At 66.3% G+C, this 55,865-nt stretch carries 53 protein-coding genes (2 of these 53 cut by a window edge); 31 read left to right on the forward strand and 22 right to left on the reverse strand.

Annotated elements, in window-relative coordinates; all coding sequences use genetic code 11:
- The 4 genes from ACT7B3_RS00770 to ACT7B3_RS00785 form a co-directional block, all read right to left on the reverse strand.
- Positions 1-699 carry the 5' portion of a methyl-accepting chemotaxis protein gene (locus ACT7B3_RS00770; protein ID WP_445156538.1) on the reverse strand. 453 nt of this gene lie to the left of the window's left edge, so the window shows 699 of its 1,152 coding nt (coding positions 1-699); the start codon lies at positions 697-699; its stop codon lies beyond the left edge, outside the window.
- A 639-nt stretch (positions 700-1,338) separates the two neighbouring features.
- On the reverse strand, positions 1,339-2,511 hold the full coding sequence (gene hmpA / locus ACT7B3_RS00775) for an NO-inducible flavohemoprotein (protein WP_445156539.1): 1,173 nt from the start codon (positions 2,509-2,511) through the stop codon (positions 1,339-1,341).
- Between the two features lie 206 nt (positions 2,512-2,717).
- The gene (locus ACT7B3_RS00780; RefSeq protein WP_444678746.1) at positions 2,718-3,935 is read right to left on the reverse strand and encodes a cytochrome D1 domain-containing protein; all 1,218 of its coding nucleotides are present in this window, start codon (positions 3,933-3,935) and stop codon (positions 2,718-2,720) included.
- Between the two features lie 14 nt (positions 3,936-3,949).
- Complete coding sequence (locus ACT7B3_RS00785) at positions 3,950-4,303, reverse strand: c-type cytochrome (RefSeq protein ID WP_445156540.1); 354 nt, start codon at positions 4,301-4,303, stop codon at positions 3,950-3,952.
- Positions 4,304-4,569: 266 nt separating this feature from the next.
- On the opposite strand from ACT7B3_RS00785, the gene ACT7B3_RS00790 reads away from it, so the two are divergent.
- From ACT7B3_RS00790 to ACT7B3_RS00865, 16 genes are all read left to right on the forward strand, one after another.
- Positions 4,570-5,043, forward strand: a complete 474-nt coding sequence (locus ACT7B3_RS00790) for an AsnC family transcriptional regulator (RefSeq protein WP_444678744.1) — start codon at positions 4,570-4,572, stop codon at positions 5,041-5,043.
- Positions 5,040-5,561 carry a siroheme decarboxylase subunit beta gene (ahbB, locus tag ACT7B3_RS00795; RefSeq protein WP_444678743.1) on the forward strand — a complete coding sequence of 174 codons (522 nt, stop codon included), beginning with the start codon at positions 5,040-5,042 and terminating at the stop codon, positions 5,559-5,561. Before ACT7B3_RS00790 ends, ahbB (ACT7B3_RS00795) begins: the two co-directional genes overlap by 4 nt.
- Positions 5,558-6,040 carry an AsnC family transcriptional regulator gene (locus ACT7B3_RS00800; protein ID WP_444678742.1) on the forward strand — a complete coding sequence of 161 codons (483 nt, stop codon included), beginning with the start codon at positions 5,558-5,560 and terminating at the stop codon, positions 6,038-6,040. Before ahbB (ACT7B3_RS00795) ends, ACT7B3_RS00800 begins: the two co-directional genes overlap by 4 nt.
- On the forward strand, positions 6,015-6,560 hold the full coding sequence (gene ahbB, locus ACT7B3_RS00805; protein ID WP_445156541.1) for a siroheme decarboxylase subunit beta: 546 nt from the start codon (positions 6,015-6,017) through the stop codon (positions 6,558-6,560). The genes ACT7B3_RS00800 and ahbB (ACT7B3_RS00805) overlap by 26 nt, the downstream gene beginning before the upstream one ends.
- 28 nt (positions 6,561-6,588) lie before the next feature.
- Complete coding sequence (gene nirJ, locus ACT7B3_RS00810) at positions 6,589-7,788, forward strand: heme d1 biosynthesis radical SAM protein NirJ (RefSeq protein WP_445156542.1); 1,200 nt, start codon at positions 6,589-6,591, stop codon at positions 7,786-7,788.
- 57 nt (positions 7,789-7,845) lie between these two features.
- Positions 7,846-8,697 carry a uroporphyrinogen-III C-methyltransferase gene (gene cobA / locus ACT7B3_RS00815; protein ID WP_444678737.1) on the forward strand — a complete coding sequence of 284 codons (852 nt, stop codon included), beginning with the start codon at positions 7,846-7,848 and terminating at the stop codon, positions 8,695-8,697.
- Complete coding sequence (locus tag ACT7B3_RS00820; protein ID WP_445156543.1) at positions 8,694-10,220, forward strand: cytochrome D1 domain-containing protein; 1,527 nt, start codon at positions 8,694-8,696, stop codon at positions 10,218-10,220. The genes cobA and ACT7B3_RS00820 overlap by 4 nt, the downstream gene beginning before the upstream one ends.
- Before the next feature lie 180 nt (positions 10,221-10,400).
- On the forward strand, positions 10,401-11,075 hold the full coding sequence (locus ACT7B3_RS00825) for a LuxR C-terminal-related transcriptional regulator (protein WP_445156544.1): 675 nt from the start codon (positions 10,401-10,403) through the stop codon (positions 11,073-11,075).
- 155 nt (positions 11,076-11,230) lie between these two features.
- Positions 11,231-12,439 (forward strand): NnrS family protein, encoded by a 1,209-nt coding sequence (locus tag ACT7B3_RS00830; RefSeq protein WP_444678734.1) that lies wholly within the window; start codon positions 11,231-11,233, stop codon positions 12,437-12,439.
- A 13-nt stretch (positions 12,440-12,452) separates the two neighbouring features.
- The gene (locus tag ACT7B3_RS00835; RefSeq protein ID WP_445156545.1) at positions 12,453-12,845 is read left to right on the forward strand and encodes a SirB2 family protein; all 393 of its coding nucleotides are present in this window, start codon (positions 12,453-12,455) and stop codon (positions 12,843-12,845) included.
- Between the two features lie 76 nt (positions 12,846-12,921).
- Positions 12,922-13,239, forward strand: coding sequence for a carboxymuconolactone decarboxylase family protein (locus ACT7B3_RS00840; RefSeq protein WP_445156546.1), 318 nt, complete (start codon positions 12,922-12,924; stop codon positions 13,237-13,239).
- Positions 13,240-13,444: 205 nt separating this feature from the next.
- Positions 13,445-13,891, forward strand: coding sequence for a c-type cytochrome (locus tag ACT7B3_RS00845; protein ID WP_445156547.1), 447 nt, complete (start codon positions 13,445-13,447; stop codon positions 13,889-13,891).
- A 30-nt stretch (positions 13,892-13,921) separates the two neighbouring features.
- Positions 13,922-15,274, forward strand: coding sequence for a cbb3-type cytochrome c oxidase subunit I (locus ACT7B3_RS00850; RefSeq protein WP_445156548.1), 1,353 nt, complete (start codon positions 13,922-13,924; stop codon positions 15,272-15,274).
- A gap of 89 nt (positions 15,275-15,363) precedes the next feature.
- The gene (locus ACT7B3_RS00855; RefSeq protein ID WP_444678730.1) at positions 15,364-16,185 is read left to right on the forward strand and encodes a CbbQ/NirQ/NorQ/GpvN family protein; all 822 of its coding nucleotides are present in this window, start codon (positions 15,364-15,366) and stop codon (positions 16,183-16,185) included.
- Between the two features lie 53 nt (positions 16,186-16,238).
- Positions 16,239-18,176 (forward strand): nitric oxide reductase activation protein NorD, encoded by a 1,938-nt coding sequence (locus ACT7B3_RS00860; protein WP_444678729.1) that lies wholly within the window; start codon positions 16,239-16,241, stop codon positions 18,174-18,176.
- Positions 18,177-18,185: 9 nt separating this feature from the next.
- Positions 18,186-18,389 carry a hypothetical protein gene (locus tag ACT7B3_RS00865; protein ID WP_444678728.1) on the forward strand — a complete coding sequence of 68 codons (204 nt, stop codon included), beginning with the start codon at positions 18,186-18,188 and terminating at the stop codon, positions 18,387-18,389.
- 15 nt (positions 18,390-18,404) lie between these two features.
- Here the strand turns inward: ACT7B3_RS00865 and ACT7B3_RS00870 are convergent, their stop codons facing one another.
- The 10 genes from ACT7B3_RS00870 to ACT7B3_RS00915 all read right to left on the reverse strand — a co-directional run bounded on the left by ACT7B3_RS00870 (position 18,405) and on the right by ACT7B3_RS00915 (position 28,124).
- Positions 18,405-19,202, reverse strand: coding sequence for an alpha/beta fold hydrolase (locus ACT7B3_RS00870; RefSeq protein WP_445156549.1), 798 nt, complete (start codon positions 19,200-19,202; stop codon positions 18,405-18,407).
- A gap of 183 nt (positions 19,203-19,385) precedes the next feature.
- Positions 19,386-19,697 (reverse strand): cytochrome C oxidase subunit IV family protein, encoded by a 312-nt coding sequence (locus tag ACT7B3_RS00875; RefSeq protein ID WP_445156550.1) that lies wholly within the window; start codon positions 19,695-19,697, stop codon positions 19,386-19,388.
- A 4-nt stretch (positions 19,698-19,701) separates the two neighbouring features.
- Positions 19,702-20,280 carry a cytochrome c oxidase subunit 3 family protein gene (locus ACT7B3_RS00880; protein WP_444678725.1) on the reverse strand — a complete coding sequence of 193 codons (579 nt, stop codon included), beginning with the start codon at positions 20,278-20,280 and terminating at the stop codon, positions 19,702-19,704.
- Positions 20,281-20,844, reverse strand: coding sequence for a hypothetical protein (locus ACT7B3_RS00885; protein WP_445156551.1), 564 nt, complete (start codon positions 20,842-20,844; stop codon positions 20,281-20,283). It abuts the gene before it with no gap.
- A 32-nt stretch (positions 20,845-20,876) separates the two neighbouring features.
- Positions 20,877-21,326, reverse strand: a complete 450-nt coding sequence (locus ACT7B3_RS00890; RefSeq protein WP_444678723.1) for a DUF4870 family protein — start codon at positions 21,324-21,326, stop codon at positions 20,877-20,879.
- Between the two features lie 215 nt (positions 21,327-21,541).
- Entirely contained in the window at positions 21,542-23,050 is a 1,509-nt protein-coding gene (locus tag ACT7B3_RS00895) for an MFS transporter (RefSeq protein ID WP_445156552.1), read from the reverse strand.
- A 54-nt stretch (positions 23,051-23,104) separates the two neighbouring features.
- The gene (locus ACT7B3_RS00900; RefSeq protein ID WP_444678721.1) at positions 23,105-23,563 is read right to left on the reverse strand and encodes a universal stress protein; all 459 of its coding nucleotides are present in this window, start codon (positions 23,561-23,563) and stop codon (positions 23,105-23,107) included.
- Positions 23,564-23,632: 69 nt separating this feature from the next.
- Positions 23,633-25,267, reverse strand: a complete 1,635-nt coding sequence (locus ACT7B3_RS00905; protein ID WP_444678720.1) for an antiporter — start codon at positions 25,265-25,267, stop codon at positions 23,633-23,635.
- 292 nt (positions 25,268-25,559) lie between these two features.
- A complete protein-coding gene (narL, locus tag ACT7B3_RS00910; protein WP_444678719.1) occupies positions 25,560-26,225 on the reverse strand; it encodes a two-component system response regulator NarL in 666 nt (221 codons plus the stop codon).
- A gap of 6 nt (positions 26,226-26,231) precedes the next feature.
- Positions 26,232-28,124, reverse strand: a complete 1,893-nt coding sequence (locus tag ACT7B3_RS00915; RefSeq protein WP_445156553.1) for a histidine kinase — start codon at positions 28,122-28,124, stop codon at positions 26,232-26,234.
- Between the two features lie 174 nt (positions 28,125-28,298).
- Here ACT7B3_RS00915 and ACT7B3_RS00920 point away from each other — a divergent pair, with 174 nt between their 5' ends.
- The 12 genes from ACT7B3_RS00920 to ACT7B3_RS00975 all read left to right on the forward strand — a co-directional run bounded on the left by ACT7B3_RS00920 (position 28,299) and on the right by ACT7B3_RS00975 (position 43,700).
- Positions 28,299-29,612, forward strand: a complete 1,314-nt coding sequence (locus ACT7B3_RS00920; RefSeq protein ID WP_445156554.1) for an MFS transporter — start codon at positions 28,299-28,301, stop codon at positions 29,610-29,612.
- 198 nt (positions 29,613-29,810) lie between these two features.
- Positions 29,811-33,554 carry a nitrate reductase subunit alpha gene (locus ACT7B3_RS00925; protein ID WP_444678714.1) on the forward strand — a complete coding sequence of 1,248 codons (3,744 nt, stop codon included), beginning with the start codon at positions 29,811-29,813 and terminating at the stop codon, positions 33,552-33,554.
- Positions 33,551-35,113, forward strand: coding sequence for a nitrate reductase subunit beta (narH, locus tag ACT7B3_RS00930; RefSeq protein ID WP_445156555.1), 1,563 nt, complete (start codon positions 33,551-33,553; stop codon positions 35,111-35,113). Before ACT7B3_RS00925 ends, narH begins: the two co-directional genes overlap by 4 nt.
- On the forward strand, positions 35,106-35,894 hold the full coding sequence (gene narJ, locus ACT7B3_RS00935; RefSeq protein ID WP_445156556.1) for a nitrate reductase molybdenum cofactor assembly chaperone: 789 nt from the start codon (positions 35,106-35,108) through the stop codon (positions 35,892-35,894). Before narH ends, narJ begins: the two co-directional genes overlap by 8 nt.
- A complete protein-coding gene (gene narI, locus ACT7B3_RS00940) occupies positions 35,891-36,577 on the forward strand; it encodes a respiratory nitrate reductase subunit gamma (protein WP_444678712.1) in 687 nt (228 codons plus the stop codon). Before narJ ends, narI begins: the two co-directional genes overlap by 4 nt.
- Before the next feature lie 137 nt (positions 36,578-36,714).
- Positions 36,715-37,536 (forward strand): peptidylprolyl isomerase, encoded by an 822-nt coding sequence (locus ACT7B3_RS00945; protein ID WP_445156557.1) that lies wholly within the window; start codon positions 36,715-36,717, stop codon positions 37,534-37,536.
- Positions 37,537-37,562: 26 nt separating this feature from the next.
- Positions 37,563-38,141 (forward strand): molybdenum cofactor biosynthesis protein B, encoded by a 579-nt coding sequence (moaB, locus tag ACT7B3_RS00950; RefSeq protein WP_445156558.1) that lies wholly within the window; start codon positions 37,563-37,565, stop codon positions 38,139-38,141.
- Complete coding sequence (locus ACT7B3_RS00955; protein WP_444678710.1) at positions 38,138-39,379, forward strand: molybdopterin molybdotransferase MoeA; 1,242 nt, start codon at positions 38,138-38,140, stop codon at positions 39,377-39,379. Before moaB ends, ACT7B3_RS00955 begins: the two co-directional genes overlap by 4 nt.
- Positions 39,339-40,082, forward strand: coding sequence for a Crp/Fnr family transcriptional regulator (locus ACT7B3_RS00960; protein ID WP_444678709.1), 744 nt, complete (start codon positions 39,339-39,341; stop codon positions 40,080-40,082). Before ACT7B3_RS00955 ends, ACT7B3_RS00960 begins: the two co-directional genes overlap by 41 nt.
- A gap of 51 nt (positions 40,083-40,133) precedes the next feature.
- On the forward strand, positions 40,134-40,568 hold the full coding sequence (locus ACT7B3_RS00965) for a putative zinc-binding protein (protein WP_444678708.1): 435 nt from the start codon (positions 40,134-40,136) through the stop codon (positions 40,566-40,568).
- Positions 40,559-41,545 carry a GTP 3',8-cyclase MoaA gene (gene moaA / locus ACT7B3_RS00970; RefSeq protein ID WP_445156559.1) on the forward strand — a complete coding sequence of 329 codons (987 nt, stop codon included), beginning with the start codon at positions 40,559-40,561 and terminating at the stop codon, positions 41,543-41,545. The genes ACT7B3_RS00965 and moaA overlap by 10 nt, the downstream gene beginning before the upstream one ends.
- 88 nt (positions 41,546-41,633) lie before the next feature.
- Positions 41,634-43,700 (forward strand): prolyl oligopeptidase family serine peptidase, encoded by a 2,067-nt coding sequence (locus tag ACT7B3_RS00975; protein WP_445156560.1) that lies wholly within the window; start codon positions 41,634-41,636, stop codon positions 43,698-43,700.
- A 175-nt stretch (positions 43,701-43,875) separates the two neighbouring features.
- Here the strand turns inward: ACT7B3_RS00975 and ACT7B3_RS00980 are convergent, their stop codons facing one another.
- On the reverse strand, positions 43,876-44,334 hold the full coding sequence (locus ACT7B3_RS00980) for a thioesterase family protein (RefSeq protein ID WP_445156561.1): 459 nt from the start codon (positions 44,332-44,334) through the stop codon (positions 43,876-43,878).
- 476 nt (positions 44,335-44,810) lie between these two features.
- Between ACT7B3_RS00980 and ACT7B3_RS00985 the strand changes: the two genes are divergently transcribed.
- Positions 44,811-45,815: a GlxA family transcriptional regulator gene (locus ACT7B3_RS00985; RefSeq protein ID WP_445156562.1), complete on the forward strand. Its 1,005-nt coding sequence runs from the start codon at positions 44,811-44,813 to the stop codon at positions 45,813-45,815.
- A gap of 3 nt (positions 45,816-45,818) precedes the next feature.
- Here the strand turns inward: ACT7B3_RS00985 and ACT7B3_RS00990 are convergent, their stop codons facing one another.
- The 5 genes from ACT7B3_RS00990 to ACT7B3_RS01010 are packed head-to-tail and all read right to left on the reverse strand — an operon-like array spanning position 45,819 to position 51,939.
- The gene (locus tag ACT7B3_RS00990; protein WP_444678704.1) at positions 45,819-46,079 is read right to left on the reverse strand and encodes a formate dehydrogenase subunit delta; all 261 of its coding nucleotides are present in this window, start codon (positions 46,077-46,079) and stop codon (positions 45,819-45,821) included.
- A gap of 10 nt (positions 46,080-46,089) precedes the next feature.
- Complete coding sequence (gene fdhD, locus ACT7B3_RS00995; protein ID WP_445156563.1) at positions 46,090-46,956, reverse strand: formate dehydrogenase accessory sulfurtransferase FdhD; 867 nt, start codon at positions 46,954-46,956, stop codon at positions 46,090-46,092.
- Positions 46,953-49,862 carry a formate dehydrogenase subunit alpha gene (gene fdhF / locus ACT7B3_RS01000; protein ID WP_445156564.1) on the reverse strand — a complete coding sequence of 970 codons (2,910 nt, stop codon included), beginning with the start codon at positions 49,860-49,862 and terminating at the stop codon, positions 46,953-46,955. Before fdhF ends, fdhD begins: the two co-directional genes overlap by 4 nt.
- A 2-nt stretch (positions 49,863-49,864) precedes the next feature.
- Positions 49,865-51,442 (reverse strand): formate dehydrogenase beta subunit, encoded by a 1,578-nt coding sequence (locus ACT7B3_RS01005; protein ID WP_445156565.1) that lies wholly within the window; start codon positions 51,440-51,442, stop codon positions 49,865-49,867.
- On the reverse strand, positions 51,439-51,939 hold the full coding sequence (locus ACT7B3_RS01010; protein ID WP_445156566.1) for a formate dehydrogenase subunit gamma: 501 nt from the start codon (positions 51,937-51,939) through the stop codon (positions 51,439-51,441). The genes ACT7B3_RS01005 and ACT7B3_RS01010 overlap by 4 nt, the downstream gene beginning before the upstream one ends.
- A 188-nt stretch (positions 51,940-52,127) precedes the next feature.
- Here ACT7B3_RS01010 and ACT7B3_RS01015 point away from each other — a divergent pair, with 188 nt between their 5' ends.
- The gene (locus ACT7B3_RS01015) at positions 52,128-53,186 is read left to right on the forward strand and encodes a substrate-binding domain-containing protein (protein WP_445156567.1); all 1,059 of its coding nucleotides are present in this window, start codon (positions 52,128-52,130) and stop codon (positions 53,184-53,186) included.
- A gap of 33 nt (positions 53,187-53,219) precedes the next feature.
- Here ACT7B3_RS01015 and ACT7B3_RS01020 read toward each other — a convergent pair whose 3' ends face one another.
- On the reverse strand, positions 53,220-54,326 hold the full coding sequence (locus ACT7B3_RS01020; protein WP_445156568.1) for an FAD-binding oxidoreductase: 1,107 nt from the start codon (positions 54,324-54,326) through the stop codon (positions 53,220-53,222).
- A 20-nt stretch (positions 54,327-54,346) separates the two neighbouring features.
- Positions 54,347-54,652: a hypothetical protein gene (locus ACT7B3_RS01025; RefSeq protein ID WP_445156569.1), complete on the reverse strand. Its 306-nt coding sequence runs from the start codon at positions 54,650-54,652 to the stop codon at positions 54,347-54,349.
- On the opposite strand from ACT7B3_RS01025, the gene ACT7B3_RS01030 reads away from it, so the two are divergent.
- On the forward strand, positions 54,651-55,865 hold the 5' portion of the coding sequence (locus ACT7B3_RS01030; RefSeq protein ID WP_445156570.1) for an aromatic ring-hydroxylating oxygenase subunit alpha. Its footprint extends 72 nt past the window's final position; the window shows 1,215 of its 1,287 coding nt (coding positions 1-1,215); it begins with the start codon at positions 54,651-54,653; its stop codon lies off the right edge, out of view. The two genes, ACT7B3_RS01025 and ACT7B3_RS01030, sit on opposite strands and share 2 nt — an antisense overlap.

Below are 55,865 nucleotides of genomic sequence, written 5' to 3' on the forward strand. Positions count from 1 at the left end.
GCTCTCGCCGGTCAACCCCAGCAGCTGTTCCGTGCGCTCCATCACCCGGCTGGCCTCGGCGCTCAAACGCTCGGCCTTGCGTGCGTTGTCCTCCATCACGCTATCGACATGGTTGGCCTGACTCAGAATGCTACCGTTGAGCCCACTAATCTCTTCGGTGGCGCCACTGGTCCGCGAGGCAAGTTGGCGAACTTCGGTGGCCACCACGGCGAAGCCTCGCCCGGCATCGCCGGCGCGGGCCGCTTCGATGCTGGCATTGAAGGCCAGCAGCGTCGTCTGCATCGATATCTCGTCGATGACCTTGACGAAGCCGTCGATGTGGCTTGCATTGTCGCGCAGCGAGGTGACCTGCTCGGCGGCGTTGGCAATGCGCTGGTTGAGGGCGCGCAGCTCTCCCACCATGGCGTTTAGGGCTTCCTGGCTGCGCTGGGACTCGCTGGTGGTTAAGTCCGTGGCTTGACGATTACCTATCAGCAGCCCCGAGAGGTCCGAGAAGGATTCGCGCAGCGCCACCAGCGAATGGCCGAATCCGGTGAGATTGGTGAAAAGCTGCTGGTGCAGTCGCTGGTCTGCTTCCAGCGTGTCGATGCGGGCCTGAAGGCGGCTTCGTTCCGCATGCAGTGCGGTCTCGGTATCGGTTTGCTGTTGCTTGCGGCGGCGTATCAGGGGCATACCGGCGACCTGCTTTAGTAAGTTCATGGAATCGCTCTTGTGCTATGAGTGTCATTCTCATAAAGCAAGAGACGTGCCAGTAGAAAAATATTTTTTATAACAGAAACTTAAATCATTTTTGGTAAAAATCACCCTGTCTATAATGGTAAAAAATACCTCTAATGAGTAAAAATTACCTTTTAGTCCCCTGCGATTTCACCTTGATCGCGGGAGACGGTCTCTTTATGAGGTGGTAGCCAAGGTCGTTGCCTTGACTCTCAGGGTGTGTAGGAGAGGGGCAGGGCTTCGAGCTGGCAGTGACGCTTTCCCAAAGCCGTGGTGGCAAGACGGTGGCAGCCGCCAACGACCACTGGCGAGATCGATTTGCTCCAGTCAAACAGGGGCCACGCAGATGTGATTGGTGCGGGATGCCAGGGTCTTGACGGCGCCAGACGCTCAGGACATGTACCGGCTGCGTGCCAAGCGGGCCCCCCCTCCTCAGGAAACCGAGCTCTTTGGACGCCTGGCCGAACAGCAGGATGCCGAAGTACGCCTGCAGGCGCGTGACTTGCGCGGCTCGACATTTACTGAGGCTATCCCCTCAGCCAGTACCTGGATGAAGCGCTATCGGCCCCGTGATGACGGTTGTCATTTCGGGGCCGAGTAGCGTTTTAGCTTTGGTGAGTGTTAGGCAACATCAAGCGGGCGCGACGGACCGAAGTGCTCGTAGTGGCGGCGGCTCTCGTCGATGCCGAGCTCCGCCAGCGCCTTGTCGATCGCGCTCATGAAGCCCTGCGGGCCGACGAAGTAGCAGCGCGGCTTGTCTTCCGGCAGGTAGCGCCGCAGCAGCTCGCGGTCGATGCGCCCGGTATGGTCGGCCGCATCGCCCTGCTCATGGATGGCGACGGCCTCGAGCCGCGAGGGGTGGGCCTTGCGCAGCGCCTCGACCTCCTCGCGGAAGGCATGGTGCCGGGCATCCAGCGCCGCGTGCAGGTAGACCACCTTCCGCCCCTGGGCCAAGGCCTGGCGCGCCAGCGGCAGCATCGGCGTCTGCCCCACGCCGCCACTGACCAGCAGCAGCGGTTCGCTGCCTTCCTTTAGGGTCAGTTCGCCGGCCGGCGGCAGCAGGTCGAGGGTGTCGCCGACCGCCAGCGCGTCGTGCAGGTGGCGGCTGGCGCGGCCTTCGGCCTCGCGCTTCACGGAAATGCGGTAACCGCGTCCGTTAGGGATATCCGACAGGCTGTAGTGCCGATAGACCGGCTCGCCGTCGATCATGAAGCGTATGCCGATGTACTGGCCGGGCGCATGCTCCGCCACCGCGCCGCCATCCTCCGGCTCGAGCACGAAGGACCGGATCACTGCGCTTTCCTGGCGCGTGGCGGCGATGCGGAAGCGGCGCAGGCCGTACCAGCCGCCGGGCTGCTGGGCGAAGGCATCGTAGCGCTGGCGCTCGAGGTCGATCAGCAGGTCGGCCAGTTCCTGGTAGAGCGCGCCCCAGGCGTCGGCGATTTCCGGCGTCAGGGCATCGCCCAGCACCTCGCCGATGGCGGCCATCAGGCATTCGCCAACGATGGGGTACTGGTCGGGCTGGATGCCCAGCGAGACGTGCTTCTCGACCACGATGCCAAGCACGTCCCGTGCCCTGGCGGGGTCCTGGCGCAGCTGCACGTAGGCCAACACGGCGCCGGCCAGGGCGCGCTGCTGGGCACCGCTGTGCTGATGGGCGGCGTTGAACAACGAGGCCACGCTGGGGTAGCGCTCGAACATCAGCGGATAGAAGCGCTGGGTGATGGCGTCGAGGTGCTCGGCCACCACCGGGGCGGTGGCTTCGATGAGTTGTTCTTGCTGTGCATTGAGCATGGCGGTCTCCACTGTCGGGGGGGGTGAGTTTATAATGAGTATGTAAAATGCATGTTATAGAGCTTGCAGCCAAAAGACCAGCGCAGACGCCCGCGGAGCGCGGGCGGCAAGGGCAGCAGGTGTTCCGAAAGGGGAGTGGGCAGAAAGCGACAGGGCGGGAGATCGAAAAACGGCAGCCGGCCATCAAGGCCGGCTGCGGGTGGGTCTCAGAGCCCGATGCGATGCGCGCGATGGGTGAAGAAAATGCCGCTCGGCGATTCGGCGGGCAGCCGTGCCAGCTCTTCGAAGGTGCGGGTGTCGTAGACCACCACCTGGTTGCTGTCGCGGGCCGAGATCCAGATGTGCTCGCCGCGCGGGGTGAACTCCTTGTGCAGGATCGACTCGCCGGGCTCCAGGGTCGCGATCACCTCCAGGGTCTGGGTATCGATGACCTGCACCTTGTCGTTGAGCGGGTGGGCGAAGGTGACCCATACCTGGCGCTCGTCGGGGCGGCTCATGACGAAGATCGGCTGGCCGTGCACTTCGATGCGATGGGTCAGCGACCAGTCCTTGGTGTCGGCCACCAGCACTTCGTTGCGGCCCACGGCGGGGAAGAAGGCCTGGTCGCCGGCCATGGCCCAGCCCTCCAGGTGCGGCATCTTGTAGACCGGCAGGCGCTGCTCGCCCTGGCCATAGTCGGGCAGGATGCGTTTGACGCCGTGCTCCGGGTACCACAAGTCGAGCAGCGCCATGCCGTCCTCGCCGAACAGGCCGGCGATATAGTAGCGGCCGTTGGGCGTGATCAGGGCGTCGTAGGGCATGCTGCCTACGTCGCGGTACTTGGTCAGCTCCGGCTCCTGCGTGGACATGTCGAGGGTCCAGATTTCGCCGGCCTCGAACAGGCTGAAGACGAAGAGATTGCCCGGCACGTCGACCACGCCCACCACCTTGGCCTGGGCCGAGCTGCCGTCGGGGCGCTCGTAGGTGGCCGGTACGTCGATCACCAGCTCCATGGTCTCGGTGTCGAACACCTTCACGCCGCCCGGCTCATAGTTGCCCACCGCCACGAAACGGCCGTCCTGGGAGATGGCGCCGCCGATGCTGTTGCCGCCCTGGATGATGCGCCCATCGATCTCGCCGCTGAGCAGGTCGAGCCGGGTCAGCCCACCGTCGCGTCCGAACACGAAGGCGTAGCGGGCGTCGCGGGTGAACTTCACCGAGGCGTGGGAGAGATCGCCGAAGCCCTCGACATGGCGCAGCACCTCGCGCTGGGAAGTGTTGACCAGCGCCACGCTGCCGGTGGCGCGTTCGATGACGACGCCGAGATCGCCGGTGCCACGCAGCTCCCCGTTCAAGGCGGGGACCTCGGCCAGCGCCTGGCCGGTGGTAAGCAGGGCCAGAACGCCGGCGGCGAAGAGGGACTTCAGCGGGGTCGGGACGGGCATGGGCATCTCCAGAATCAATCGTGTTGCAGCGTTTCCAGGCGGTTGTCGGTGCGCAGGTGCTCGGCGATCCAGCGGGCCTCCGCATCGCTGAGCAGCGCCGACCAGCCCGGCATGGCGCTGCCGGGTATGCCGTGCTGGATGATGTGTGTGAGGGCCTCGGGGCTGAAGCCTTCCATGCGGTCACGCGGCAGCGCCGGACCGAGTCCGCCGCGCAGGGTCATGCCATGGCAGGAACCGCAGTCCTGGTAGAGCAGGGTTTCCAGCTCGGCCTGGCGCTGCAGGTCCGGCGCATCCTGGCGGGGGTCCGCCAAGACGGCCGCGGACGACAGCAGGCCGAGAAACAGGAGGGGCAGAACCGGCAGTTGCATGGGGTGCCTCGCGATGTGACGAACGTGAGCCAATCTCGGGGCCCAGAGCGGGCCGTTGACGCAGTGTTGCGCCGCCAAACCGGCAATGCTTTGACGAACGTCAATGGCGTGGCGAGTAACAGGGTGGGTCGGGACAAAAAGGGCCATTCGCAATACCTCTTTTGACTTGCGTCAACGGCACGGCGGATGGCCGCTTTATGACTTGATGGTGGATGTAAGATACCGCTTAAGATCATGTTTCCCATCGACCCGCCTGGTACCCCTTCATGGCTGCACTCGACGAGCTCGACCGACGCCTCATCGATGCCTTTCAGCGCGACCTGCCGATCTGCGAGCGGCCCTACGCCGCCATGGCCGAACGGCTGGGCGCCAGCGAGGCGCAGGTATGCGAACGGCTGCAGGCCCTGCAGCAGACCCAGGTGCTCAGCCGCGTGGGGCCGGTGTTCGATCATGCCCGCGCCGGGGCCAGCCTGCTGGCGGCGGTCGCCGTGCCCGAGGCCGAGCGTGACGCGGTGGCGACGGTGATCAACCGCTCGCCGGGGGTCAATCACAACTACGCTCGTGAGCACGATTTCAATCTCTGGTTCGTGATGACGGCGGCCGACGAGGCGCAGCTCGACGCACGCCTCGATGCGCTGGAGGTGGAGCTGGGCACGCCGCTGCTGCGCCTGCCGATGGTCGAGGGCTACCACATCGACCTGGGCTTTCCGATTCCCTGGGATGAGCTGGAGGCAGAATGACGACCCTTGCTCCCCTGCCCGTGAGCCGTACCGCACCCGGCGACGCTCAGCGGCTGCGCGCCCTGCTCGAACGCGGCCTGCCGTTGACCGAGCGCCCCTGGCAGGTGCTGGCCGAGCAGTGCGGCATGACGGAAGGCGAGGTCATGGCCTGGGTACGGCGCTGGCAGCAGGAAGGCCTGATCAAGCGCATGGGGCTGGTGGTCAGGCATCGCGCCCTCGGTATCCATGCCAACGCCATGGTGGTGTGGGACCTGCCCGACACCAGCGTGGCCGAGGTGGGCCGGCGCCTGGCCGCCGAGCCGGCCGTCACGCTGTGCTACCAGCGCCCGCGGCGGCTGCCGGCATGGCCCTACAACCTATTCTGCATGATTCACGGCACCCGGCGCGACCGGGTGCTGGCCGCGCTCGACGCCATCGTCGCACGGCACGGTCTGCAGCAAACGCCCCACCGCGTGCTGTTCAGCCTCAAGGCCTACAAGCAGTGCGGCGGGCGCTACACCCGCGAGGATTCCCCATGAGCGCCGAACGCGCCCAGCGGCCTGAGCCGGCCGAGCTTGATGCCGCCGACCGGCGCATCATCAATCGCCTCCAGGACGGCCTGCCGCTGGTGGCCGCGCCCTATGCCGCGGTGGCGGCAGAACTCGCGCTCTCCGAAGGGGAGCTGCTCTATCGCCTCGAACGACTGCTGGAAGACGGCGTGCTGAGCCGCTTCGGCCCCATGTACCACGCCGAGCGGCTGGGCGGTGGGCTGACCCTGGCGGCACTGGAGGTACCGGAAGCCGACTTCGAGCGCGTCACCGCGCTGGTCAACGCCTTTTCCGAAGTGGCGCACAACTACCGCCGCGAGCACCGGCTCAACATGTGGTTCGTGCTGGCTACCGAGACGCCCGAGCGCATCGGCGAAGTGATTGCTGAGATCGAGGCCGCCACCGGCCTTGCGGTGTTCAACATGCCCAAGCAGGAGGAATTCCATGTCCGTCTCCACCTGCCCGTCTGAGCCGCTGGCAGCCGCCGCCGAGGGCGGCCTGGATGCCATCGATCGCGCCATCGTGCTGGCCACCCAAGCCGGCCTGCCGCTGGTACCGGACCCCTGGGCGGCGGTAGGCAAGCCGCTTGGCCTCGACGGCGAGGAAGTGCGCCTGCGCATGCAGCGCATGCAGGAAAGCGGCATGGTGCGCCGCGTGGCCGCGGTGCCCAACCACTACCGACTGGGCTACCAGGCCAACGGCATGACCGTGTGGGACGTGGACGATGCTCATATCGAGCGGCTCGGACGCGCCGTGGCCTCGATCCCGGGCGTGAGCCACTGCTACCGGCGTCCGCGCCACCTGCCGGCGTGGTCCTACAACCTGTTCGTGATGCTGCATGGGCGCAGCCACGACGAGGTCGAGCGCCAGGCCGAGGCACTGCGTGCCCTGCTCGGTGATGCCTGCCGCGACCATCGCATCCTGTACAGCTCACGCATTCTCAAGAAGACCGGCCTGCGGCTTGCACGCCGGCCCGGTCCGCCGCGCTGAGGCTCGCGCCGCGCCAGAGGAGGTTTCCATGTTCCGTGTCACCCGTTACGTCAAGTCGCTGCTCGAGCCCACTCCGGTGCCGCCGGCCCACAAGCCTCCCGGCCCGGTGGTGATCTGGAACCTGATCCGGCGCTGCAACCTGACCTGCAAGCACTGCTACACGGTGTCGGCCGACATCGACTTCAAGGGGGAGCTCTCCACCGCGGAAGTCTTCACCGTGCTCGATGACCTCAAGCGCTTCCGCGTGCCGGCGCTGATCCTCTCCGGCGGCGAGCCGCTGATGCGCCCGGATATCTTCGAGATCTCCCAGCGCGCCCGCGAGCTCGGCATCTACACCGGCCTGTCCACCAACGGCACCCTGATCAACGAGAGCAACATCGAGCGCATCGCCGCCTGCGGCTACGACTACGTCGGCATCAGCATCGATGGGCTGGAAGCAACGCATGATGATTTCCGCCAGCGCCAGGGTGCGTTCCGCGAATCGATGCATGCGGTCAAGCTGTGCAAGCAGCACGGTATCAAGGTGGGCCTGCGCTTCACCCTGACCCAGCAGAACTACGAGCAGCTCGACGACCTGCTGGCGCTGATCGAGGAGCACGATGTCGACAAATTCTACCTGTCGCACCTCAACTACGGCGGGCGCGGCCACCGCCACCGCAAGCAGGACGCCTGGTACCAGATGACCCGCGACGCCATGACCCGGCTGTTCGACCACTGCCGAGCGGAGCTGGAGCGTGGCATCGAGCGCGAATACGTCACCGGTAACAACGACGCCGACGGCCCCTTCCTGCTGATGTGGGCCCGCGAGCACTTTCCCGACCAGGCCGAGGCGTTGGAGCGGCGGCTGATCAACTGGGGCGGCAACGCCTCGGGCGAGCATATCGCCAACATCGACAACCTGGGCACCGTGCATCCAGACACCTTCTGGTGGGACCACGACCTGGGCAACGTGCGCAACACGCCCTTCTCCGAGATCTGGCGCAACACCCAGGACCCGCTGATGGCAGGGTTTCGCCAGCGCCCGCGGCCGCTCAAGGGCCGCTGCGCAGAGTGCCGTTACCTTGCCATCTGCAACGGCAACACGCGGGTGCGGGCCTGGAAGGTGACCGGCGACCCCTGGGAGGAGGATCCCGGCTGCTACCTCAGCAATGAGGAGATCGGCGTCGAAGAGCATCGCCAGCGTCGCGTGGCGGCGCCCTACGATGCCATCCAGAGCGTCGAGCTGTAGACCGTACTTACCGTTACATAGCTAGTAGAGCGTTGACGCTTCGGGGAGAGGCCGACCATGACTACGCATCGCCAATTGCGAAATTTGACCTTCGACCTCGCCGAGGCGCCGCTGGCGCCTGGTGAAGTCGCCATCGTCGGCGCCGGCCCCGGCGACCCTGGCCTGCTGACCCTGCGCGCCCTGTCGCTGCTGCAGCAGGCCGACTGCCTGGTGTTCGACCGCCTGGTGTCCCAGGAGGTGCTGTTGCTGGCCCGCCCCGAGGCGAAGCGCTACTACGTGGGCAAGGCCTCGAGCCACCACGCGCTGCCTCAAGAGGAGACCAACGCCCTGCTGGTTGAGCTGGCCCGCGACGGCGAGCGGGTGGTGCGTCTGAAGGGCGGCGACCCCTACATCTTCGGTCGCGGCGGCGAGGAGGTCGAATACCTGATCGAGCACGGCGTGGGCTTTCGCGTGGTGCCCGGCATCACTTCGGCCTCGGGCTGCTCCACCTACTCCGGCTTCCCGCTGACCCACCGTGATCATGCCCAGAGCGTGACCTTCGTCACCGGCCATGCCAAGGCCGACGGCGAACTCGACCTCAACTGGGCCGCGCTGGCGGTACCGCATCACACCGCCGTGTTCTACATGGGCCTGGCCAACGCCGAGCTGATCAGCACCGAGCTGCAGCGCCACGGCCTGCCTTCCGACCACCCGGTGGCTCTGGTGGAGCGCGGCACCACGCCCGCGCAGCGCCACGTGCTGACCAGCCTGGGCGAGCTGACCCGGGCCATCGAGCGTGAACAGCTGCAGCCGCCGACGCTGATCGTAGTGGGCGAGGTGGTGCGCCTGGCCGAGACCCTGTCACCCGCCATGGCGCGGGCGGCGAGCGCCAGCGACGAGGCGCTGGCGATGGGGAGGGTGGCGCTGTGAAGCCTGTCACGCTGCTTGCCGGGGCCCTGCTGGGCCTCGCGCTTCCCGCCGCGCCGGTGCTGGCCGACGAGCCCGACGCCAACGTGCTCTACAACCACCACTGTGCGATCTGCCATGGCGTCAGCCGCCTGGGGGGCATCGGCCCGGCGCTGCTGCCCGACAACCTGTCGCGGCTGAAGCGCAACGAGGCCGTCGAGGTGATCCGCGACGGTCGCCCCGCCACCCAGATGCCGGGCTACAGCGCGCTGCTCGGCGAGGCCGAGATTGCCGCACTCGCCGAATGGATCTTCGAGCCGCCCGAGGTCGAGCCGAGCTGGACCGACGCGGACATCCTGGCCAGCCACGTGGTCAACCACGCCTACGGCAGCCTGCCCGACGCGCCGGTGTTCGAGGTCGAGGACCTCAAGAACCTGTTCATCGTGGTAGAAATCGGCGACCACCACGTCAGCCTGCTCGACGGTGACAAGTTCGAACGCATCGCCCGCTTTCCCAGCCGCTATGCGCTGCACGGCGGACCCAAGTACACGCCGGATGGTCGCTACGTGTTCTTCGGTTCCCGCGACGGCTGGGTGACCAAGTATGACATCTACAACCTCGAGGTCACCGCCGAGGTGCGCGCCGGCATCAACATGCGCAACATCGCCGTATCCGCCGACGGCAACTACGTGCTGGCCGGCAACTACCTGCCGCATACCCTGGTGCTGCTGGATGCGCGCAACCTCGAGCTGATTGCGTCCATCCCGGTAGAAGGGCTCAACGGCGAAACCTCGCGGGTTAGCGCGGTCTATACCGCGCCGCCGCGCAATAGCTTCGTCGCTGCCCTGCGCGACATCCCTGAGGTGTGGGAGATCCGCTGGCCCGAGGAGCGTGCCGCCGGTGACGAGGCGCTGGTCGGCGACTTCGCCCTGCACCGCATGGAGGCGCCGGACTACCTCGACGACTTCTTCTTCGACATGGAATATCGCTACTTGGTGGGTGCGGCCCGCGGCGGCAAGGGCGGGCAGGTGTTCGACATGGACGAGGAGATCAAGGTCGCCGACCTGCCGCTGGAGGGCATGCCGCATCTGGGCGCCGGCATTACCTGGGAGCTCGACGGCCGCCGCGTCATGGCGATCCCGCATATCGACAAGGGCCAGGTCTCGGTGTTCGACATGACCGACTGGTCGCTGGTCACCCGCATCGAGACCGACGGCCCTGGCTTCTTCATGCGCAGCCACGAGAACTCGCCCTACGCCTGGGTCGACGTCTTCTTCGGTCCCAACCACGATCGCATTCACGTGATCGACAAGCAGAGCCTGGAGATCGTCGAAACGCTGATTCCCGAGCCGGGCAAGACTGCCGCCCACGTGGAGTTCGACCGCCGCGGCGAGACCCTGCTGCTGAGCATCTGGGATGACGACGGCTACCTGCTGTGGCTCGACGCCAACACCCTGGAGGAACTCGGCCGCATGCCAATGAAGCGCCCTTCGGGTAAGTACAACGTCTGGAACAAGACTCAGTATGAAGAGGGCACCAGCCACTGAGGTGCGCCGGGCGGGATGCTGCGGCATTCCCCGCCCGCTTTGATGTACGTCAATGCCAAGATCGCTCCCGCGCAGCACAATAGCCCGCTGCGCGGGGGCGATGCCGTTCCGGCCCCCTCCAGCCGGCCGCCGACGGAGGCAAGCCTGGCGGTACTCTCACACCACGGACAGCATAGGGTCATGAACCAGTCAGCGGTCGAAAGGATTCTCGTCGTCACTCCCTCAGCCCCTGTGCAGCCGCTGGTTACCCAGCTGGCGCAGCGGGATGCCTGCCCGCTGCAACTGGTCGCGCCCGGGGCCCCGGTCGAGGCGGCCATCACACGCCGTGCGCTGGTGCTGCTCGATGCCGACCACATCGACCTGGCCAGCCTGCAGGCGTGGCACCAGCGGGTCACGGAGGAGCCGACGCTAACGCTGGCGGCCTTCCACCTGGGCAGCGAGGACCACGCCATCGAGCTGCTGGCCACGCTGCCGCTGCAGGGTGTCTTCTATCGTCACGACGCACCGGCGCTGGTCGACAAGGGCATCGAGGTGCTGCTCGGCGGCGAGCTGTGGATGTCGCGCACCCTGATGACGCGACTCATTGCACTCTACCGGCGGCAACACCTGGGCGGACAGCGGGCGATCAACGGGCTGTCGCGCCGCGAGCTCGAGATCATCGGTCAGCTCGGCGTGGGGGCGTCTAACCCCGAGATTGCTAGGCAGCTGGTCATCAGCGAGCACACCGTCAAGACGCACCTCTACAACATTTATCGCAAGCTCAAGGTACGCACGCGGGACCAGGCCAGGGCGTGGGCGCACTACCATCTGCCCGCTGGGATACCTCGCCAGTCCACGACGTCGGACGAGGCCTGACGCCGTGTTGCCTTTTTTCGCCCTTGCCCCGGCTCGCATGCCCCTGGCTGTCGTTTCCCGGGGTTAACTGCTCGACTTGTTGATGCCTGTCATGGCGGCGCACGAGCGTGGCGCGGACAATGGCTAAATCCTAGCGTTCAAGTCGGGTAACCCGCATGAAATCCACGACCTCCCCTTTCGCCCAAGGCCTGACGCAGCTGCCCGTGATGCGTCTGGCGTTTCGGCCATTCTTCCTGCTCGCCGCGCTGTTCAGCGTGCTGGCCATGGTGGTGTGGTTCGCCTTCTGGCACGGCGACATCCTGCTGCGCCCCCACGGCGGGCTGATGTGGTGGCACCAGCACGAGATGATCTTTGGTTTCGGCGCCGCGGTGGTGGTGGGCTTCCTACTGACCGCGGTGCAGAACTGGACGGGGCAGCGCAGCCTGCATGGCGCCTCGCTGTTCGGGCTGGTGCTGCTGTGGCTGGCCGCACGCGTACTGCTGGCGTATCCGGTGGGTCTGCCGGCGTGGCTGCTGATCAGCCTCGACGTGGCGTTCCTGCCGCTGGCGGCGCTGGCCATGGGCCGGCTGGTGGTCGCTGCCCGGCTGTGGCGCAACCTGATGTTCGTGCCGGTGCTGCTGCTGCTGGCCGGCGCCAACCTGGCCATGCACCTGGGCGTGATCCAGGGCAAGCTGGCCCTGATCCGTGAAGGCAGCTACCTGGGCGTGCTGCTGATCGCCATGTTGATGGTGCTGCTGGGCGGGCGGGTGATTCCTTTCTTCACCTCGCGTCGGCTGGGGCGTCCGCAGCTGGCCGCCTGGCCGCGCCTCGAGCGGCTCGTGCTGGCGTCGATGGTGGCGGTGGTCCTGCTACAGCTGCTGGTGCTGCTGGGGCTGGTGGTGCCCAAGGCCGTGCTGGCCGTCGTCATGCTGGTGGCAGCGGCAAGCAACACCGTACGGCTGCTGCGCTGGGAAGGGCACCTGACCTGGCGCGAGCCGCTGCTGTGGGGCCTGCACCTGAGCTACGCTTTCGTGGCGCTGGGCCTGGCGATGTGGGCCATGGCGCTGCTGGGCGCCTTCCGCGTCGAGCTGGCCGTGCATGCCCTGGCCATTGGCGGCATCGCCGCGATGATGCTGGCCATGATGGCGCGCGTGGCACTCGGTCATACCGGTCGCGAGATCCGCACTCTGCCGGGCATCGGCGTGGGCCTGGGGCTGATGTTCACCGGGGCGCTGCTGCGTTCGCCGGTGCTGGCGCTGTTCCCCCAGATCACGCACTGGACTTACAACCTGAGTATCCTGTTCTGGTGTATTGCCTACCTGATCTTCCTGTTCCACTACACCCTGCCGCTGCTGACCGCCAGGGTGGATGGCAAGGACGGCTGACCGGAGCCCGCTGATGCTAGAGCACTACTTCCTGATTAAGCACCTGCACATGACCACGGCGCTGCTGAGCCTCGCCTTCTTTATGGTGCGCGCCTGGTGGTCGGTGCGTGAGGCACCGATCCTGCAGCGGCGGTGGGTGAAGGTGGTGCCCCACGTCAACGACACCCTGCTGCTGCTGCTGGGTGTCACGCTGATGGTGATGCTGTCGATGTGGCCGCACCATCACCCCTGGCTGGCCGCCAAGCTGCTGGCGCTGCTGGCTTACATCCTGCTTGGCACGCTGGCGATCAAGCGTGGGCGCAGCCCCGCGGCGCGGGGGGTGGCCGGCCTCGCGGCGGTGGTGGCGTTCGGCTACATGCTGGGAACGGCGGTGACCAAGGATCCGCTGTTCCTGTTGCCCGGCTAGCGTGGTTTTGCTCACCGTGCCGCGCTTCTATACTGTCAGCCTGAAGCCGCGACATTCACGAGCAAGAGGAAACACGATGGCCAATCACAATCTGCCTTCCGGCGCCGGCAAGGTAGCCGATGCGCATCCTGAGGTGTGGCAAGCCTTCGCCGCGCTGGGCAAGGCCTGCGCCGAAGCCGGCCCGCTGGACGCCCGTACGCGGCGCCTGGTCAAGCTGGCACTGGCGGTGGGCGGCGGCTCCGAGGGAGCCGTGCATTCGCATATGCGCCGTGCCGTCGAAGAGGGCATCGAGCCAGAAGCGCTCAAGCAGGTGGCCCTGCTGGCGATTCCTACCCTGGGCCTGCCGGCCGGGGTGGCGGCGCTGACCTGGATCGAGGACATCACCGACGCCTGAGTCGAGCGGGCCCGCCAGGGCCCGTCATGCCCCCCGGCGATGCCCCCGCCGCGCTTCTTTTCCTCCCCTTTGACGAAGGTCAATGTCCGTTCCCGGGTCTGGCGGTAATCTAAAGAAGTATCACAAATGCTTGTTATAAGGGGTGGGGCTGGTCGACTTCGGTCGCAGGTCCCGAAAGTGCCACACAGCAAGGGGGGACAGGCCCATGACCGAAGGCCTCACCAAGGCGGCGGCCCGAAATATTTTCTACGGCGGCTCGCTATTCTTTTTCCTCGTGTTTGCCGCATTGACGGCACACAGTCACTTCTACATCGTCAACACCTCGACGCAGCCCCTGACGGATACCGTCCGCCTGGGCAAGCATGTCTGGGAAGAGCACAACTGCATCAACTGCCACACCATTCTCGGTGAAGGTTCCTACTTTGCGCCTGAAATCGGCAATGTCTGGACCCGCTTCGGGGGTCGCACCAACCCGGAAGGGGCCCGCATGGCCCTGGAAGCGTGGATGAATGCCCAGCCCACCGGGGCGCCTGGCCGCCGCCAGATGCCGGCTCACGACATCAACGACGAAGAGATGCAGGCGCTGATCGATTTCCTGGAGTGGACCGATTCCATCAACACCCAGGGCTGGCCGCCGCATCCGGCCGGCTGATCCTCTTCCAGGTACCAAGGAGTCGAACCGATGAAATACGAAACGCAGAAGGTGGCCTTGCCTTTCTTCATGCTGGCCATGGCCCTATTCGCTCTACAGATCGTCTTCGGACTGGCCGCGGCGGCAGCCTACGTGTGGCCGCACTTCATGTCCGAGGCGATGCCGTTCAACATCACCCGTACCAGTCATACCAACCTGTTGATCGTGTGGCTGCTGATCGGCTTCATGGGTAGTACCTACTACCTGATGCCGGAAGAAGCCGAAAACGAGATCTACAGCCCCAAGCTGGCCTACTTCCAGCTGTTGCTGTTCGCCATCGCCGGCGCCGGCGCGCTGATCAGCTACCAGTTCGGCATCCACGAGGGGCGTCACTACCTCGAGCAGCCGCTGTGGTCGAAGCTGTTGATCACCATCTCGTTCCTGATGTTCTTGTTCAACACCAGCATGACCATGCTCAAGGGCCGCAAGACCGCCATCAACATGGTGCTGATGCTGGGCCTGTGGCTGGCCGCGGTGTTCTGGCTGTTCGCCTTCTACAACCCCGACAACCTGGCGCTGGACAAGCTGTGGTGGTGGTGGATCGTGCACATCTGGGTCGAAGGCGTGTGGGAGCTGATCATGGCCTCGCTGCTCGGCTACCTGCTGATCAAGATGACCGGCGTCGACCGTGAGATCATCGAAAAGTGGCTCTACGTCATCGTCGGTCTGGCGCTGTTCTCCGGCCTGCTGGGTACCGGCCACCACTACTACTGGATCGGCACCCCCGGCTACTGGCAGCCGATCGGCAGCATCTTCTCCACCCTGGAGGTGATCCCGTTCTTCGCCATGGTGGTGTTCGCCTTCTACATGTTCTGGAAGGGCAGCCGTAACCATCCGAACAAGGCCGCCATGCTGTGGACCCTGGGCTGTGCCGCGGTCGCCTTCTTCGGCGCCGGCGTGTGGGGCTTCATGCACACCCTGTCGTGGATCAACTACTACACCCACGGCACCCAGATCACCGCGGCCCACGGCCACCTGGCCTTCTACGGTGCCTATGTGATGCTGGTGATGGGCATCATCACCTACGCTATGCCGCAGATCCGTCGCGTGCAGCCGTACAACCAGGTGCTCAACATGTGGGCGTTCTGGATCATGACCTCGGCCATGTGGTTCATGACCTTCACCCTGACCTTCGCAGGCGTCGTCCAGACCCACCTGCAGCGGGTGCTCGGCATGAACTTCATGCAGGTGCAGGCGCAGCTCGACCTGTTCTACGTGATGCGCTTCGGCACCGGCATCTTCGTCGCCATCGCCGCCGCCATGTTCATCTACTCGGTGTTCGCACCGGCACGTGAGCAGGCGTCTGCCAGCGTCAAGCAGCCGTCCATCGTCGCCGCCGAGTGAGCCTGAGACGGGGCGCCATGCGCCCCGTTCGGGAAGGCTGACCCGCACCGCAATGTCGGCCTTCCCACCACCTTCCCTTGGAGTGTCCCATGTCTCATACCGCTACCGTCACCAATGCCGCTTCCGCCTTCGCGCGGGACCTGCCTTACTATGAACCGGTTGGCAACGAGTGCGCGCTGTTCGAACAGGCGTACCAGCAGCGCCTGCCGCTGCTGCTCAAGGGACCGACCGGGTGCGGCAAGACTCGCTTCGTCACCCACATGGCGGCCAAGCTGGGCCGTCCGCTGTTCACCGTGTCGTGCCATGACGACCTCACCGCCGCCGACCTCACCGGACGCTACCTGCTGCAGGGCGGCGAGACCCGCTGGGTGGACGGCCCGCTGACCCGCGCCGTGCGCGAGGGCGGCATCTGCTACCTCGACGAGGTGGTGGAAGCGCGCAAGGACGTCACCGTGGTGATGCACCCGCTGACCGATGACCGCCGCCTGCTGCCGCTGGAGCGTACCGGCGAGCTGCTCGAGGCACCGAAGGATTTCATGCTGGTGGTCTCCTACAACCCCGGCTACCAGCACATTCTCAAGTCGCTCAAGCCGAGCACCCGCCAGCGCTTCGTGGCGATGTCGTTCGACTTCCCGCCGCCCAAGGTGGAGTGCGAGATCGTCGCCCGCGAGAGCGGCCTTGCCCACGAGCGCTGCGCCGCGCTGGTCAACTTGGCCGGGCGCCTGCGCGAACTCAAGGGACAGGACCTGGAAGAGGGTGTCTCCACCCGTCTGCTGGTCTACTGTGCCACCCTGATCAATGCCGGTATGCCGATCCTCGAAGCCGCTCGCGCCACCCTGGTCGAGCCGCTGTCGGACGATCTGGACGTGCAGGAAGGCCTGCTCGAATCGATTCGCGCCACCTTCGGCTGAGCATCTGACGTTTATTGGCCGCGCTCGACAGCGCGTCTTCGGGAGGAAAGGCCATGCAGTTTCTCGAGCTCGAAGAGTTCGTCGGTCGCCACTGGCACCGCTGGGCCTCCAGCGCGGCCAGCTACAAGCGCTATCCGGATGCGGCCGTCTCCATGGAGCAGATGCGTCACGTGCTCGGCGTGTTCTTTCGCGCCAGCGGCGGTGAGGCAGGCGTGGAAGTGGCATCCATCGTCGCACGCAGCTCGAACCACCGCCTGTCGCTGCGCCAGAAGCTCGGCTTCGACGACGAAGCCATCGACCAGGCACGGCGCGACGAGGAGAACCTGCTGCTGCCGCCGCGCATCGATCTGTTTCCCGATCCGGAGTTGAACCGCGACCTCTACTTCTGGCTGGTGGCCTACCTGGCGGTGGCGCGCAAGCCCGAGCCCCAGCGCGACCCCTTGCGCGACGACCTGGCCCGCCTGCGTGAAGCCGTGCGTGCCCGCGATGCCGCCTTGGCACGCTTTCCCGGCCTGGCTGAGCGCTACCGTCGGCTGTGTCTGGGGCTGCTGGTGGTGCGCCCTGCACGCAAGCGCCTGCCGCCCATGGAGCTGGCGCTGGAGCAGACCCTGCGCGTGCTGCTCGGCGAGGAGCTCGAGCTGGAAGGCTGGGCGGCGTCGATGCATCGCGCCATCGTGGAGCCTGAGCTTCCGCTCGATGTGATCGCCGCGCCGCGCGGCTATCGCCCGCCGCTGCCGGTGCCGCTATGGGGCCAGGTAGTGGCGCTAGGTACCGGGGCGGGCCGCGACGAAAGCCAGGAGGACCCGCAGGAGGGTGAGACCAACAGCGCCCAGACCGTCGGCGATGGCAAGCGCAAGGCCGAACGCAAGCGCCAGGACCAGACCGAGCGCGACGACCCGCTGGTGGCCAACCGCTTCGAGAAGATGCTCTCCTGGACCGAGATGGTGAACCTCAATCGGCTGGTCGAGGACAACGAGGACGAGGAAGCCAAGCGCGCCGCCGAGCAGATGGAGGAGATCATCCTCAGCCCGCACAAGCAGCGTGCGGCGACACGCATCAAGGTCGACCTCGACCTGCCGCCCGACGAGGCGCTGGGCGAGCGCCTGCGCGGCAAGCACACCTATCCCGAGTGGAACTACCGCAAGCAGATCTACCTGCCCGACCACTGCCAGGTGCACACTGAGCTGGCCAGCGAGGAAGGCGAGTCATGGCAGCCCGACGCGGCCACCCACCGGCGCATTCGCCGGGTGCGTCGCGAGTTCGAGGCACTGCGCCCGCGTCGCGAGACCCTGCGCGGTCAGTACGACGGCAGCGAGCTCGACATGGACGCGGTGATCCGCTCGCGCTGTGACCTGGCCGCCACCGGCGAGTCCAGCGACCGCCTCTACCAGGCTACCCGCCAGCAGGCGCGCGACCTGGCCGTCTCGATCCTGATCGACGTCTCGCTCTCCACCGATGCCTGGCTCGAGGATCGTCGCGTGCTCGACGTGGCCAAGGAGGCGCTGCTGGTGCTGGGCCATGGCCTGGCCGGCTGCGGCGACGATTACAGCATTCACTGCTTCACCTCGCATCGGCGGCACAAGGTTTGGGTCAACACGCTCAAGACCTTCGACGAGACCATGAACGATCGGGTGGCGCGGCGTATCTCGGCGCTCAAGCCCGGCCATTACACCCGCATGGGTCCAGCGATCCGCCACGTCACCAAGGAGCTCTCCGAGCGGCCCAACCGGCATCGGCTGCTGCTGCTGCTCACCGACGGCAAGCCCAACGATACCGACTACTACGAGGGCCGCTATGGCATCGAGGACACCCGCCGGGCGGTGCTCGAGGCGCGTCAGCATGAGGTGCGGGTATTCGGCGTGACCATCGACAGCGAGGCGCACCAGTACGTGTCGCACCTGTTCGGCCGCGGCAGCTACGCCATCGTCAACCGGCCCGAGCACCTGTCGCTCGCGCTGCCCGGTATCTACCGCCAGATCATTGGCAGCTGAGGAGGCCACATGACGTCACGCCGCCCCGCCATCGCCCTGTGTCTCGGCCTGCTGGCCGCCCTCCTGGTCATCACCCCGCTGGCCTGGGTGATCAACACCCAGGACTGGGGCATCCTGATGATGTTCGTCGCCCCGTTCGCCGTCTACGGCCTGATCCGCCTGGCCCGGCGGCTGGCCGAGTGGGCCGGCGTGGGGCCGCCGCCAACCTACTAGCGGTGGCGCCGTCGTTCAGTCGGCCAGCTCGGCCAGAAACGGCACCACCGCATCGAGCACGGCCTCGGGCCGTTCGCGATGCGGCACGTGCCCGCAGCCGGGCAGCAGTCGCATGAGCGCGGGGCCCGCCGTTAGGGTGGCGTAGCGCTCCGGCTGCCGGGGCGAGCCGAACTCGTCCTCATCGCCGTGCAGGGCCAGCAGCGGGCAGCGCACGCGTGCCAGGCTCGCATTCAGGTTCCAGTCGCGAAAGCCTTCGTCGAGCCAGGTATCTACCCAGGCGCTGAGGACCCATGCCGCCTTGTCACCATGGTATCTCTGCAGCCGTTCGAGCTGTCCCGCCTCGGAGAAGGCCTGCTTCGCCGCGCCTACCCCCTCCAACGTACGCGCCTCGACGAAGGCCTGGGCCGACTCGGTGACCACCGCCAGGCACCGCTCCGGGTGGGCCGCCGCACAGCCGGCGGCCATGGCCCCGCCCACGCTGTGGCCGAAGACGATGACGCGCGGCAGCGCCAGCTGCTCGCATAGCGCGGCAAAGGCGCCCTGCGCTTCGGCTTCGATGAAGTGGTGGTCGAGCCGGCCGGGGTAGGGGTCGGACTGTCCGAATCCTTGTCGATCGTAGGCGATGACCTCGCGCCGGGTGGCCTGCGCCAGCTGCTTGGGGAAGTCGCGCCACAGCGCGACGCAGCCCAGCGAGTCATGCAGCAGTACGATGGGGGCTCGGGAATCGGCAGCCTCGGCGGGCCGCCAGTGCTTGGCGAACAGTCGCCCTTGCGCGAACGGCACCCAGGCCTGCGATGTACGGACTGACGGCATGTGATTCTGTTCCCAGACGGGCCGCCGCGCACGATGCCTGGACTAGGCGTGCAATGCTTGCCGGCGCGGCGCTCAGGATCGGTGGCGACGGGCGCCACCGCGTGAAGGGGCAACGCTAGCAGCCTATCGATGAGTCGGCCAATTCTCCTTTGGGCGAGCCAGCCCGACTGCCACCGGCTTCGTTCAGCTCAGCCTGGCGATGAGATAGCCGGCGGCGACCAGCAGCAGCGTGGCGAGAATCAGGCCGATGAAGGCGCCGCGCCAGGCCGATGAAGCCTCGTCGAGCCCCAGGTAGACCATCAGCACCCGGTGCGCCTTGAACAGGGTGGTGGCCAGCAGCAGCCCCGCCGACCACAGCGGCAGCGCTGCCTGGCGGGCATCGCCGCCGAGCTGGGCGGAGAGCATGGCGAGCAGCGTCAGCCCCATCAGCACCGCCCAGGTGATCAGCAGGCGGCGCGTGGCAGCATCTTGCAGAGCGTGGGTCAGGGCGCGCATGGGCTCACCTCAGCAGGTAGATGATCGGGTAGAGCAGGATCCAGATCAGATCGACCATGTGCCAGAAGGCCGCGGCGGTCTCGACGTTGGCATGAGAGATGCGCCAGGCCACCAGGGCGATCAGGCCCAGGCCGAACAGCACGTGGGCGAAGTGAAACCCGGTCAGCAGGTAGTAGAAGGTGAAGAAGGTGTTGGTCTCGGGCATGAGTCCCTGGCCGAGCTTGTCGGCGTACTCCACCAACTTGACCACGCAGAACACCACGCCCAGGGCGAACGCCGCCGCCAGCCACTGGCGACAGCGGCGTACCTGACCGGCCTTGATGGCCTGAACGGCCAAGGCGGCAAACAGCCCGCTGGTCAGCAGCACCATGGTATTGATGCCGCCGGCCACCGGGTCGAGCAGCTGCTGTGAAGCGTCGAAGAGCTCGCGTTCGCCTGCGCGCAGCCAGGCGAACAGGCCGAAGAAGGCGGCGAACACCACGATCTCGCTGAGGATCAGCACCCACATCAGCGGGTTGCCAGGCAGGGCCGACAGCGGCCCCCAGCCGGGGTTGGGCAGCGTTGCCGATGGCCGATCCGTCATTCAGGCCTCCGCGGCGACAGGGGTTCTGTCGAACTCGGCGCGAACGTCCGGCGTGGTCAGCTTCCAGATGGCCCAGGCGAACAGTACCACCGAGACCGTGGCGAACAGGATCAACACGGCCAGCGCGCCGATCAGGCCGGCCACCGGATCCTCGAGGCCGGCCATGGAGTCGGCGGCCTCGGCCATGAAGCCGAAGGTCAAAGGCGTCAGGGCGGCACCACCCAGCACACCGACGAAGCCGGCCGCCATCAGCGTGACGAAGGCGCGCCTGGCCCAGCGGCGTCGCTGCAGCAGGGCCACGGAGAGAGCCAGGGTAATGGCGGCGCCCAGCAGCAGCAGGCTGGCCAGGGTGCGGCTGCTTTCGATCAGCCAGGCCACGCCGCCGGTGAGCCCGCCGCTGCCGGTTTCCACCCCAAGCGAGGCGACCAGCGCCTCGCCGGGCAGCAGGGGCAGGGTCACTAGTGACATGATCAGCCCGGAGAAACCGATGAAGACCCAGGCGAGGCCGGTAACGGCAGCCGAGCGAGCCGGCACAGCCGGAGTGAGTGAAATCGCGGTGGTCATGGGGGCTCCTTTCTGACGTTTTCCAGCGACGATCAATCGTCCAGCGAGACCTTGGCGCCGCCGAACAGCAGGCTATGCGGGTCATCGATGGCGCGGTCGTTCAGCAGGCGGTTGATGCCGACGCCGCTGCGGCCGATGGTCCAGATTAGGCAGGCGGTGAAGAAGCCATAGCCCAGCACCCAGGAGGCCCAGGAAGGCGCGCCGATCAGCCCGAGCAGATACCAGGCGGCCAGCACGGCGGCGCCGGCCAGCGCCCCCAGCCAGAAGGTGCGGATCTGAAACAGCAGGTGGCTGGCGGCCAGCGGCGCCGCGCTGCTGCGGCGCAGATGCGCCAGCAGCACGCCAATCGGGGCAGTGATCACGGCCATGATGCTGCCCAAGTAAAGCACGTAGACAACCGCGGCCAGGACCTTGCCGCGGCGGTCCAGCGCTTCCAGCGGCGGGCAGTCGGGCTCTTGCTGCGAGTATGCGGTGGAGGACATCGTCACCTCCCAGTGAGGGGCATGGTTAAACAGGTATCTGAGATACCACTATAGTCTTCGGGGGGCGCTATCGTCCTTGCCATGGATCAAACTCTCTTGCCTTGCCAAGGGCGCTCGTCTCAGGGGCAGGCGGGGTGCGCGGTACCAAGCGAAGGGCCTTGCAGAAACCCAAAAAAGCAGCAGTCGCCTAGGCGACTGCTGCCGGTGTGCCGCGATCAACCCTGCTGCGGTTTGACCTGGGCCTTGGCCAGCTCCTGCTCTTCGATCATGCGGTCCACCGAGGAGACGTAGTACTCCTCGTCGAACGCGCCTTCCGGCTCCTTCAGCCAGATCAGGCAGATCAGCCAGCTGACGAAGGCGCCGCCGGCAATGATGTAGAAGAACTGAGTGGGAGTGACGAAGGTGAAGATGGTCAGGTAGACCACCGCGCCGACGTTGCCGTAGGCGCCGGCCATGCCCGAGATCTGGCCGGTGATGCGGCGCTTGATCGAGGGAATGATGCCGAAGGTGGCGCCCTCAGCCCCCTGCACGAAGAAGGAGGTGAAGATGGTGATGGCGATGGCGATGATCAGCGGCCAGTTGGAGTTGAGCAGCCCCATCAGCACGAAGCCGATGCCGATGCCGAACATGTAGCTGAGCATCACGAAGCGGCGGTTGCCCATGCGGTCGGAGACCAGGCCGCCCATGGGGCGCGCCACCAGGTTAACGAAGGCGAACGAGGCGGCGATCATGCCGGCGGCGGCGGCGGTCAGCCCCCAGGTCTCCTCGAAGAACATCGGCAGCATGGACACCACCGCCAGCTCGGCGCCGAAGTTGGCGAAGTAGGTGCTGTTGAGCGCGGCCACGCTGCTGAAGGAGTACTTGTCGTCCTCCGGCACGCCTTTCTTGAGGATCGGAACGTTGACCCGCAGGATCTGTACGATCTGGTAGATCACCACGGCGGCAATGATCGCATAGCAGATCAGTGCGCCGGTGGAGGAGAGGTAGCCCATGCCCTCGATGCGCCATACCAGGATGGCCAGACAGCCCACCAGCGGAATGGTCCACAGGATCAGCATGATCATGTCACGCCAGGAGCTTACTTCCATGGCCAGCGCCTTGCGTGACTTGCGGTGGGCGCGGGCGTCGGGGCCATCGGTGATGGCGAACCAGTAGTACACGCCGTAGGCGGCCATCACGATGGCGCTGATGCCGATGGCGTAGCGCCAGCCGTCGTCGCCGCCGAACATGGTCAGGGCGATGGTGGGCAGGGTCATGGCGGCCACGGCCGAGCCGAAGTTGCCCCAGCCGGCGTAGAAGCCCTCGGCGAAACCGATATCCTTGGGCTTGAACCACAGCGCGGTCATGTGGATGCCGACCACGAAGCTGGCGCCGATGGAGCTGAGTATTAGGCGCGAGATCAGCAGCTGCGACATGGTGTTGCCGAAGGCGAACACCAGTGCCGGTATGGCCATGGAGACCATCAGCACCGAGAACACCCGGCGCGGGCCGAAGCGGTCGAGCGCCATGCCGACGATGATGCGCGCCGGGATGGTCAGCGCCACGTTGACGATGGCAAACAGGCGGATGTCGTCGCGGGTCAGCCAGTCGACGCTCTTGAGCATGCTCGATGCCAAGGGCGCCATGTTGAACCAGACGTAGAAGGTGATGAAGAATGCGATCCAGGTCAGGTGCAGCGCCCTGATTTCCGGACTGCGGAACTGGAAGATGGCGGACACTTTCATGGTTGTATCATCCTGAAGTGAAAGCGAAATTGGCCACGTATGACGGGATCGCCGTCAGGGGCTCGGCAGGATCAGCAGCGGACACTCGACGCGCCGGGCCAGGAATGAGCTGACCTTGCCGAAGGTCATGTAGTCGAGCTCGTCGACGAAGTAGCTCAGCGACTGGGCGATGATGCCGCCGTCGGGCTTGCTGCTGTGGCGCGCGATGACCAGCATGTCCGGCGCGTGCTTCTGGGTGGCCTGCAGCAGCATCTTGCGGGCGTCGCCCTCGGCCAGGATCCAGTCCACGTCGAAGCCTTCCTGATGAGCGAAATCGGCACCCTCCTTGAGGGCCGCCTTCATCTCTTCGTAGCCCTGCTGAAACAGCGCCTCGTTGGCGTCGGTGGCGTCGCCGGGATTCTCGGCAACACCGACCAGGATCAGCATGGGGGCGTTGCAGCGAAACAGGCTGACGGTCTGTGCCAGGGCCAGCTTGGCGTTGCGTGAGCCGTCATAGGCGATCATGACTTTCATGACATCCCTCCGCAGGAGGCAAGGTAAGGGGGTGTGCTCCGGAGCGGCTCCGGAGCACGGTCGACGGCATCAGGGATTTTTGACGTAGGCGTTGGCGCGCAGGTAGAACCACCAGTTGATTACCAGACACACCGCGTAGAAGATCGCGAAGCCGTACATGGCGAGCTCGGGAGTGCCGGCACGGATCTGGCCACCCATCACCACCGGGGCGATGAAGGCGCCGTAGGCGGCCACGGCGGAGGTCCAGCCCAGCACCGGGCCCTTCTGCTGGGCGTCGAAGATCACGCCGATGCTGCGGAAGGTGGAGCCGTTACCGATGCCGCTGGCGGCGAACAGAATCACGAACAGCAGCATGAACAGGGCGAAGTAGCTGTTGGGATCGGTGGAGTTGTAGGCCAGCATCATCACATAGCCGGTCACCGCCGAGGCCACCACCATGATTACCGAGATCACCTGGGTGACGATGGAGCCGCCCACCTTGTCGGAGATCCAGCCGCCGAAGGGGCGGATCAGCGCGCCGACGAAAGGCCCGATCCAGGCCCAGGTCAGGGCGCTGGGGCCGTTGGGATTGACCACGCGAGTCACGCTGCCGTCGGCGGCCACTTCCATCATGTTGCCGAAGATGACGTTGATCGACAGCGGCAGGGCGGCGGAGAAGCCGATGAACGAGCCGAAGGTCAGGATGTACAGCACGGTCATCGACCAGGTGTGCTTGTTCGAGAAGATCGCGAACTGCTTCTGGATGTTGGGCTTGATGTCACCGGGAATCAGGCGCATCAGCACCAGGGTCAGCAGGATGGTGATCGGCAGGGCGACCCACATGCCCAGCCACTGCAGGGTGACGATACCGACGATGGTGGCCACGATGCCCACGCCGTAGAGGCCGAGGATCTTGCCGAAGGCCTGCATCGGCGTGCCCGGGTTGGGCGTGATGGGGCGCAGGTTGTTCATGCCGAACCAGCCGAGGAAGGCCAACGGCACCAGGAACAGCAGCCAGATGAAGCCGGCGTTCTGAATCCAGGTCTCGGTACCGGCTTCGATACGGCCGATCAGCGTGCCGCTGGAGCTCTGCAGTACCATGGGGCCGCCGGCCAGTGCGCCGAAGATGCCGATGGTCATCACCAGCGGAATCAGGATTTGCATGGAGGTGACGCCGAAGTTACCCAGGCCGGCGTTCATGCCCAACGCATAGCCCTGCTGCTTCTTGGGGAAGAAGGTCGAGATGTTGCTCATCGAGGCGGCGAAGTTGCCGCCGCCGATGCCGGAGAGCAGCGCCAGGGCCTGGAACACCCAGAACGGCGTGTCGGGGTTCATCAGCGCGACCCCGGTGCCGAAGGCAGGGATCATCAGCAGCGAGGTGGTCAGGAACACGGTGTTGCGCCCGCCGGCAATGCGGATCATGAACGAGGCGGGAATGCGCAGGGTGGCACCGGCCAGGCCGGCGATCGCGGTCAGCATGAACAGCTGGTCGACGGCGAAGGGGAAGCCCAGGTTCTGCATCTGGGTGGTGATCATGCCCCACATCATCCATACCGCGAAGCCCATCAGCAGGCTGGGGATGGAGATCCACAGGTTGCGCGAGGCGATCTTCTTGCCCTCGCTCTCCCAGAACTGTTCGTTTTCAATGTCCCAGTGTTCGATATCGGCGTTTCTGCCTTTCTTGCCGGTATCGAAGTTGCCGAGATCGGCACTCGATTTAGCCATGACGTTTCCCCTCGTGGTTCCGCTGATCCCGAGTTGCGGCGGCCGGCCTGACCGGGATCAATTCAGGTTGGTTGAGGCAAAGATACGCCGCGTAAAGAAGCGGCGAAACCGCCCTAAATGGCAGAAAAAACAGCGGAATACCTCTTGAGGGGTAGCGGGGGTAGGCGCGTAACTTATTGTTATCTATCGTCTCGTTCGGGGCGTAAGAAAAGAAAAAGGCGCCCTGCCGGCGCCTGAAAGTCTTTGGAGGTATCCACACAGAGCCGGCCTTGCCAGGCCGGCCCTTTCCCGGCTAGCGGTCGATGCCTTCCTGCACGGCCCACACCGCGGCTTCCACCCGTGAACGCAGGTTGAGCTTCTTCAACAGGTGCTTGACGTGCACCTTCACCGTGCCTTCGGTGATATCGAGCTTGCGGGCGATCAGCTTGTTGGAGAGCCCGGCAGCCAGCTCGCGCAGGATCTCGCGTTCGCGCTGGGTGAGGCTGTGGATGTCCGGCGAGGCCGGCGCCGTGCGCTGGTTGCGCAGCGCCTCGGCGAGTAGGGCAGTGAGGCTCTCGCTCACCACCATGCGGCCCAGTGCCGCCTGGCGCAGCTGGCGCACCATCTCTTCGGGCTCCATGTCCTTGAGCAGGTAGCCGTCGGCGCCGCCGCGCAGGGCGGCCACCAGATCCTCCTCGTGATCCGATACGGTAAACATCACAATGCGCCCGGCGAAGCCCGACTCGCGCAGGGCTTTCAGGGTCTGGATGCCGTCCATGCCCGGCATGTTGAGGTCGAGCAGGATCATGTCCGGGTCGAGCTCGGCGGCCAGGTGGACGCCCTGCTGCGGCTCGCCGGTGTCGCCGATCAGCTCGAGGTCGTCCTCCAGCTCCAGCAGCTGGGACACGCCGCGGCGCAGCAGCGGGTGGTCGTCGATGATCAGGATACTGGCGGGGGTCTCGTTGGCTGACTGGCCCATGGTTTCTCAGTTTCCTTGCTCGTGTAGGGGAGTGGCCACGGCATGCTGCCGTGCGATCAGGCGTGCGGTCTGGGGGGTGAAGATCACTTCCACGCAGGTGCCCCCCTGCGCACGGTTGGTCAGGCGCAGCTCGCCGCCCAGGGTGTGGGCACGGTCGCGCATGATGATCAACCCATAGTGCATGGGCGGTGAGTCGTCGTGTGCCAGGCCGATGCCGTCGTCTTCGATGCGCAGCACGATGCGGGCGTTGAGGAAGGCGACCGTTACGGCGGCCCAGTGCGCCTCGGCGTGCTTATGGATGTTGCTCAGCGACTCGCGGGCGATCTGCAGCACGTGAATCTCTTCGTTGGGGTTGAGCAGGTGGGGCGGCACATCGTAGCGCAGCTCCACCGGGGCGCCCATGCGCTCGGAGAACTCGGCCGTGGTCTGCTGCAGCGCCGACTGCAGTCCGGGCCCCTCGAGCTTGAGACGGAAGGTGGTGAGCAGCTCGCGCAGCTGGCGGTAGGCGCTGTTGAGTCCGGTGCGCAGTTCGTCGAACACTGCCGCCTGCATCTCCTTGGGGGCATCCTTGGCCTGCATGCGTTCGAGCCTGGCTACCTGCATCTTTAGGTAGGAGAGCGACTGCGCCAGCGAGTCGTGCAGTTCGCGGGCGATGATGGTGCGCTCGTTCATCAGCGAGACCTGCTGCTCCTCCTCGATACGCCGCTGCAGGTACACGGCGGTGGCCAGCTGGTCGGCCAGGGCATTGAGCAGCCGGCGCACGCTGTCGGAGAGCGGTTGCTCCTTGGGGTACCACACTTCCAGGGTGCCGAGGAGCACTTCGCCGACGCTGACCGGCAGCAGCAGGCATTCGCCGCCCTCGGTCTCGCGTAGGTGAATGGGACGGTTGTCGATCAGGCAGGCGTGGCAGTCGTGGTCGCGGCAGTAGTCGGGGCGCCGCGCCGCATGGGTGGCGAGAATCGGAATCTGGCGATCGCCATGGGGGTCGTTGAGCGACAGCCGGATGGGGCCGATCTCGAGCAGTTTTTCGACCTGGCGCAGCATCGGCGCGGCGCTGGCGCACAGGTCGTTGCCGCCGCCGTAGAGCGAGCGGCTTTCGTCGTGCAGCACCTGCATCACCTGGCTGTTGCGCTCCAGTTCCTGGGTCTTGCGCTTCACCCGCGCCTCGAGCTCGGCATAGCTGGCGCCCAGCTCCTCGGCCATGGTGTCGAAGGTGCGGCCGAGCATGGCCAGCTCGTCGCTGCCGTCGAGCCGGGTGCGGTGGGTGAAGTTGCGCCTGGCGGCCTCGCGCGCCAGCACCATCAGATGGCGCAGCGGTGCCACCAGGTTGTGGCGGATGTCGTACAGGGCGATGGCCACGATCACGGCGGTCAGGCCGAGGAATAGGATCTGCAGCGCGCTGAGCAGGCGGATCTTGGCCTCGGTGTTCTGCTCGAGCTGATTGACCATCCTGTCGATGTCGTTGACCAGGCCATCCAGGGCGCGATTGAGCTGGTCGACCCGCACGTACTGGCTGGTCAGGGTCTGGGCCACCTCGGGGGCGAGCTCGTTGTGCCAGCGCATCAGTACCAAGCGGTACTGCTTGCGCAGCTCATGCGCTTCGGAAATGGGAATGGCAGCGATCAGCTCGGGTTTCTCCAGGCGTTCCTCGAAGCGCTGCATGAGCACGCGAATCTCGGCCTGCTGTTCCCACGAGGGGGTGCGCTCGTAGCGCTGCAGGGCAGCCACGATCTGGTAGGTGTTCATGCGCAGCGAGCCGGCCACGTTGAGCGCTGCGGCGTCGCCGCGGCTGCCGCCGGCCACCGCCATGGTCACCACGATGCTGATCAGGGCCATGGCGCTGATCGCCAGCAGTGAAGCGACGATGCGAGCCACCAGGGAGCGTTGCAGCAGTTTCATCGCAGCGTGTCGTCTCCGGTCGAGGGGAAGGGCCACTATACCTCAGAGGGTAGCCGCTGTACGCCGTCGGATAGGCGCTTTGCGTTACCCCAAAGGGGTACCTCCCATGCCCTTTTGACGCTATAGGCGAGGGGGAACGAGAATCTCTTCGACCCTCTCAAGAGACCACCGTTCATGACGTCTGTCGGAAAGGGCGCCACGGCGGACCTGCAGGGTGACTATCGTGCGCTGGTGGTGGTGCTATTGTCGCCGCTGGCCTTCGCCCTGGTCTTCGCCAGCTGGACCATCTTCGCCGTGCTCGGTATCGAGCTGAAACGGCTGCTGCACTTCGGCGAGGTGCAGTTCGCCTTACTGCTGGCCGTGCCTATGCTGACCGGCGGCCTGGCGGCGCTGCCCATGGCGGCGCTGGCGCGGCGCGTGGGCGGGCGGCGGGTGATGATCGGCTGCCTGCTGCTGATCTGCCCCTTCCTGTGGGGCATTGCCTATTCCCAGAGCTACTGGAACTTCCTGCTGGCCGGCACGGGCCTGGGCCTGGGGGCGGGTTCGTTGGCCGCCGGGCTGATCTACGTCGCCTCGCTGTGCCCGCGCCGCCATGCGGGGCTCGCCCTGGGCCTCTACGGCGCCGGCATGCTGGGGGCCGGACTCACCTACTTCATGCTGCCGCTGATCAGCCAGGCCTACGGCTGGCCCATGGCGCCCAAGCTCTACCTGCTGCCGGTGCTGCTGGTAGCGCTGCTGCTGTGGGTATTTGCCGAGGATGCGCCGCGCGCCGTGCGCCTTGCGCCGCAGGACGAGCTTGACGAGGACGAGGCAGCTGAAGGCGCTGTTCGGGCGGTGGCACGGCGGCTGCCGCCAGCCGCGGTGTGGCGGCTGGCGCTCTACTACAGTTTCTTCTTCGGCGCCTTCGTGGCGCTGGCGCTGTGGCTGCCGGGCTATCTGGCGGCCCAGTACCAGCTTCCGCTCAAGGTGGCGGCGCTGTGGGCGCTGGCCTTCACCCTGCCCGGCGGGATCGGGCAGATTGTCGGCGGCTGGCTGGCCGATCGGCGCGATTTCCGCGACCTGCGCTGGTGGGTCAGCGCCTGCGTGATGGTGTGTCTATTCCTGCTCTCCTACCCCGACTTCACCATGCAGATCCATGGCGTGCATGGCGATATTGCGCTGCGCTTCTCCATGCCGCTGGTCGGCTTCGCCCTGCTGCTGGCGATCATGGGGCTGGCCATGGGGATCGGCAAGGGTAGCCTGATGTGCCTGCTGCACCGCGAGTACGGCGACGACATGGTGCGCTCGGGCGGCCTGGCGCTGGCCCTGGGCGGACTGTTCGCCGCGCTGCTGCCGATGATGTTCGTGCTCGGCAACGAGTGGATCGGCGTGCGCACCGCCGGCTTCATGTTCCTCTACGCGGCGCTGGCCGTGTGCATGCTGGTGATGCTGTGGGATCCCGGTTCGCATGCGCCCGCCCGCCTGCCGCCTCCTGCCCGGGGGAGCTAACCCCCTTCGGCGGCCCACCTATCACCTTGGGGGTAGACAGGGTGTATATGGAGGTAACCTGGCAGTAATCCTCGCTTCGATCCCCCAGAATCCTCTCCAAGAACCTGCCCTGGCGGTCGTGTAAGACACACAGCGCGGCACGGCAGGCGGGGTGGCCCGGGTGGCCACGCATCACTTCAAGGAGCCTGGAGATCGACCATGAGTCACTTCTTAGATCGGCTGAATTTTTTCCGCAAAGCCCGCGAGCCCTTCGCCAACGGTCACGGCGAGACGCGTGAGGAGTCGCGTGGCTGGGAAGACGGCTACCGGCAGCGCTGGCAGCACGACAAGGTCGTGCGTTCCACCCATGGCGTGAACTGCACCGGCTCCTGCAGCTGGAAGATCTACGTCAAGAACGGCCTGGTGACCTGGGAAACCCAGCAGACCGACTACCCGCGCACCCGCCCGGACCTGCCCAACCACGAGCCGCGTGGCTGCCCGCGTGGCGCCAGCTACTCCTGGTACATGTACAGCGCCAACCGCCTCAAGTACCCGCTGATCCGCAAGCCGCTGCTCAAGCTGTGGCGCGAAGCCAAGCAGCAGCACGGCGATCCGGTCGACGCCTGGGCCTCCATCGTCTCCGATCCGGCCAAGACCAAGCAGTACAAGCGTGCCCGCGGCATGGGCGGCTTCGTGCGCGCCAACTGGGATGAGCTCAACGAGCTGATCGCCGCCTCCAACGTCTACACCGCCAAGCAGTTCGGCCCCGACCGCATCATCGGCTTCTCGCCGATCCCTGCCATGTCGATGGTCAGCTACGCCGCGGGCAGCCGCTACCTGTCGCTGATCGGCGGCGTCTGCATGAGCTTCTACGACTGGTACTGCGACCTGCCGCCGGCCAGCCCCCAGACCTGGGGCGAGCAGACCGACGTGCCGGAATCGGCCGACTGGTACAACTCCGGCTACATCATCGCCTGGGGGTCCAACGTGCCCCAGACCCGGACCCCGGACGCCCACTTCTTTACCGAAGTGCGCTACAAGGGCACCAAGACCGTCTCCATCACCCCGGACTACGCCGAAGTCTCCAAGCTCACCGACGAGTGGCTGTCGGTCAAGCAGGGCACCGACGCCGCGCTCGGCATGGCCATGGGCCACGTCATCCTCAAGGAGTTCCACCTCGAGAAGCCCAGCGCCTACTTCACCGAGTACGTGCGCAACTACTCCGACATGCCCTTCCTGGTCGAACTGGAAGCGCGTGAGGACGGCAGCTTCGTGCCCGGCAAGCAGCTGCGTGCGGCCGACTTCGCCGACAACATGGGCCAGGACAACAACCCCGAGTGGAAGACCGTGGCGTGGGACGAGACCCGCGACCAGCTGGTCGTGCCGCGCGGTTCCATCGGTTTCCGCTGGGGCGAAGAGGGCAAGTGGAACCTCGAGCCGCGCGATGCCGACGGTGAAGAGATCAAGCCGCTGCTGACCCTGGCCGAGAGCCATGACGACGTGGCCAAGGTCGCCTTCCCCTACTTCGGTGGCATCGCCCACGAGCATTTCGACCACGTGGCCGGCAACGAGCTGCTGTTCCACAGCCTGCCCGCCAAGCGCCTGAAGAAGGCCGACGGCACCGAGATCCTGGCCGTCACCGTGTTCGACCTGATGTGCGCCAACTACGGCATCGACCGCGGCTTCGGTGAGGACGACGGCGCCACCTCCTACGACCAGGTGCGCCCCTACACCCCGGCCTGGCAGGAGAAGATCACCGGCGTGCCCGCCGAGCAGGTCGCCCGCATCGCCCGTGAGTTCGCCGACAACGCCGACAAGACCCGTGGTCGCAGCATGGTCATCGTGGGTGCCGCGATGAACCACTGGTACCACATGGACATGAACTACCGCGGCCTGATCAACATGCTGGTCATGTGCGGCTGTATCGGCCAGAGCGGCGGCGGCTGGGCCCACTACGTGGGTCAGGAGAAGCTGCGCCCGCAGACCGGCTGGACCCCGCTGGCCTTCGGCCTCGACTGGCAGCGTCCGCCGCGTCACATGAACTCCACCTCCTTCTTCTACAACCACTCCTCCCAGTGGCGCTACGAGAAGCTCGAGGTCAAGGAGATCCTGTCGCCGCTGGCCGATGCCAGTCAGTACACCGGCAGCCTGATCGACTTCAACGTGCGCTCCGAGCGCATGGGCTGGCTGCCCTCGGCGCCGCAGCTCGGCACCAACCCGCTGCGCCTGGCCAAGGCCGCCGAGGCTGCCGGCATGTCCACCAAGGACTACGCCGTCGCCCAGCTCAAGAGCGGTGAGCTGGCGTTTGCCGCCGAGGATCCGGATAACGAGCAGAACTTCCCGCGCAACCTGTTCGTGTGGCGCTCCAACCTGCTGGGCAGCTCGGGCAAGGGCCACGAGTACATGCTCAAGTACCTGCTGGGCACCCGTCACGGTATCCAGGGCAAGGACCTGGGCGAAATCGGTGGCCAGAAACCGGAAGAGGTCAAGTGGCACGACGAGGCGCCGGAAGGCAAGCTCGACCTGGTGGTCACGCTCGACTTCCGCATGTCCTCCACCTGTCTCTACTCCGACGTGGTGCTGCCGACGGCCACCTGGTACGAGAAGAACGACCTCAACACCTCGGACATGCACCCGTTCATCCACCCGCTGACCGCGGCCACCGACCCGGCGTGGGAGTCGCGCAGCGACTGGGATATCTACAAGGGCATCGCCAAGGCGTTCTCTGAGGTGTGCGTGGGTCACCTGGGCGAGGAGACCGACCTGGTCACCCTGCCGCACCAGCACGACTCCCCGGCCGAGCTGGCCCAGCCTGAGGTCAAGGACTGGAAGAAGGGCGAGTGCGAGCCGATCCCCGGCAAGACCATGCCGGCGCTGATCGAGGTCAAGCGCAACTACCCCGAGACCTACGAGCGCTTCACTTCCATCGGGCCGCTGCTCGAGACCATCGGCAACGGCGGCAAGGGCATCGCCTGGAACACCGAGTCCGAGGTCGAGCTGCTCGGCAAGCTGAACTATCGCAAGACCGAAGGGCCGCACAAGGGCCGGCCGAAGATCGAGACCGCGATCGACGCCGCGGAGATGATCCTGACCCTGGCGCCGGAAACCAACGGCCACGTGGCGGTCAAGGCGTGGGGTGCGCTGTCCAAGATCACCGGACGCGACCACACCCACCTGGCGGTGAACAAGGAAGAGGAGAAGATCCGCTTCCGCGACATCGTCGCCCAGCCGCGCAAGATCATCTCGAGCCCGACCTGGTCCGGCCTGGAAGACGAGCACGTCTCCTACAACGCCGGCTACACCAACGTGCACGAGCTGATTCCGTGGCGCACCGTGAGCGGCCGTCAGCAGTTCTACCAGGATCACCCCTGGATGCGCGCCTTCGGCGAGAGCCTGCTGACCTATCGTCCGCCGATCAACACCAAGACGATCACCGGCTTTGCGATGCCGGAGGACAACGGCAACCCGACCAAGGCGCTGAACTGGATCACGCCGCACCAGAAGTGGGGCATCCACTCCACTTACAGCGACAACCTGCTGATGCTGACCCTGAACCGCGGCGGCCCGGTGGTGTGGATGTCGGAGAATGACGCCCAGGAGATCGGCATCGAGGACAACGACTGGATCGAGCTGTTCAACGCCAACGGCGCCATCACCGCTCGTGCCATCGTCAGTCAGCGGGTCAAGGACGGCATGGTGATGATGTACCACGCCCAGGAGCGCCAGGTGAACGTGCCGGGCTCCGAGGTCACCAAGACCCGTGGCGGCATGCATAACTCCGTGACCCGGGTGTGCCCGAAGCCGACCCACATGATCGGCGGCTACGCGCAGCTTTCCTACAGCTTCAACTACTACGGCACCGTTGGCTCCAACCGCGATGAATTCGTCCTCATCCGCAAGATGAAGAACGTCGACTGGCTGGATGGCGAAGGCAACGACAGCGTTCAGGAGACCGTGAAATGAAGATTCGTTCCCAGGTAGGCATGGTCCTCAACCTCGACAAGTGCATCGGGTGTCATACCTGCTCGGTCACCTGCAAGAACGTCTGGACCAGCCGTGAAGGCATGGAGTATGCCTGGTTCAACAACGTCGAGACCAAGCCCGGTATCGGCTATCCCAAGGAGTGGGAGAACCAGGAGAAGTGGAAGGGTGGCTGGATGCGCCGCCGCGACGGTAAGATCGAGCCGCGCATTGGTGGCAAGTGGCGGGTGCTGGCGAACATCTTCGCCAACCCCGACCTGCCGGTGATCGACGACTACTACGAGCCGTTCGACTTCGACTACCAGCACCTGCACACCGCCAAGCAGGGTGACCATCAGCCGGTCGCGCGCCCGCGGTCGCTGGTCTCCGGCGAGCGCATGAAGAAGATCGAGTGGGGCCCGAACTGGGAGGAGATCCTCGGTACCGAGTTCGCCAAGCGCCGCAAGGACATGAACTTCGAGAAGGTGCAGGCCGACATCTACGGCCAGTTCGAAAACACCTTCATGATGTACCTGCCGCGTCTGTGCGAGCACTGCTTGAACCCGGCGTGCGTGGCCTCGTGCCCGTCCGGCGCGATCTACAAGCGGGAAGAGGACGGTATCGTCCTGATCGACCAGGACAAGTGCCGCGGCTGGCGGATGTGCATCTCCGGCTGCCCGTACAAGAAGATCTACTACAACTGGAAGACCGGCAAGTCCGAGAAGTGCATCTTCTGCTACCCGCGCATCGAGGCGGGCATGCCGACCGTATGCTCCGAGACCTGCGTGGGCCGCATCCGCTACCTCGGCGTGCTGCTGTACGATGCCGACCGCATCGAGGAAGTGGCGAGCTCGCCGGACGTGCGCGACCTCTATCACCGCCAGTGCGAGATCTTCCTCGATCCGCACGACCCGAAGGTGATCGAGCAGGCCAAGCGCGACGGCATCACCGACAACGTGATCAAGGCCGCCCAAGAGAGTCCGGTCTACAAGATGGCCATGGACTGGGGGCTGGCGCTGCCGCTGCACCCCGAGTACCGCACGCTGCCGATGGTCTGGTACGTGCCGCCGCTCTCGCCGATCCAGTCCGCCGCCGAGGCCGGCAAGATCGAGTACGACGGTGTGCTGCCCAAGATCGAGTCGCTGCGCATCCCGGTACGCTACCTGGCCAACATGCTCACCGCCGGTGAGGAAGAGCCCGTGGTGCTGGCGCTCAAGCGGCTGATGGCGATGCGCGTCTACATGCGCAACAAGCACGTCGAAGGCAAGATCGACACCAGCGTGCTCGACGCCGTGAACCTTAGCGAAGCCCAGGTGGAAGAGATGTATCGCTACCTGGCCATCGCCAACTACGAGGATCGCTTCGTGATCCCGACCAGCCACCGCGAGATGGCCACCGAAGCGTTCCCCGAGCGCGGCGGCTGCGGCTTCAGCTTCGGCGACGGCTGCCACGGCGAGAGCAAGCCGAGCCTGTTCAACGGCCGCAAGCAGACCAGCGCGCTGGTCAAGCCGGTAGACGTCTTCGATCCGAAGACCGGTGCCAAGGAGACTCACCATGGCTGATGCAGCCCTCAAGATGCCCCAGCCCGAGTTCGGCATGCTTAGCCTGCGCGTGCTGGCTCGCCTGCTGGACTACCCCACCGAGGCCCTCCAGGGGGCCGTCGGTGAGCTCGTCGAAGTCCTCGACCAGGAGCGCCGCCTGCCGGCGGCGCTGCGCGGCGACCTGATGAGCTGGTGCCAGCGCATCGCCGACGGCGACCTGCTCGAGCTGCAGTCCGAGTACGTGGCGCTGTTCGACAAGGGCCGCGCCCACTCGCTGCTGCTGTTCGAACACGTGCACGGCGAATCGCGCGACCGCGGCCAGGCCATGGTCGACCTGATCGACGAATACAAGGCCGCCGGCTTCGAGCTCGACGCCCGCGAGCTGCCCGACTACCTGCCGCTGTTCCTGGAGTACCTCTCCACCCGCAGCGACGACGAGATCGGCCGCTGGCTGGGCGAGATCCGCCACATCCTGGCGCTGCTCACCGCGCGCCTGGAGGATCGCGGAGTCGACTACGCGCTGGTGCCACGCGCACTGCTGGCGCTGGTCGGCGCCGAGGACGACGTGGAAGCCAGCCGTGAAGCGGTGAAGGGTGAGGCACGCGACGACACACCCGAGGCGCTGGACGCGGTATGGGAAGAGGAGGCGGTACGCTTCTCCGCCAAATCCGACGAGGACTGCGCGCTGCAGTCCGCCGAAGGCCGCCGCCTGGCAGAACGCAAAAAAGTGACGCACAGCGAGGCAGTCCGGGTACTGGATCCCGCCGCTGCCCCCGTGAGGCTTGAAGGAGACCGGTCATGACTTTTCTCGATAACCTGCTGTTCGGGCTTTACCCCTACCTGGCCGGCGCCGTGTTCCTGATCGGCAGCCTGATGCGCTACGATCATGGCCAGTACACCTGGAAGACCGGCTCAAGCCAGATGCTGACCAGCAAGAACATGCGCCTGGCCAGCAACCTGTTCCACGTCGGTATCATCGTGATCTTCTTCGGTCACCTGGCCGGCCTGCTCACGCCGCACTGGCTCTACAGCCCCTTCATCAGCGCCGGCACCAAGCAGGTCATGGCGGTGGTGGTCGGCGGCATCGCCGGCGTGATGTGTCTGGTGGGCGGCGCCATGCTGTTCCATCGTCGTCTGACCAACCCACGGGTTCGCGCCTCGTCCAGCCCCATGGACACCGTGATCATCGGTCTGCTGGTGGCCCAGGTCGCACTCGGCCTGCTCACCATCCTGCCGACCCTGGGCCACCTGGACGGCAGCAAGATGCTGCAGTTCTCCGGCTGGGCGCAGTCCATCGTCTACTTCCAGGGCGGTGCCGCCGCTCACCTGGAAGGCGTGAGCTGGATCTTCAAGCTGCACATTCTGGTAGGCCTGACCATCATCCTGGTCTTCCCCTTCACCCGTCTGGTTCACGTGTGGAGCGTGCCGATGGGCTACGTAGGGCGGCGCTACCAGATCGTTCGCCGCCGGGCCGGCGGGATCTGATCGGTAAGGCTGGCTGCGCCCGCTCCGCTTGATGAGCAATGGCACACCGCGGGTGCCGGGGGACAGGTGAACGAGGCGTTGACCTGGCCCCCGGGATCCCCCGGCCTGCCCTGGCAAGTTTTATTGAGGTGAATGACATGCAAATGATCGAGATCGCACAGCTGCCGGGCCGCTACTCACCGCCGCCCGTCAAGGTCGGGGGCAAGCCGATCGACGAGGAGAGCATCGCCCGCGAGATGCAGTACCACCCCGCGGCGACCGCAGACGAGGCGCAGCTCTCGGCTGCCCGCGCCTTGGTGGTTCGCGAGCTGCTGCGCCAGCGCGCCGTCGAGCTCGATCTGCTCTCGGCCGACGCAACTGGCGAAAGCGACCACGATGCCGCCATCGCGATGCTGCTCGAGCGTGAACTGGAGGTGCCGGAGCCCGAGGAAGAGGCCTGCCGCCGCTTCTTCGACGCCGACCCCGAGCGCTTCAGCGAGCCGACCCGCATCGCCGTTCGCCATATTTTGTTGGCCGCTGCCCCGGACGACGCCGAACGGCGCGATGCCCTGTATCGCCAGGGTCAGACGCTGATCGAAGAATTGACCGCCATCCCTGAACGTTTCACCGAATTCGCCATGCGCCACTCCGACTGCCCCTCCAAGAGCGAGGGCGGGGAGCTGGGCTGGCTGGCCCCGGGACAGACCGTGGCCGAACTCGATCGCGCCCTGCAGCACCTGCCGGAAGGGCTCCACGACCGCCCGCTGGCCTCGCGCTACGGCTGGCATGTGGTGATCGTCGACCAGCGCGACGAAGGCCGTCGCCTGCCCTTCGAGCAGGTGGCCGAGCGCGTCCGCCACACCCTGCGCGAACAGGCCACCCGCCGCGCCCTGCGCCACTACCTGTTGGCCCTGGAAGCGGAAATCGGCGTCGAGGGGATCGAGCTGGACGACGATGCCGCCGGCAGTCTGATGCAATAGCCCTCTGACGCAACAGGAGAACGCCCATGTCCCATGTCCATGCCGATACTCCCTTCGTGCCGCTCGGTATCGCCGTGCTGACCGTATCCGATACGCGCGGCTTCGACCGCGACGGCAGCGGCGACCTGCTCAGCGAGCGTCTTACCGAGGCAGGGCATGTCCTGGTCGACCGGCGCATCGTGCCCGACGATATCTATCGCATCCGTGCGGTAGTGTCGAAGTGGATCGTGCGCGACGACATCCAGGTGGTGCTGGTCAACGGCGGCACCGGCTTCACCAAGCGGGACACCACCCCCGAGGCGCTGTCGCCGCTGTTCGACCGGGCCGTGGACGGCTACGGCGAGCTGTTCCGCCAGCTTTCCTACGAGACCATCGGCACCTCCACGATTCAGTCGCGTGCCGTGGCGGGGGTGGCCAACGCCACCCTGGTGTTCTCCATGCCCGGCTCGCCCAAGGCGTGCGCCACCGCCTGGGACGGCATCCTCGCCGCTCAGCTCAATGCCCGCACCCGGCCGTGCAATTTCGTCGCCATGGTCATGCCCGAACAGCAGGCCTGCGCCAGCCGCAACGGTGCGCCTGACCACGGTCAAGGAGTACGCGCATGAGCTGTGCCAGCCTTGCCAAGGGTCTGCTCGATCTGGACGTAGCGCGGGCAAGGATGATCGCCGCTGCCGAGCCGGTGCGCGGCGAGGAGCGCATCGCCATCGAGCAGGCGGTCGGCCGCGTGCTGGCATGTGATATCGTGGCGCACCTGGACATGCCCGGTATCGACAACAGCGCGATGGACGGCTACGCCCTGCGTGTGGCGGAGCTGGGCGAGGCGGGCCTGCCGGTAGTGCAGCGCATACCTGCAGGGACCGGCGTCAAGGTGTTGCCGGAAGGCGGTTGCGCGCGCATCTTCACTGGCGCGCCGGTACCCGAAGGGGCCGACTGCGTGATTCCCCAGGAGCGGGTGCGGTTCGACGAAGCGGGCCGCGTCCACGTGATCGGCGAGGCCAAGCTAGGCGCCAACATCCGCCGGCGCGGCGAGGAGTACCGCGCCGGGCAGGCGCTGCTGCCGGCCGGCGCGACCCTGAACGCCGCGGCGCTGGCCATGCTGGCCAGCCAGGGGATTGCCGAGGTCGAGGTGCTGCCGCGACTCACCGTGGCGCTGCTCTCCACCGGCGATGAATTGATCGAACCGGGTGCACCCTATGCGCCCGGCAATGTCTACAACAGTAACCGGGTCATGCTGCAGGCGCTGCTCGAACAGCAGGGCTGCCGCGTGATCGATATGGGAATCGTGGCCGACACCCCCGAGGCGCTCCACGCGGCCTTCGTGTGCGCCCGCGACAGCGCCGACCTGGTGGTCTGCACCGGCGGCGTGTCGGTGGGTGAGGAAGACCACGTGCGCCCTGTGCTCGACGGGCTCGGCGGGCTGGTCTTCCACGGCGTGGCGATCAAGCCCGGCAAGCCCTTTGCCTTTGGCTACCTGGACGACGGGTCGCCGGAAGGGGTGCCCTTGATCGGCCTGCCGGGCAATCCCGTGGCCTCGCTGGTAGGGTGGCACCTGCTGGCCCGACCTTTCGTGCAGGGCTGCCAGGGGCGTACCGTCGGGCCACTACAACAATACAAAGTCCGCGCCGGCTTCTCGCGGCGGGGCAGCCCTGGGCGGCGTGAACTGCTGCGCGTCGTGCTTGACTGGCAGAATGGCCACCCGGTCGCCTTCCTGGCCGGCGGTCAGGGCTCCCATATGCTGCGCTCAGCCAGTGAGGCACACGGCTATCTGATGATGGCTGCCGATACCGACGTGGAGGAAGGACATGAATACCCCTATCTGCCCGCCGGACAGTTCGTCGATTGACCTGCTGTTCAAGCCCAAGCAGCTGCGCGAATTGATTCATGGTGTGTCCTGGCTCGGTGAGCCTGACGATGGCGAGATCACCTCGCTGCTGGAAGCGTCGTCGCTGATGACGCTGAAGAGCCGCGAATGGCTGTTTCGCCAGGATACGCCGGCTCACTGGCTCTATATCGTCATCAACGGAGCGGTGCGCCTGGCGCGCAGCACCTGCGACGGTCGCCTGGCTACCATCCGCTGCGTCGAGCGCGGCGGCACCCTGGGCGAGCTGAGCATGGTGTCGAGCGCCGGGGTCTACCTCTACTCCGCCGAGGCGCTGCGTCGCACCCACGTGCTGGCGCTGCCCGCCTCGCGCTGTCGCGAGATCATGGACCGTCAGCCGGCCTGTCGCGCCGAGTTCATGAGCCGCCTGGCGCTGGAGCTGACCGAGCGCCTCGAAGACCTGGCGCTGCTGACCCAGGCCGACGCCATGTCGCGGCTGGTCAGCTACATCCTGCGCCAGTTCCCGGCCAACCGTACCCGGATGCCGCGCGTGGTGCGTCTGTCGATCCCCAAGCGCTGGCTGGCCGCGCAGTTGGCGATGACGCCGGAAACCCTGTCGCGGCTGCTGGCCAAGCTGCGCGACAGTGGCGCCATCAGCATCGATCGTCAGCGCCTGCTGGTGCTTGACGAGCAGAAGCTGCGCGATGCCATGCTGGCGAACGACTAGGCCTCGCCCAGCGGCATGGGTGCACAGATTCTGCTGTCCAAGGGAGGCTGCATGCCCCGAACCGCCAACAAGCCCCGTACCCTGGTCTACTCCTGCTCCGGCTGCTCCGACGTGGCGCAGCTGGCCAACGCCGTGGCCGTGAAGCTCGACCATGCCGGCATCGCCGAGATGTCGTGCATTTCCGGGGTTGGGGGCGGCGTGCCGGGGCTGGTACGCACCGCCCGCTCCGGGCGGCCCATCGTCGCCATCGACGGCTGCCAGATGCACTGCGTCACCCACTGCCTGGCCAATGCCGGCGTGACCGCCACCGAGCACGTCAAGCTCTACGAGCAGGGCTTTCGCAAGCGGCGCGGCAAGACCTATGACGCCGATACCGTCGACGAGGTGGTGACGCAGGTGGGCAAGCTGATCGCCCGGCTGCCCATGGATGGCGCGGTCGCCGCGCCAACAGCCGAGACAACAGCCGAGGAGTCCCCATGTCGCTGATCGATGGCTTCGGCCGCGCCGTTCGCTACGTTCGCCTGTCGGTCACCGACCGCTGCGACTTCCGCTGCGTCTACTGCATGGCCGAGGAGATGACCTTCCTGCCCCGCGCCCGGCTGTTGACCCTGGAGGAGATCGCCACCCTGTCGCGGGCCTTCGTCGAACTCGGCGTGGAGAAGATCCGCCTGACCGGCGGCGAGCCGCTGGTGCGCCGCGGGATCGAAGAGCTGGTGGCCGAGCTCGGCGCGCTGCCCGGACTGCGCGACTTCGGCATGACCACCAACGGCGCCGGGCTGGTCAAGCACGCCCGCGCCCTGTACCGGGGCGGGCTCAAGCGGCTCAACGTCAGCCTCGACTCGCTCGATCCCGAGCGCTTTCGCGCCCTGACCCGCACCGGCGATCTCGCCAGGGTGATCGACGGCATCCGCGCCGCCCGGGAAGCCGGCTTTATGCGCATCAAGCTCAACGCGGTGATCCTCAAAGGCCGCAACGACGACGAAGTGCTCGACCTGGTGGAATTCGCTCGCGCCGAAGGCGTCGACATCAGCTTCATCGAAGAGATGCCGCTGGGCCAGAACATGAGCCACGACCGCGGCGAGACCTTCTGCTCGAGCGACGACGTGCGTGCCGCCATCGAGACACGCCATGCGCTGCTGCCCACCACCGAGTCCACCCTGGGCCCGTCGCGCTACTACCGCATGACCGACAGCGACTCGCGTATCGGCTTCATCTCGCCCCACAGCCACAACTTCTGCGCCGCCTGCAACCGCGTACGCGTGACCGCCGAGGGCCGCCTGCTGCTGTGCCTGGGCAACGAGCACTCCGTCGACCTGCGTGCGGTGATGCGCCGTCATCCGGGGGATCTCGAACGGCTCAAGGCCGCCATTGTCGCCGCCATGCAGAAGAAGCCCGAGCGCCATCACTTCACCACCGACGGCGACGTGCAGGTGGTGCGCTTCATGAACATGACGGGGGGCTAGGCGCCGACCCTCGCACGCTCGTTCTTGTAAGATGCGCCCGGTGCGGGCTAGCTTGGTGGGCAAAACGACTGCCCACCAGGAGACCCGCATGGCTGCCCCCTTCGACGAGCACGACCCGTACCTGTGGCTGGAAGAGGTCGAGGGCCAACGCGCCCTGGCCTGGGTCGAGCAGCGCAATGCCGAGAGCCAGGCCAGGCTCGCCGATGCGCCGGGCTTCACCGCGCTGCGCGACGACCTGCAGGCGATCCTCGAGGCCGACGACCGCATCCCCTTCGTGGTCAAGCGCGGCGAGCACTTCTATAACTTCTGGCAGGATCGCGACCATCCCCGCGGGCTGTGGCGGCGCACCACGCTCGAGGAGTACCGCAAGGCGCGGCCCGAGTGGGAGGTGCTGATCGACCTCGACGCGCTCAACGCCGAGGAGGGCGAGAACTGGGTGTGGCACGGCGCCCACTGCCTGCGCCCCGAATCGCCCGAGGCGCCCTGGCGCCACTGCCTGGTGTCGCTCTCCCGTGGCGGTGCTGACGCCGACGTCACCCGCGAGTTCGACCTGGTCGAGAAGCGCTGGGTCGAAGCGGGCTTCTACCGCCCCGAGGCCAAGGGCAGTTTGGGCTGGATTGACCATGACACGGTCTATGTCCAGACCGACTTCGGCGCAGGCTCGATGACCCGCTCCGGCTACCCGCGCATCGTCAAGCAGTGGCGGCGCGGCACGCCGATGGCCGACGCCGAGACGGTGTTCGAGGCCGAGCCCGACGACATGGCCGTGGGCGCCGCGCACGACGCCACCCCCGGCTTCCAGCGCGACTTCGTCAGCCGCGCCCGGGCCTTCTACGACAACGAGCTCTACCTGCGCCAGGCCGACGGCCGCCTCACCCGCATCGAGGTGCCCAATTCGGCCCATAAGCAGGTGCACCGCGAGTGGCTGATGGTCGAGCTGCGCGAGCCCTGGGAGGTGGCGGGCACCACCCATCCCGCCGGCGCGCTGCTGATCGCCGACTTCGACGCCTTCATGGGCGGCGAACGCGAGCTGCGCGTACTGTTCACCCCCACCGAACGCACCTCGCTCTCCGACGTCACCTGGACCCGCCGCCACCTGATCCTCAACGTGCTCGACGACGTCAAGCACCGGCTCACCGTGCTCACCCCGAGCGAAGGCCGGTGGCAACCCGAGCCGCTGGCGGGCGTGCCGACGCTGGGCAGCATCAGCGTGAGCGCGGTGGACGACGAGGAGAGCGACGAGGTGTTCGTCATCGTCAGCGACTACCTCACGCCGACCACGCTGCTGCACGGCCGGGTCGGCGGGGCGCTGGAAACGCTCAAGCAGGCCCCGGCGCTGTTCGACGCCGAGGGGCTCGAGGTGACCCAGCACTTCGCCACCAGCCGCGACGGCACGCCGATTCCCTACTTCCAGGTGGCGCGACGCGACCTCGAGCCCAGCGGCGCGCATCCGACTCTGCTCTACGGCTACGGCGGCTTCGAGGTGCCGCTGCTGCCCGGCTACAGCCCCGGGGTGGGGCGCGCCTGGCTCAGCCAGGGCGGCGTCTACGTGGTGGCCAACATCCGCGGCGGCGGCGAGTACGGCCCGCGCTGGCACCAGGCGGCGCTGCGCGAGAAGCGCCACAAGGCGTTCGAGGACTTCGCCGCGGTGGCAGAGGATCTCATCGAACGCGGCGTCACTTCAGCGCGGCGGCTGGGCGTCCAGGGCGGTTCCAACGGCGGCCTGCTGGTGGGCAACATGCTCACCCGCTACCCGCGGCTGTTCGGCGCCGTGGTGTGCCAGGTGCCGCTGCTCGACATGCGCCGCTATCACTTGCTGCTGGCCGGCGCCTCGTGGATGGCCGAGTACGGCGACCCCGAGAGCGACGACTGGCAGTTCCTGCACGATGTCTCGCCCTACCACAACCTCGATCCCGCGGCCCACTACCCGCCCATGCTGCTGATGACCAGCACCCGCGACGACCGCGTCCACCCCGGCCACGCGCGCAAGATGATGGCGCGCATGAGCGAGCAGGGGCATCGGGTGCTCTATTACGAAAACATTGAAGGCGGCCACGGCGGCGCGGCTGACAACCGCCAGCGCGCCCATATGCAGGCGCTGGCCTTTACCTTTCTCTGCCAGACGCTGGCAGAAGGCTCGCCTGAGCCGTCGTGACTGTTGCGCTGCTTTTGCGTTCTTCCCTCTGGGTTGCTTGCGCGGTGGTTATCTCCTGCAGCACCTCGTCGGCCTTGCCGATCTCCCTGGGGACTTCTTCCGACTGCAGCGCCCAGCTGCGCCGAACGCACCGTACATAACTGTGCCGGAATGGGAGGGCAAGCTGTCATGCCCCTCAGCGCCGCGGTATACCGACACGCCGCCCGGCGGCTTCCGGCCAGCTGCCGGCCTCGGTACAGGGCAGGCCATCGAGCGCGGCAGCGACATCGGGTGGGAAGGGCGCGGGGCGGTGACTCTGCGTATCGATGCCCATCAGCATCTGTTCGCTGGTGGCTAGCGTTTCACCGGCTTCGTCGTGCATGGCAAAGAAGAGATGCAAGCGTTTGGCATCGCGGTCGAGCAGGGTCACCGTCACCTCGAGTGGCTGGCCCTCGTGGGCTTCACGGCGGTAGCAGAGATGGGTCTCGAGGGTGAAGAGCGTGTAGCCAAGGCGCTCGCGGCCCGCCGCGTCCAGACCGACCCGCACCATCAGGGTGTCCACCGCCAGGGAGAAGACTCGGGCGTACTCGGCGTCATTCATATGGCCGTTGTAGTCGACCCAGGCCGGGGCGACGCAGGTGCTCAGTATCACCATCAGTTACCTTCCTCCAGGCCATCCGCTTTCGGCCAGTATTCTGAACCAGGCCGAGCAGTACAACCCAGCACGTCGCCCCGACGACAGCCGAATTCGGTTTCTGGTCTTGCGCCCGGCATGACGGGGCAGCGAGGTTGCAATGGCCACCCACCTGGGTAGTAAGAAATGCAACTGAGATAGCCACCGCTATGCAAGGCGATTATTTACAATAGGCGAGCCTAGGTGGTGTACAACAGTCAGAGAGCGGACCCTGCGCTGGAGCCCTATGGTGGGAGTGATCGACGTACAAGGAGTGGCACGGGTCGGTCGAATACAGGTGGTGCCGGAAGATAAGCTATTAGCTGCCTATCGGGAGTACGAGATCGATGATGAGACGTTGCACCGAGTCTGCGAGTGGCCCATCCCCCAGTGCGGCAGTCAGGCTTGCTGATGACGGTGTGTACCTGTCGCGCCCTACCGAGGTGAGGCCCCTCTCCGTGGGTTTCGTGCTGCTGCACCGCTTCACGCTGCTGCCCTTCGCGGCCTTCGTCGACTGCCTGCGCCTGGCCGCCGACGAGGGGGATCGCAGCCGCCAGCTGCGCTGCCACTGGACCTTCATGACCAGCCAGGGGCAGGAGGCTCACTCCAGCTGTGGCGCTACCATCTCGCCCTGCGAGACCTTTCGGAACCCCACCGGGTTCGACTATATCGTGGTGATCGGCGGCGTGCAGGACGAGCGGGATCGGCCTGACACCGTCGCGCTGGCCTACCTGCGCCAGGCGGCGAGCGCCGGGGTGCCGCTGGTGGGGTTGTGCACGGGTGTCTTTGCCTTGATCCAGGCGGGGGTGATGAAAGAGCGTCGCTGCTGCGTCAGCTGGTACCATCACCGCGACTTGGTGCAGCGCTTTCCCACCATCCAGCCGGTAGCCGACCGGCTGTTCGTCGATGACGGCGACCGGCTCACCTGTGCGGGCGGGGCGGCGGCGGCCGACCTGGCCGCCTATCTGGTCGAGCGTCATCTAGGCAAGGCCTGGGCGATGAAGAGCCTGAACATCATGCTGCTCGATGAGGGCCGCAAAGGTACCCACCCCCAGCCCCAGCCGGTGGTGTTCGGCAAGATCGAGGATCGCCTGGTGCGCCGCGCCATCGCCGTGCTCGAGCAGCATCTGGGCGAGGCGATTTCGATGGAGGCGCTGGCCGAGCGGGTGGGTACCTCGCGCCGCAACCTGGAGCGTCGCTTTCGCGAGACGCTGGGCGTGGGCCCTCAGAAGTTCGCCCGCGACCTTCGCCTTCGCTATGGCGTGTGGCTGCTCCACTATACCGGCAAGAGCATCACCGAGATCGGCGAGCGCTGCGGCTTCGCCGACACCGCCCACTTCTCACGCCATTTCCGCACCGCCTTCAGCATGACGCCTTCGGAAATGCGCAAGCGCGCCGGTGAGCCCGGCAGCGACCGGGTCGACCCCTTCTTCCTGCATGTCGAGAGCCGCCCGGGGCTGTAAGGCTTATGCGGTGGGCTTGGCGGCGGTAGGCGCCGTTTCAAGGCGATCCGCCAGCCGCTGAGCGGCGCGCCGGGCCAAGGGCTCGAGCTGGGTGTTCTCCTCTGCCAGGCTGGCGATCAGGCGCCGCTTCATGGGCCGGGCCCAGAACTTCTCCAGGTGGTTACAGATGCTCGCCACGGCCTCCTCCTCGTCCCGGCCGCCACTCAAATTGGCGGCGATCTGGTTGGCCATGCGTACCAGGTGCGTGTCGTGGTGCAGTGACATTCTCGATTCCTCAGCCATGAGCCCGGATCGCCGCGGGGGCGGCGGGGCGGTGATAGATCAGGTGGCGGCCCGGTCGGGCGAAGCCCACCAGCAGCAGGTCGGCCGCCCGGGCCTGCTCCACCGCCAGCGCCGTGGCGGCCGAGACCGCCACCAGGGCACCGATGCCGACGCTGGCGCTCTTGTGCACCATCTCGTAGCTGGCGCGGCTGGAGATCAGGGCGAAACCTTCTGCAGTGGGCCCGCCGCGGCGGGCCAGGGCGCCGATCAGCTTGTCCAGGGCGTTGTGGCGCCCCACGTCTTCGCGCACCAGTTGGATCTGCCCGCTTGCGTCGCACCAGGCGGCGCCATGGGTCGCGCCGGTAAGGGCTTGCAGCGGTTGGTGCTCGGCCAGCTGCGCCAGCGCGCGCTGGATGGCGGCGTCGCCGAGGGCCGGTGCCGTGACCCGCGGGATCGGGCGAATCGCCTGCGCCAGGGCCTCGGTGCCGCACAGGCCGCAGCCGGTGCGCCCGGCCAGGCTGCGGCGCCGGGCCTTGAGGGCCGCCAGCCGCTGGCTGCTGATGGTCAGCTGCACCGCCAGGCCATGCGTCTCCTCGCCGACCTCCAGGTCATAGCACTCGCGGGGGTGGTCGATGATCCCCTCGGAGAGGCTGAAGCCCAGGGCGAACTCCTCCAGATCGGCGGGCGTGGTCATCATTACCGCATGAGAGACGCCGTTGTAGACCAGGGCCACCGGGACCTCCAGGGCCAGGGTATCCTCCTGGGCGTCGCCGTACCCGCCGCTGGTGCCGCGGCGAACCTCCACCGAATAGCGGGCCAGGGCGGCTTGCGGCCGGGACGCCCCGCCGGGTGTTGTCATCGGACGGCACACCGTGCTCATGGCGCTGCCCCACGCGGTGCCGCTTCGGCCAGGTGGCCGCGCTGGGCCCGATCAAAGTCGGCGAAGCGGCGCTGCCAGGCGGAGGGCTGGCTGACTTTCTCCACCTGCACCGCTGTTACCTTGTACTCCGGGCAGTTGGTGGCCCAGTCGGAGTTATCGGTGGTGATGACGTTGGCACCGCTGCCCGGGTGGTGGAAGGTGGTATAGACCACGCCTGGCTGCATGCGCTCGCTGAGTCGGGCGCGCAGCACCGTCTGGCCTGAGCGGCTGGTGATGCCTAGCCAATCGCCGTCGCGGATGCCGCGCAGCTCGGCGTCGGCGGGGTGTAGCTCCAGCACGTCCTCGTCGTGCCACATCTGGTTGTCGGTGCGTCGGGTCTGGGCACCGACGTTGTACTGGGAGAGGATCCGCCCGGTGGTCAGCAGCAGGGGGTAGCGGCGGTTGGTGCGCTCCTCGGTGGCCACGTATTCGGTGATGGCGAAGCGCCCGCGGCCGATGGGGAAGGTCTCTGCGTGCAAGGTCGGGCTGCCGGTGGGGTGGGCGTCGTTGCACGGCCACTGCAGGCTGCCATGGGTTTCGAGTCGCGCATAGCTGACCCCGGCGAAGCTCGGCGTGAGGCGGGCGATCTCATCCATGATCTCTGATGGGTGGCCATAGTTCATGGGATAACCCAGCGCGCGAGCCAGCTCCTGGGTCACCTCCCAGTCGGCCTTGCCGGCCAGCGGTGGCATCACCCGGCGCACCCGGTTGATGCGCCGCTCGGCGTTGGTGAAGGTGCCGTCCTTCTCCAGGAAGCTCGACCCCGGCAGCAGCACGTGGGCGTACTTGGCGGTCTCGTTGAGGAAGATGTCCTGAACGATCAAGCACTCTAGGGCGGAGAGCGCAGCCTCCACGTGCTGGGTGTTGGGGTCTGACTGGGCGATGTCCTCGCCCTGCACGTAGAGCGCCTTGAAGCTGCCCTCGATGGCGGCATCGAACATGTTGGGAATGCGTAGCCCCGGCTCATCGTCCAGGGTCACGCCCCAGGCGGCCTCGAAGCGCCCGCGGGCCACGGGGTCGGCCACGTGCTGGTAGCCGGGCAGCTCGTGGGGGAAGGAGCCCATGTCGCAGGAGCCCTGGACATTGTTCTGGCCGCGCAGCGGGTTCACTCCTACGCCCTCGCGGCCGAGGTTGCCGGTGGCCATGGCCAGGTTGGCGATCCCCATCACCATGGTGGAGCCCTGGCTGTGTTCGGTGACCCCCAGGCCGTAGTAGATGGCGCCGTTGCCGGCGCTGGCGTAGGTGCGCGCGGCGCGGCGCACCGCGGCGGCGGGCACCCCGGTGATCGACTCCGTCGCCTCGGGGGAGTGGCGCTCCTCACCGATGAAATCGCGCCAGGCCCGGTAGGCGGCGGTGTCGCAGCGGGCGGCGATAAAGTCGTGGTCCTCCAGGCCCTCGGCCACCACCACATGGGCCAAGGCATTGATCAGCGCCACATTGGTGCCCGGGCGTAGCGGCAGGTGCTGGGCATCCGCCAGGTGGGGAGTCTTGAGCAGATCGATGCGCCGCGGGTCGGCGACGATCAGCCTGGCACCCTGGCGCAGCCGCTTGCGCATCAGCGAACCGAACACCGGGTGGGCGTCGGTGGGGTTGGCGCCGATCACCAGGATGGCGTCGGCCTGCATCACCGAGTCGAACGTCTGAGTGCCGGCGGACTCACCCAGGGTGGTCTTAAGGCCGTAGCCGGTGGGTGAGTGGCAGACCCGCGCGCAGGTGTCGGTATTGTTGTTGCCGAAGGCGGCGCGCACCAGCTTCTGCACCAGATAGGTCTCCTCGTTGGTGCAGCGCGATGATGTGATGCCACCGACACTCTCGCGGCCGTACTTTGCCTGGATTGTCTTGAGCCGTTCGGCGGCAAAGGCAATCGCCTCTTCCCAGCCTACCTCACGCCAGGGCTGATCGATCGACTCGCGAACAAGCGGCGTAGTGATGCGGTCGGGATGAGTGGCGTAGCCGAAGGCGAAGCGCCCCTTGACGCAGGAGTGGCCGTGGTTGGCGTCACCACCCTTGTACGGCACCATGCGTACCAGCTGGTCGCCCTTCATCTGGGCCTCGAAGGAGCAGCCAACGCCGCAGTAGGCGCAGGTGGTCACCACACTGTGCTCTGGCTGGCCGGCATCGATGACGCTCTTCTCCATCAGCGTGGCGGTGGGGCAGGCCTGGACGCAGGCGCCGCAGGAGACGCACTCGGAGTCCATGAAGGCCTCGCCCTGGCCCGCGGTGACCTTGGAGTCGAAGCCGCGGCCGTCGAGGGTCAGCGCGAAGGTGCCCTGGACCTCTTCGCAGGCGCGCACGCAGCGCGAGCAGACGATGCATTTACTGGGGTCGAAGGTGAAGTAGGGGTTGGACTCGTCCTTCTCCGCCTGCAGATGGTTCTCACCCTCGAAGCCGTAGCGCACCTCGCGCAGCCCCACCGCACCGGCCATGTCCTGCAGCTCGCAGTCGCCGTTGGCCGGGCAGGTCAGGCAGTCCAGCGGGTGGTCGGAGATGTAGAGCTCCATGATGTTGCGGCGCAGCCGCGCCAGTCGCGCGTTCTGGGTGGTGACCCGCATGCCATCGGCCACCGGGGTGGTGCAAGCCGCGGGGGTGCCACGCCGCCCTTCCACCTGCACGGCACACAGCCGGCACGAGCCGAAGGCCTCCAGGCTGTCGGTGGCGCAGAGCTTGGGAATATTGATATCGGCCAGGGCCGCGGCGCGCAGCACCGAGGTGCCCGCAGGGACGCTGATCGTCACGCCGTCGATCTCAAGGCTCACCGGAGCGGCATCGGCGGCAGGGGAAGCGCCTGCGGCTAGGGTCGGATCGGGCGTGCCGAGGTCTTTGGAAAAAGCCTGGGCCTGCTGTCGGGGGTCGAAATGCTCGATCATGGTCAGCCTCCTTCCGCCGGGCGCCGGAAGTCGTCGGGGAAATAGGTCAGGGCGCTGCGCACCGGGAAGGGGGTCATGCCGCCCATGGCGCACAATGAGCCGTCCTCCATGGTGTCGCAGAGGTCATGAAGTAGGGCGAGGTTGGCCTCGCGGTCGTGATTTCCGCGAATACGGTCGAGCACCTCGACGCCGCGGGTCGAGCCGATGCGACAGGGGGTGCATTTGCCGCAGGATTCCACCTTGCAGAATTCCATCGAGAAGCGTGCTTGTTCGGCCATGTCGACGCTGTCATCGAACATCACCACGCCGCCGTGGCCGAGCACCGCACCGACCTCGGCAAAGGCCTCGTAGTCGAGCGGCAGGTCCCACTGGCTGGCGGGCAGATAGGCGCCCAGCGGGCCGCCTACCTGTACGGCGCGTAGCGGACGCCCGCTAGCGGTGCCGCCGCCGAATTCCTCCATCAGCTGGCGCAGGGTGGTGCCGAAGGCCAGCTCCACCAGTCCGCCGCGCTGGACGTTGCCGGCCAGTTGCAGCGCCAGGGTGCCCCGTGAGCGGCCCATGCCAACCTCGGCATAGGCCTCGGCTCCTTCGGCCAGGATGAAGGGCACCGCCGCCAGCGACAGCACGTTGTTGACGACCGTGGGGCGACCGAAGAGGCCTTCGATGGCCGGCAGCGGTGGCTTGAAGCGTACCAGGCCGCGCTTGCCCTCCAGGCTCTCGAGCAGCGAGGTCTCCTCGCCGCAGATATAGGCGCCAGCGCCCAGGCGCACCTCCAGGTGGAAGGCGCGGCCGCTGCCGCGGATGTCGTCGCCCAGGTAGCCGGTGGCCTCGGCGCGGGCGATGGCCGTGTCGAGAATCGCCTTGGCCAAGGGGTACTCGGAGCGCAGGTAGATATAGCCTTGGGTGGCTTCAACGGCGAGACCGGCAATGATCATGCCTTCGATCAGCATGAAAGGATCGCTCTCCATGACCAGGCGATCGGCGAAGGTACCGGAGTCGCCCTCGTCGGCATTGCAGACGATGTACTTCTGGTCCGCCGCGGTGTCGAGCACGGTTTGCCACTTGATGCCGGTGGGGAAGGCGGCGCCGCCGCGGCCTCGCAGCCCCGAAGCCTTGACCTCCTCGACCAGCGCCTGGGGAGTCTGCTGCAAGGCGATTTCGAGGCCGCGGAAGCCATCGTGGGCCAGGTAATCAGCGATGGAGAGCGGATCGGTGATCCCGGCGCGGGCGAAGGTGAAGCGCTGCTGGTGGGCGAACCAGGGCAGTGCCTCGGTGGCGCCCAGGGCCAGCGGATGACCGCTTTTGTCTGCCAGGCCCGCCTCGAGCCTGGCAGGATCGAGCAGACCGGCGTCGAGCAAGCCGGGAACGTCCTCGGCAACAACCGGCCCGAAGGCCAGGCGGCCGTTGGACGTTTCCACCTCCAGCAGGGGCTCCAGCCAGGCGGCACCACGCGAGCCGTTGCGTACCAGGGTGAAGGCCAGGCCCCGGGCGCGTGCCTCCCGCTCCAGGCGGGCGGCCACTTCATCGGCGCCCAAGGAGAGGGCAGTGGTATCTCGGGGCACGAAGACACGTAGGCTCATGCGATCACCTCCAGGGGGCGAGTCTGAAGCTCGTCGACCAAGGTGTCGAAGCGCTCGGGGGTGACTCGCCCCAGCACCCGATCGCCCACCCGCACGGCGGGGCCGCAGGCGCAGTTGCCCAGGCAGTAGACCGGCTCCAGGGTGATCTCGCGGTCGGCGGTGGTCTGGTGGTAGTCGATCCCCAGGGTGTCCCGCGCATACTTCTCCAGCGCTCGGGAGCCCCGCGCCTGGCAGGCTTCCGCACGGCAGATCTGCACCACGTGGCGCCCCGGCGGCGTGGTGCGGAAGTGGTGGTAGAAGCTGATCACGCCGTGCACCTCGGCTCGGGTGAGCTGCAGCGATTCGGCAATCAGCGGAACCGCCTCCCGCGGGACGTAGCCGCAGCGGTCCTGAACCGCATGCAGGATGGGGAGTAGGGCGCCGGGCTTGTGCTTCAGGGCATCGATCTCATCCTGAATCTGCTGGGGCGTCCATGAAGGGGGTGAGCTGTTGAGCATGGCCTGGCCTCGAAGCGAACGTAAGGAGCGCAGCTTGCATGTGCGTCAGTACGTTCGAAGCTGCTGGTTACGGTCTAGTTATGTACTACAGTGCATATATTGAATGCCGTGCCCGTAGTAGCTTGCGCGGTGCATGTGTGTGAAGGTAGCAGCACTTCATTTCTTACAAAATATGAAAAACACAGCATATGAAGCGTATTAAGATCGAGCCAGCCTGGTCCTTTACCGACGAGGCCGGCAACCGCCTGGACCCGCAGCTGTTCGGGCTGCTGCAGGGCATCCATCGCAGCGGCAAGCTGACCGAAGCCGCGGCCGAAGCCGGTATCTCTTACCGCCATGCCTGGAACCTGCTCAACAAGTGGGCGGACTTCTTCGGCGTTACGCTGGTGGAAATGCAAAAGGGGCGCGGCGCACGGCTCACCCCACTGGGCGACAAGTTGCTGTGGGCACGCCAGCGGGTGGCCGCCCGGCTCGGTCCGCAGCTGGAGAGCCTGGGCTCGGAGCTCAATCTCGAGCTGCAGCAGCTGTTCGAGGGCGTCGAACCGGTGCTGCGCATGCACGCCAGTCACGGCTATGCAGTGGCGCTGCTGCCCAGGTTCGCCAGCGACTTTCAGCTCGATCTGCAGTACTGCAGCCCGGCAGAGGCCCTGGCCGCGCTCAATCGCGGCGCCTGCGACGTGGCCGGCTACCACATGCCGACCTCGGCGACCCGGGGTCCGCTGATGCAGGGCTACCGCCGTCAGCTGCGACCGCGCAGCCATTGCATCATTCGCTTCATCACCCGCTGTCAGGGGCTGATGCTCGCACCGGGCAATCCCAGGGGTGTGGCCGGCCTGGCCGATCTCGTGCGTGGCGACGTGCGCTTCATCAACCGCCAGCAGGCTTCCGGCACCCGGGCGTTGCTCGATATCCTGCTACGGGAAGTGGGCCTCTCGGCGCAGCGCATCCGTGGCTTCGAGCTGGAGGAGTACACCCACTCCGCGGTGGCCGCCTACATCGCCGCCGGCATGGCCGACGTCGGCTTCGGCGTCGAGGCCGCCGCGCGCCAGTTCGGCCTGGACTTCCTGCCGCTGGCCAGCGAGCACTATCTGCTGCTGTGTCAGCGCAGCAGCCTGGCCGACCCCAGCGTCGTACGTCTGCTCGAGATGATCCGCAGCGCGCCGTTCCAGCAGGCCGTGCGCGAGCTGCCCGGCTATTCGCTGGACCGTTGTGGCGAGGTGTGCAGCGTCGACGAGCTGTTCGATTAGTCACGCCACGGCTGAGCCTCGCCGGTGCCGTCGTCAGTAGTCGACCACCACGTCGCCCAGGGGCTTGCTGCAGCAGGAGAGGATATAGCCCTCCGCCACGTCCTCGTCGGTGATGCCGCCGTTGTGCTCCATGTCCACTTGCCCGGACTTGAGCCCTACCCGGCAGGTGCCGCAGATCCCCATGCCGCAGGCCTTGGGGATGTGCAAGCCGAGCTTGGCGGCAGCCGAGTGAACCGTCTCGCCCGGCTGAATGCGTACGCTCTTGCCCGAGCCGACGAACTCGACGCTGAGCATGTCGGCGTAATCGATCTCCTCCGCCTCGGCCTCGGCTTGCTCGGCCAGCTCCAGCACCTCCTCGCGCACGTCAAGCGGCGTGGCGCCGAAGGATTCCTCGTGGTAGCGGCTCATGTCGAAGCCGTTTTCGCGCAGGATGTGCTTGATCGCGTTCATGTACGGCGTGGGGCCGCAACAGAAGATCTCCCGCTCGAGATAGTCGGGCACCATCAGCTCGAGCATCGGCTGGGTCAAATACCCGCGATAGCCGGCCCAAGCCTCGCCGATGTCGTCCTTTTTCTCGCAGACGATATGCAGCTTGAATTCGGGAATCCGCGAGAACATGTGCACCAGCTCGCGATGGTAGATGACATCGCGGGGGGCACGTGCACTGTGGATGAACTCGACGTCGACGTTGGCGTTGGTGTCGAAGAACCAGCGTGTCATCGACATCAGCGGTGTGATACCCACGCCACCGGAGAGGAACAGCACCTTGTCGGCGGGAAAATCGATCGAATTGAAGTTGCCCACCGGGCCATGCACCGCCAGTTCGTCGCCGACCTTCAGATTGTCGTGCAGCCAGTTCGACACCTTGCCGCCCGGCACCCGCTTGACGGTGATCGAGAAGCTGTAGGGAATCGACGGTGAGCTGGAGATCGTATAGGAGCGCATGATCGGCTCGCCGTCGATCTCAAGTTCCAGGGTCACGAACTGCCCCGGCTTGAAGAAGAACAGCACCGGCTGCTCGGCCATGAAGCAGAAGGTGCGAACGTCCCAGGTCTCCTGGATCACCTTGACGCAGCGCACCAGGTGGCGGCCGTTGGTCCAGGTCTGGGTCGTGACGGGATTGAGAAAGTTCATGGTCATGTCGAGTCGCCTGGCATTGATCAGCGTGGAAGGCTCCGACTGCGGAACACCGCCTGCCGTTGATCGAATTCTGCGTCAGCAGGCAAGCCCACGACTTGCCTGACGGCGACATGAGCGTACTTCTGGCTTCCACTCATCGCGCTTTTTCTCCTGTGTTCGTCGCGTCTGACTTCCTCCTTGTCGTCGGCAGGCAACTGGCCGAACGGAGGCTGATCCACACTCGCCGTGTTTCCATCCACCGCGTGGCTAACACGACGTAAACCTCTGACGACAGTAACAATCCGCCACATGCCGCCAACGCGGCCAGCAAGAGGAAGTGTTTTCATGGATCCGATCTCCCAGAAGCCGCTGGACGACCCCCTGGACCCGGCGCGCGAAGCCGTTGCCGCGATGCTCGCCCAGCGCGCGCGTAATTTCTCGTTGCCCCAGCCGTTCTACAACGACGCCCGGCTGTTCGCGCTGGACATGCAGGAGATCTTCGGCAAGGAGTGGCTGTTCGCCGGCATGACCTGCGAGATTCCCGCCAAGGGCAACTACATGACCCTGCAGGTCGGCGACAACCCGGTGATCCTGGTACGCGGCGAGGGCGGTACGATCCATGCGTTCCACAATGTCTGCCGTCACCGCGGCTCGCGGCTATGCGTCAGCGACAAGGGCAAGGTGGCCAAGCTGGTCTGCCCCTACCATCAGTGGACGTATGAGCTCGACGGCCGCCTGCTGTTCGCCGGCAGCGACATGGGCGAGAACTTCGACTTGGGCAGTTATGGCCTGAAGCCAGTGCACGTGCGCACCGGCGGCGGTTTCATCTTCATCAGCCTGGCCGAGCAGCCGCCCGTCATCGACGACTTCCTGATCACCCTGGAGCACTATCTCGAGCCTTACGAGATGGGCAACCTCAAGGTCGCGGTGGAGTCGAACATCGTCGAGCAGGCCAACTGGAAGCTGGTCATCGAGAATAACCGCGAGTGCTACCACTGCAACGGCTCCCACCCCGAGCTGCTCAACTCGCTGCAGGAGTTCGACGACACCGACGACCCCCGCGCCACGCCCGCCTACAGGGCGCTGGTGGCGAAGAAGCAGTCCGACTGGGACGAGCAGCAGATTCCCTGGCAGCTCAAGCGCTTCGGCAAGCGCAACCGGCTGACCCGCACCCCGCTGCTGGATGGCGTGGTCTCGATGACCATGGACGGCAAGCCGGCCTGCAGCAAGCTGATGGGCCGCCTGACCAGCCCCGACATGGGCTCGCTGCGCATCCTGCACCTGCCCAACTCCTGGAATCACTTCATGGGCGACCACGCCATCGTGTTCCGCGTGCTGCCGCTGGGTCCCCAGGAGACCCTGGTGACCACCAAGTGGCTGGTGCACAAGGATGCCGTGGAGGGCGTCGACTACCAGCCCGAGGAGATGCGCCGGGTATGGGACGCCACCAACGCCCAGGACAAGCGCCTGGCCGAGGAGAACCAGCGCGGCATCAACTCTCAGGCCTACCAGCCGGGTCCCTACTCCGAGACCTACGAGTTCGGCGTGATCGACTTCATC

This window comes from Halomonas sp. E14 (genome assembly GCF_052568415.1).

Coding starts and splice junctions, on each gene's coding strand:
- ACT7B3_RS01010 (WP_445156566.1), bottom strand. CDS start 51,939: ATGCTCAACAGCTCACCCCCTTCATGGACGCCCCAGCAGATTCAGGAT.
- ACT7B3_RS00850 (WP_445156548.1), top strand. CDS start 13,922: ATGAAATACGAAACGCAGAAGGTGGCCTTGCCTTTCTTCATGCTGGCC.
- ACT7B3_RS00835 (WP_445156545.1), top strand. CDS start 12,453: ATGCTAGAGCACTACTTCCTGATTAAGCACCTGCACATGACCACGGCG.
- ACT7B3_RS00925 (WP_444678714.1), top strand. CDS start 29,811: ATGAGTCACTTCTTAGATCGGCTGAATTTTTTCCGCAAAGCCCGCGAG.
- ACT7B3_RS00960 (WP_444678709.1), top strand. CDS start 39,339: ATGAATACCCCTATCTGCCCGCCGGACAGTTCGTCGATTGACCTGCTG.
- ACT7B3_RS00860 (WP_444678729.1), top strand. CDS start 16,239: ATGCAGTTTCTCGAGCTCGAAGAGTTCGTCGGTCGCCACTGGCACCGC.
- ACT7B3_RS00915 (WP_445156553.1), bottom strand. CDS start 28,124: ATGAAACTGCTGCAACGCTCCCTGGTGGCTCGCATCGTCGCTTCACTG.
- ACT7B3_RS00900 (WP_444678721.1), bottom strand. CDS start 23,563: ATGAAAGTCATGATCGCCTATGACGGCTCACGCAACGCCAAGCTGGCC.
- ACT7B3_RS00905 (WP_444678720.1), bottom strand. CDS start 25,267: ATGGCTAAATCGAGTGCCGATCTCGGCAACTTCGATACCGGCAAGAAA.
- ACT7B3_RS00990 (WP_444678704.1), bottom strand. CDS start 46,079: ATGTCACTGCACCACGACACGCACCTGGTACGCATGGCCAACCAGATC.
- ACT7B3_RS00945 (WP_445156557.1), top strand. CDS start 36,715: ATGCAAATGATCGAGATCGCACAGCTGCCGGGCCGCTACTCACCGCCG.
- ACT7B3_RS00875 (WP_445156550.1), bottom strand. CDS start 19,697: ATGCGCGCCCTGACCCACGCTCTGCAAGATGCTGCCACGCGCCGCCTG.
- ACT7B3_RS00880 (WP_444678725.1), bottom strand. CDS start 20,280: ATGACGGATCGGCCATCGGCAACGCTGCCCAACCCCGGCTGGGGGCCG.
- ACT7B3_RS00840 (WP_445156546.1), top strand. CDS start 12,922: ATGGCCAATCACAATCTGCCTTCCGGCGCCGGCAAGGTAGCCGATGCG.
- ACT7B3_RS00955 (WP_444678710.1), top strand. CDS start 38,138: ATGAGCTGTGCCAGCCTTGCCAAGGGTCTGCTCGATCTGGACGTAGCG.
- ACT7B3_RS01020 (WP_445156568.1), bottom strand. CDS start 54,326: ATGACCATGAACTTTCTCAATCCCGTCACGACCCAGACCTGGACCAAC.
- ACT7B3_RS00920 (WP_445156554.1), top strand. CDS start 28,299: ATGACGTCTGTCGGAAAGGGCGCCACGGCGGACCTGCAGGGTGACTAT.
- ACT7B3_RS01025 (WP_445156569.1), bottom strand. CDS start 54,652: ATGAAAACACTTCCTCTTGCTGGCCGCGTTGGCGGCATGTGGCGGATT.
- ACT7B3_RS00870 (WP_445156549.1), bottom strand. CDS start 19,202: ATGCCGTCAGTCCGTACATCGCAGGCCTGGGTGCCGTTCGCGCAAGGG.
- ACT7B3_RS00785 (WP_445156540.1), bottom strand. CDS start 4,303: ATGCAACTGCCGGTTCTGCCCCTCCTGTTTCTCGGCCTGCTGTCGTCC.
- moaB (WP_445156558.1), top strand. CDS start 37,563: ATGTCCCATGTCCATGCCGATACTCCCTTCGTGCCGCTCGGTATCGCC.
- ACT7B3_RS01005 (WP_445156565.1), bottom strand. CDS start 51,442: ATGAGCCTACGTGTCTTCGTGCCCCGAGATACCACTGCCCTCTCCTTG.
- ACT7B3_RS00825 (WP_445156544.1), top strand. CDS start 10,401: ATGAACCAGTCAGCGGTCGAAAGGATTCTCGTCGTCACTCCCTCAGCC.
- ACT7B3_RS00790 (WP_444678744.1), top strand. CDS start 4,570: ATGGCTGCACTCGACGAGCTCGACCGACGCCTCATCGATGCCTTTCAG.
- ACT7B3_RS00830 (WP_444678734.1), top strand. CDS start 11,231: ATGAAATCCACGACCTCCCCTTTCGCCCAAGGCCTGACGCAGCTGCCC.
- nirJ (WP_445156542.1), top strand. CDS start 6,589: ATGTTCCGTGTCACCCGTTACGTCAAGTCGCTGCTCGAGCCCACTCCG.
- ACT7B3_RS00890 (WP_444678723.1), bottom strand. CDS start 21,326: ATGTCCTCCACCGCATACTCGCAGCAAGAGCCCGACTGCCCGCCGCTG.
- narH (WP_445156555.1), top strand. CDS start 33,551: ATGAAGATTCGTTCCCAGGTAGGCATGGTCCTCAACCTCGACAAGTGC.
- narJ (WP_445156556.1), top strand. CDS start 35,106: ATGGCTGATGCAGCCCTCAAGATGCCCCAGCCCGAGTTCGGCATGCTT.
- narL (WP_444678719.1), bottom strand. CDS start 26,225: ATGGGCCAGTCAGCCAACGAGACCCCCGCCAGTATCCTGATCATCGAC.
- ACT7B3_RS00885 (WP_445156551.1), bottom strand. CDS start 20,844: ATGACCACCGCGATTTCACTCACTCCGGCTGTGCCGGCTCGCTCGGCT.
- ACT7B3_RS00980 (WP_445156561.1), bottom strand. CDS start 44,334: ATGGTGATACTGAGCACCTGCGTCGCCCCGGCCTGGGTCGACTACAAC.
- ACT7B3_RS00865 (WP_444678728.1), top strand. CDS start 18,186: ATGACGTCACGCCGCCCCGCCATCGCCCTGTGTCTCGGCCTGCTGGCC.
- ACT7B3_RS00965 (WP_444678708.1), top strand. CDS start 40,134: ATGCCCCGAACCGCCAACAAGCCCCGTACCCTGGTCTACTCCTGCTCC.
- ACT7B3_RS00780 (WP_444678746.1), bottom strand. CDS start 3,935: ATGCCCGTCCCGACCCCGCTGAAGTCCCTCTTCGCCGCCGGCGTTCTG.
- ACT7B3_RS00855 (WP_444678730.1), top strand. CDS start 15,364: ATGTCTCATACCGCTACCGTCACCAATGCCGCTTCCGCCTTCGCGCGG.
- ahbB (WP_445156541.1), top strand. CDS start 6,015: ATGTCCGTCTCCACCTGCCCGTCTGAGCCGCTGGCAGCCGCCGCCGAG.
- cobA (WP_444678737.1), top strand. CDS start 7,846: ATGACTACGCATCGCCAATTGCGAAATTTGACCTTCGACCTCGCCGAG.
- fdhF (WP_445156564.1), bottom strand. CDS start 49,862: ATGATCGAGCATTTCGACCCCCGACAGCAGGCCCAGGCTTTTTCCAAA.
- ACT7B3_RS01015 (WP_445156567.1), top strand. CDS start 52,128: ATGAAGCGTATTAAGATCGAGCCAGCCTGGTCCTTTACCGACGAGGCC.
- ACT7B3_RS00895 (WP_445156552.1), bottom strand. CDS start 23,050: ATGAAAGTGTCCGCCATCTTCCAGTTCCGCAGTCCGGAAATCAGGGCG.
- ACT7B3_RS00800 (WP_444678742.1), top strand. CDS start 5,558: ATGAGCGCCGAACGCGCCCAGCGGCCTGAGCCGGCCGAGCTTGATGCC.
- moaA (WP_445156559.1), top strand. CDS start 40,559: ATGTCGCTGATCGATGGCTTCGGCCGCGCCGTTCGCTACGTTCGCCTG.
- ACT7B3_RS00975 (WP_445156560.1), top strand. CDS start 41,634: ATGGCTGCCCCCTTCGACGAGCACGACCCGTACCTGTGGCTGGAAGAG.
- ahbB (WP_444678743.1), top strand. CDS start 5,040: ATGACGACCCTTGCTCCCCTGCCCGTGAGCCGTACCGCACCCGGCGAC.
- narI (WP_444678712.1), top strand. CDS start 35,891: ATGACTTTTCTCGATAACCTGCTGTTCGGGCTTTACCCCTACCTGGCC.
- fdhD (WP_445156563.1), bottom strand. CDS start 46,956: ATGAGCACGGTGTGCCGTCCGATGACAACACCCGGCGGGGCGTCCCGG.
- ACT7B3_RS00845 (WP_445156547.1), top strand. CDS start 13,445: ATGACCGAAGGCCTCACCAAGGCGGCGGCCCGAAATATTTTCTACGGC.
- hmpA (WP_445156539.1), bottom strand. CDS start 2,511: ATGCTCAATGCACAGCAAGAACAACTCATCGAAGCCACCGCCCCGGTG.